The 57,671-nt window shown below is 45.6% G+C and carries 54 protein-coding genes, 1 pseudogene and 2 riboswitches (1 of these 57 cut by a window edge); of the genes and pseudogenes, 47 read left to right on the plus strand and 8 right to left on the minus strand.

The features are described from left to right. Both BM210_RS09460 and BM210_RS09465 read left to right on the plus strand, forming a co-directional pair. Positions 1-1,128 (plus strand): annotated as a pseudogene (locus tag BM210_RS09460) (hypothetical protein); the annotation flags it as partial. A 13-nt stretch (positions 1,129-1,141) separates the two neighbouring features. Then, positions 1,142-1,693 carry a CvpA family protein gene (locus BM210_RS09465; protein ID WP_091167336.1) on the plus strand — a complete coding sequence of 184 codons (552 nt, stop codon included), beginning with the start codon at positions 1,142-1,144 and terminating at the stop codon, positions 1,691-1,693. A 76-nt stretch (positions 1,694-1,769) separates the two neighbouring features. Here BM210_RS09465 and BM210_RS09470 read toward each other — a convergent pair whose 3' ends face one another. Continuing rightward, positions 1,770-2,171, minus strand: coding sequence for a cupredoxin domain-containing protein (locus BM210_RS09470; RefSeq protein WP_091167338.1), 402 nt, complete (start codon positions 2,169-2,171; stop codon positions 1,770-1,772). 210 nt (positions 2,172-2,381) lie between these two features. Continuing rightward, complete coding sequence (locus BM210_RS09475; RefSeq protein ID WP_076236387.1) at positions 2,382-2,750, minus strand: phage holin family protein; 369 nt, start codon at positions 2,748-2,750, stop codon at positions 2,382-2,384. Between the two features lie 296 nt (positions 2,751-3,046). Here BM210_RS09475 and BM210_RS09480 point away from each other — a divergent pair, with 296 nt between their 5' ends. The 23 genes from BM210_RS09480 to BM210_RS09590 all read left to right on the plus strand — a co-directional run bounded on the left by BM210_RS09480 (position 3,047) and on the right by BM210_RS09590 (position 26,559). Beyond that, the gene (locus BM210_RS09480; protein WP_091167340.1) at positions 3,047-5,425 is read left to right on the plus strand and encodes an endonuclease MutS2; all 2,379 of its coding nucleotides are present in this window, start codon (positions 3,047-3,049) and stop codon (positions 5,423-5,425) included. Positions 5,426-5,551: 126 nt separating this feature from the next. Then, the gene (locus BM210_RS09485) at positions 5,552-6,226 is read left to right on the plus strand and encodes a PspA/IM30 family protein (protein WP_091167342.1); all 675 of its coding nucleotides are present in this window, start codon (positions 5,552-5,554) and stop codon (positions 6,224-6,226) included. A 124-nt stretch (positions 6,227-6,350) separates the two neighbouring features. Next, entirely contained in the window at positions 6,351-6,770 is a 420-nt protein-coding gene (locus BM210_RS09490; protein WP_091167687.1) for a DUF350 domain-containing protein, read from the plus strand. A gap of 141 nt (positions 6,771-6,911) precedes the next feature. Beyond that, positions 6,912-7,454: a hypothetical protein gene (locus BM210_RS09495; protein WP_091167344.1), complete on the plus strand. Its 543-nt coding sequence runs from the start codon at positions 6,912-6,914 to the stop codon at positions 7,452-7,454. 135 nt (positions 7,455-7,589) lie between these two features. Next, on the plus strand, positions 7,590-8,888 hold the full coding sequence (locus BM210_RS09500) for an MFS transporter (RefSeq protein WP_091167345.1): 1,299 nt from the start codon (positions 7,590-7,592) through the stop codon (positions 8,886-8,888). A 142-nt stretch (positions 8,889-9,030) separates the two neighbouring features. After that, entirely contained in the window at positions 9,031-9,954 is a 924-nt protein-coding gene (cysK, locus tag BM210_RS09505) for a cysteine synthase A (protein ID WP_091167347.1), read from the plus strand. A 130-nt stretch (positions 9,955-10,084) separates the two neighbouring features. Then, a complete protein-coding gene (locus BM210_RS09510) occupies positions 10,085-10,381 on the plus strand; it encodes a hypothetical protein (protein WP_091167349.1) in 297 nt (98 codons plus the stop codon). Between the two features lie 249 nt (positions 10,382-10,630). Continuing rightward, positions 10,631-11,122: an Lrp/AsnC family transcriptional regulator gene (locus tag BM210_RS09515; RefSeq protein WP_091167350.1), complete on the plus strand. Its 492-nt coding sequence runs from the start codon at positions 10,631-10,633 to the stop codon at positions 11,120-11,122. Positions 11,123-11,135: 13 nt separating this feature from the next. Next, positions 11,136-12,338: an aminotransferase class I/II-fold pyridoxal phosphate-dependent enzyme gene (locus BM210_RS09520; protein WP_091167352.1), complete on the plus strand. Its 1,203-nt coding sequence runs from the start codon at positions 11,136-11,138 to the stop codon at positions 12,336-12,338. A gap of 104 nt (positions 12,339-12,442) precedes the next feature. Continuing rightward, positions 12,443-12,709, plus strand: coding sequence for an aspartyl-phosphate phosphatase Spo0E family protein (locus tag BM210_RS09525; RefSeq protein WP_091167353.1), 267 nt, complete (start codon positions 12,443-12,445; stop codon positions 12,707-12,709). 43 nt (positions 12,710-12,752) lie between these two features. Continuing rightward, on the plus strand, positions 12,753-13,673 hold the full coding sequence (locus tag BM210_RS09530; protein WP_091167355.1) for a prenyltransferase: 921 nt from the start codon (positions 12,753-12,755) through the stop codon (positions 13,671-13,673). Between the two features lie 28 nt (positions 13,674-13,701). Further along, positions 13,702-14,430, plus strand: a complete 729-nt coding sequence (locus tag BM210_RS09535; protein WP_091167356.1) for a DUF6081 family protein — start codon at positions 13,702-13,704, stop codon at positions 14,428-14,430. A gap of 204 nt (positions 14,431-14,634) precedes the next feature. Further along, positions 14,635-15,165, plus strand: a complete 531-nt coding sequence (locus tag BM210_RS09540) for a hypothetical protein (RefSeq protein WP_091167358.1) — start codon at positions 14,635-14,637, stop codon at positions 15,163-15,165. 3 nt (positions 15,166-15,168) lie between these two features. Beyond that, positions 15,169-15,326: riboswitch (cobalamin riboswitch) on the plus strand. 154 nt (positions 15,327-15,480) lie between these two features. Further along, positions 15,481-16,533: an ABC transporter substrate-binding protein gene (locus BM210_RS09545; protein ID WP_256223427.1), complete on the plus strand. Its 1,053-nt coding sequence runs from the start codon at positions 15,481-15,483 to the stop codon at positions 16,531-16,533. Then, on the plus strand, positions 16,534-17,568 hold the full coding sequence (locus tag BM210_RS09550) for a FecCD family ABC transporter permease (protein ID WP_091167359.1): 1,035 nt from the start codon (positions 16,534-16,536) through the stop codon (positions 17,566-17,568). Positions 17,569-17,677: 109 nt separating this feature from the next. Then, positions 17,678-18,508 carry an ABC transporter ATP-binding protein gene (locus BM210_RS09555; protein WP_256223428.1) on the plus strand — a complete coding sequence of 277 codons (831 nt, stop codon included), beginning with the start codon at positions 17,678-17,680 and terminating at the stop codon, positions 18,506-18,508. Further along, positions 18,508-19,581 carry a nicotinate-nucleotide--dimethylbenzimidazole phosphoribosyltransferase gene (gene cobT / locus BM210_RS09560; protein ID WP_091167361.1) on the plus strand — a complete coding sequence of 358 codons (1,074 nt, stop codon included), beginning with the start codon at positions 18,508-18,510 and terminating at the stop codon, positions 19,579-19,581. Before BM210_RS09555 ends, cobT begins: the two co-directional genes overlap by 1 nt. A gap of 17 nt (positions 19,582-19,598) precedes the next feature. Continuing rightward, entirely contained in the window at positions 19,599-20,183 is a 585-nt protein-coding gene (gene cobU / locus BM210_RS09565; protein WP_091167363.1) for a bifunctional adenosylcobinamide kinase/adenosylcobinamide-phosphate guanylyltransferase, read from the plus strand. 30 nt (positions 20,184-20,213) lie between these two features. Beyond that, the gene (gene cbiB / locus BM210_RS09570; protein ID WP_091167364.1) at positions 20,214-21,200 is read left to right on the plus strand and encodes an adenosylcobinamide-phosphate synthase CbiB; all 987 of its coding nucleotides are present in this window, start codon (positions 20,214-20,216) and stop codon (positions 21,198-21,200) included. Further along, on the plus strand, positions 21,173-22,030 hold the full coding sequence (cobS, locus tag BM210_RS09575; protein WP_091167366.1) for an adenosylcobinamide-GDP ribazoletransferase: 858 nt from the start codon (positions 21,173-21,175) through the stop codon (positions 22,028-22,030). The genes cbiB and cobS overlap by 28 nt, the downstream gene beginning before the upstream one ends. 65 nt (positions 22,031-22,095) lie before the next feature. Beyond that, positions 22,096-24,897 carry a cobyric acid synthase gene (locus tag BM210_RS36205; RefSeq protein WP_091167368.1) on the plus strand — a complete coding sequence of 934 codons (2,802 nt, stop codon included), beginning with the start codon at positions 22,096-22,098 and terminating at the stop codon, positions 24,895-24,897. Positions 24,898-24,970: 73 nt separating this feature from the next. Further along, positions 24,971-25,537, plus strand: coding sequence for a cob(I)yrinic acid a,c-diamide adenosyltransferase (locus BM210_RS09585; RefSeq protein ID WP_091167369.1), 567 nt, complete (start codon positions 24,971-24,973; stop codon positions 25,535-25,537). After that, the gene (locus BM210_RS09590; protein ID WP_091167371.1) at positions 25,534-26,559 is read left to right on the plus strand and encodes an RluA family pseudouridine synthase; all 1,026 of its coding nucleotides are present in this window, start codon (positions 25,534-25,536) and stop codon (positions 26,557-26,559) included. The genes BM210_RS09585 and BM210_RS09590 overlap by 4 nt, the downstream gene beginning before the upstream one ends. Here the strand turns inward: BM210_RS09590 and BM210_RS09595 are convergent. Beyond that, a complete protein-coding gene (locus BM210_RS09595) occupies positions 26,556-26,939 on the minus strand; it encodes a PilZ domain-containing protein (protein ID WP_091167374.1) in 384 nt (127 codons plus the stop codon). The genes BM210_RS09590 and BM210_RS09595 overlap by 4 nt on opposite strands. A gap of 431 nt (positions 26,940-27,370) precedes the next feature. Here BM210_RS09595 and BM210_RS09600 point away from each other — a divergent pair, with 431 nt between their 5' ends. The 8 genes from BM210_RS09600 to BM210_RS09635 all read left to right on the plus strand — a co-directional run bounded on the left by BM210_RS09600 (position 27,371) and on the right by BM210_RS09635 (position 35,060). Then, positions 27,371-27,751 (plus strand): arsenate reductase family protein, encoded by a 381-nt coding sequence (locus BM210_RS09600; protein WP_091167375.1) that lies wholly within the window; start codon positions 27,371-27,373, stop codon positions 27,749-27,751. A 40-nt stretch (positions 27,752-27,791) separates the two neighbouring features. Beyond that, complete coding sequence (locus BM210_RS09605; RefSeq protein WP_091167377.1) at positions 27,792-28,871, plus strand: site-2 protease family protein; 1,080 nt, start codon at positions 27,792-27,794, stop codon at positions 28,869-28,871. 28 nt (positions 28,872-28,899) lie between these two features. After that, a complete protein-coding gene (locus tag BM210_RS09610; RefSeq protein WP_091167379.1) occupies positions 28,900-30,093 on the plus strand; it encodes an aminotransferase class I/II-fold pyridoxal phosphate-dependent enzyme in 1,194 nt (397 codons plus the stop codon). A gap of 115 nt (positions 30,094-30,208) precedes the next feature. Beyond that, positions 30,209-31,291, plus strand: a complete 1,083-nt coding sequence (locus tag BM210_RS09615) for a Gfo/Idh/MocA family protein (protein WP_091167381.1) — start codon at positions 30,209-30,211, stop codon at positions 31,289-31,291. Between the two features lie 28 nt (positions 31,292-31,319). Then, positions 31,320-32,339 carry a Gfo/Idh/MocA family protein gene (locus BM210_RS09620; RefSeq protein WP_091167383.1) on the plus strand — a complete coding sequence of 340 codons (1,020 nt, stop codon included), beginning with the start codon at positions 31,320-31,322 and terminating at the stop codon, positions 32,337-32,339. 143 nt (positions 32,340-32,482) lie between these two features. After that, positions 32,483-33,469, plus strand: coding sequence for an AraC family transcriptional regulator (locus tag BM210_RS09625; protein WP_371263443.1), 987 nt, complete (start codon positions 32,483-32,485; stop codon positions 33,467-33,469). 52 nt (positions 33,470-33,521) lie between these two features. Further along, positions 33,522-34,328 (plus strand): ferric iron reductase, encoded by an 807-nt coding sequence (locus BM210_RS09630; protein ID WP_091167384.1) that lies wholly within the window; start codon positions 33,522-33,524, stop codon positions 34,326-34,328. A 414-nt stretch (positions 34,329-34,742) separates the two neighbouring features. Then, positions 34,743-35,060 carry a cupin domain-containing protein gene (locus BM210_RS09635; protein ID WP_076236355.1) on the plus strand — a complete coding sequence of 106 codons (318 nt, stop codon included), beginning with the start codon at positions 34,743-34,745 and terminating at the stop codon, positions 35,058-35,060. Positions 35,061-35,276: 216 nt separating this feature from the next. On the opposite strand, the gene BM210_RS09640 is transcribed toward BM210_RS09635, so the two are convergent. Continuing rightward, positions 35,277-35,573, minus strand: coding sequence for a DUF3055 domain-containing protein (locus BM210_RS09640; protein ID WP_091167386.1), 297 nt, complete (start codon positions 35,571-35,573; stop codon positions 35,277-35,279). A 185-nt stretch (positions 35,574-35,758) separates the two neighbouring features. Between BM210_RS09640 and ilvD the strand changes: the two genes are divergently transcribed. Then, positions 35,759-37,444: a dihydroxy-acid dehydratase gene (ilvD, locus tag BM210_RS09645; protein WP_091167388.1), complete on the plus strand. Its 1,686-nt coding sequence runs from the start codon at positions 35,759-35,761 to the stop codon at positions 37,442-37,444. Between the two features lie 86 nt (positions 37,445-37,530). Here the strand turns inward: ilvD and BM210_RS09650 are convergent, their stop codons facing one another. Beyond that, entirely contained in the window at positions 37,531-37,836 is a 306-nt protein-coding gene (locus tag BM210_RS09650) for a hypothetical protein (protein ID WP_256223431.1), read from the minus strand. Between the two features lie 87 nt (positions 37,837-37,923). Here BM210_RS09650 and BM210_RS09655 point away from each other — a divergent pair, with 87 nt between their 5' ends. The 6 genes from BM210_RS09655 to BM210_RS09680 all read left to right on the plus strand — a co-directional run bounded on the left by BM210_RS09655 (position 37,924) and on the right by BM210_RS09680 (position 46,671). After that, positions 37,924-40,260, plus strand: coding sequence for a helix-turn-helix domain-containing protein (locus BM210_RS09655; protein WP_091167390.1), 2,337 nt, complete (start codon positions 37,924-37,926; stop codon positions 40,258-40,260). Between the two features lie 252 nt (positions 40,261-40,512). Further along, the gene (locus tag BM210_RS09660; protein WP_091167391.1) at positions 40,513-41,484 is read left to right on the plus strand and encodes an ABC transporter permease; all 972 of its coding nucleotides are present in this window, start codon (positions 40,513-40,515) and stop codon (positions 41,482-41,484) included. Positions 41,485-41,699: 215 nt separating this feature from the next. Continuing rightward, a complete protein-coding gene (locus BM210_RS09665; protein WP_091167393.1) occupies positions 41,700-42,575 on the plus strand; it encodes a carbohydrate ABC transporter permease in 876 nt (291 codons plus the stop codon). A gap of 78 nt (positions 42,576-42,653) precedes the next feature. After that, the gene (locus BM210_RS09670; protein ID WP_091167396.1) at positions 42,654-44,222 is read left to right on the plus strand and encodes an extracellular solute-binding protein; all 1,569 of its coding nucleotides are present in this window, start codon (positions 42,654-42,656) and stop codon (positions 44,220-44,222) included. 14 nt (positions 44,223-44,236) lie between these two features. Then, entirely contained in the window at positions 44,237-45,430 is a 1,194-nt protein-coding gene (locus tag BM210_RS09675) for an oligogalacturonate lyase family protein (RefSeq protein ID WP_218184910.1), read from the plus strand. Positions 45,431-45,657: 227 nt separating this feature from the next. Next, positions 45,658-46,671 (plus strand): HRDC domain-containing protein, encoded by a 1,014-nt coding sequence (locus BM210_RS09680; protein ID WP_091167398.1) that lies wholly within the window; start codon positions 45,658-45,660, stop codon positions 46,669-46,671. A 118-nt stretch (positions 46,672-46,789) separates the two neighbouring features. Here BM210_RS09680 and BM210_RS09685 read toward each other — a convergent pair whose 3' ends face one another. Then, positions 46,790-47,221, minus strand: a complete 432-nt coding sequence (locus BM210_RS09685) for a universal stress protein (protein WP_091167400.1) — start codon at positions 47,219-47,221, stop codon at positions 46,790-46,792. 150 nt (positions 47,222-47,371) lie between these two features. Further along, entirely contained in the window at positions 47,372-48,307 is a 936-nt protein-coding gene (corA, locus tag BM210_RS09690) for a magnesium/cobalt transporter CorA (protein ID WP_091167402.1), read from the minus strand. A gap of 506 nt (positions 48,308-48,813) precedes the next feature. Further along, positions 48,814-48,954, plus strand: a riboswitch (SAM riboswitch). A 108-nt stretch (positions 48,955-49,062) separates the two neighbouring features. On the opposite strand from corA, the gene metA reads away from it, so the two are divergent. The 5 genes from metA (at position 49,063) to BM210_RS36210 (ending at position 54,504) form a co-directional block, all read left to right on the plus strand. Beyond that, positions 49,063-49,989, plus strand: coding sequence for a homoserine O-acetyltransferase MetA (metA, locus tag BM210_RS09695; RefSeq protein WP_091167404.1), 927 nt, complete (start codon positions 49,063-49,065; stop codon positions 49,987-49,989). After that, positions 49,986-51,167, plus strand: a complete 1,182-nt coding sequence (locus BM210_RS09700; RefSeq protein ID WP_091167406.1) for an aminotransferase class I/II-fold pyridoxal phosphate-dependent enzyme — start codon at positions 49,986-49,988, stop codon at positions 51,165-51,167. Before metA ends, BM210_RS09700 begins: the two co-directional genes overlap by 4 nt. A gap of 235 nt (positions 51,168-51,402) precedes the next feature. Beyond that, positions 51,403-52,776, plus strand: a complete 1,374-nt coding sequence (locus tag BM210_RS09705) for an EAL domain-containing protein (RefSeq protein ID WP_177237730.1) — start codon at positions 51,403-51,405, stop codon at positions 52,774-52,776. A 118-nt stretch (positions 52,777-52,894) separates the two neighbouring features. Beyond that, a complete protein-coding gene (gene mqnC, locus BM210_RS09710; RefSeq protein WP_091167409.1) occupies positions 52,895-54,031 on the plus strand; it encodes a cyclic dehypoxanthinyl futalosine synthase in 1,137 nt (378 codons plus the stop codon). Between the two features lie 236 nt (positions 54,032-54,267). Further along, entirely contained in the window at positions 54,268-54,504 is a 237-nt protein-coding gene (locus BM210_RS36210) for a DUF6199 family natural product biosynthesis protein (RefSeq protein ID WP_091167411.1), read from the plus strand. Between the two features lie 74 nt (positions 54,505-54,578). On the opposite strand, the gene BM210_RS09720 is transcribed toward BM210_RS36210, so the two are convergent. Then, the gene (locus tag BM210_RS09720) at positions 54,579-55,667 is read right to left on the minus strand and encodes a GGDEF domain-containing protein (RefSeq protein WP_091167412.1); all 1,089 of its coding nucleotides are present in this window, start codon (positions 55,665-55,667) and stop codon (positions 54,579-54,581) included. A 131-nt stretch (positions 55,668-55,798) separates the two neighbouring features. Between BM210_RS09720 and ytxC the strand changes: the two genes are divergently transcribed. Further along, positions 55,799-56,710: a putative sporulation protein YtxC gene (gene ytxC / locus BM210_RS09725; protein WP_091167414.1), complete on the plus strand. Its 912-nt coding sequence runs from the start codon at positions 55,799-55,801 to the stop codon at positions 56,708-56,710. A 419-nt stretch (positions 56,711-57,129) separates the two neighbouring features. Further along, positions 57,130-57,671, plus strand: the 5' end (the start) of a protein-coding gene (gene thrS / locus BM210_RS09730) for a threonine--tRNA ligase (protein WP_091167416.1). 1,399 nt of this gene lie beyond the right edge of the window; the window shows 542 of its 1,941 coding nt (coding positions 1-542); the start codon lies at positions 57,130-57,132; the stop codon falls past the right edge of the window.

A 57,671-nucleotide genomic window follows, 5' to 3' on the forward strand; every position in this document is an offset into this window, starting at 1 on the left:
GTGCTGCAAGAGCGCGAAGAGCAAAGCGCTAAAGCAGTTCGCGAGCGTGAAGCAGAGCTGGAAGCGCAGAAAGTGCATGCGCTGCGTGAGCAGCAGGAGTGGAACGAAGCGGTGCTGCAAGAGCGCGAAGAGCAAAACGCTAAAGCAGTTCGCGAGCGTGAAGCAGAGCTAGAGGTGCAGAAAGCGCATGCGCTGCGAGAGCAACAGGAGTGGCACGAAGCAATGCTGCACGAGCGTGAGGCCGAGCTGGAAGCGCAGAAATCGCAGGCACTTAGAGAGCAGCAGGAGCTGCAATCGAAGGTTGAAGCAGAGCAGCGCCAGTTTGAACAGCAACTTTCCCAGCAAATTGCGGAGTATCAGCAACGTACAGAGCTGCTTCTAACTGAACAGCAAAGTTTGAAAGCACAAATCAAAGAGCAGCAGGCTAATCAGCAGCAGCTGGAGCAGCGTGAAGGCGAATGGCAGCAGCGGTGCGAGGATTTAACCGAACAGTTGAGTGAACAACGAAAAGCTGCTGCCGAACAGAAGGAAGAATTAGAGCTGCATGAAGAGCTATACAAAGAGCTTGAAGAGCAGGTAGCAGAACTGAAAGAACGGCTCAAGGATGAGAATGTACGCAGTCGTGAAGCCCTGGTGCAATTGGAGGAACGCGGTATCGCGCTCCAGGAGCAGCTTCGCGGACGGGCTGAAGCTGCAGCTGCATTGGAGACAGATCTTTATAAGGGCAGACAGCAAATAGCCGAGCTTGAACAGCATTACCAACAGCAGCTCGAACAACAGCAGAGGCTGGAGGAATCGTATCTGGAGCAGCAATCGCGTATAGCTGAATTGGAGCAACAAAGTCAGAAATGGAAGCAACTTTCAGAAGAATTTTCAACTCAGACCGAGCAGGCAAATCGACATTTTGCTAGTCAGCAGGAGGAACTCCGGCTGCAAGTCGAGTTATACGATGAATTGCAGGATCAATACGACGAGCAATCCAAGGAGCAGCTTGCATTACAAAATCAATATGACGAACACAGAGAACGTGCAGAGCATGTGTTCAGAGAGCTGGAAGAACTGAAATCGGAATATGAAAAGCTGCAGATCGAGTATAATGAATGGATTGAGTTGGTAGAGAAAGAATAAGCGGGGATTAGCTATGAACGGATTGGATTGGGCAGCCGTTGTGCTGATTCTGTCAGGATTGATATTGGGTTTTTATCGTGGGTTTGTTAGCCAATTGGTGTCTATCGTAGGATTATTTATTGCTTATGTAGTTGCATTTACCTTTTATAAGGATGTAGCTTCTTGGCTTGTAGGATTGTTTAGCTCACTGAATGCGGAGGCCACCACCCGATATGATTTTTTCATAAAAGGGCTGCATTTGGATACATATGTGTCGAATGCCATTGCTTTTGGACTGCTGCTATTTGGCGTGAAAATAGTTTTGAGCATTGTAGGCAAAATTCTACATTGGATTACATTGACACCGGGGATTAAAACCTTCAATCAATTGGCAGGCGCAATACTCGGGCTGGCTGAAGCTGGAATCATTGTAGTGGTCGCGATCCAGGTGATGACAGTAATCCCCAATGATACAACGCAGCGTCTGCTCAAGGATTCGATGACTGTACCTTATATTTTAAGTGCGATGCCCTCTATTAGTGATAAGCTTGTGGAGCTGTGGAACAGTAAACCCAAAGAAAAATAATCATATCAAAAGAAGCTGTCCCAGAAGTAGTTTTCGCTACTAATGTGACAGCCTCTTTTCTTGTTACTGCAGGGCATTATTCAACAATCAGTTTGGATTTCATTGTCATATGACCTGATCCGCAAGGAATACTGCATACAATGTCATAAGTACCGGCTTTGTCTGGTTTAAAGGTTGCTGTTTTTGTAGTTCCGTCTAATTTTACTTTAAATGCATCAATAGATACGCCGTGCATACCTTCTTTGTTTTCCAAAGTAACAGCGACATCTTGTCCTGCTTTTACTTTATATTCAGCTTGATCGAATTTAAAATTGCTTGCTGTTAATTTTACTTGCTGTGCGCCTGAAGCTGCGGGAGTGGACGCGGTTGGTGCAGAGCCTGTTGATGCAGCCGGGGCTTTAGCAGCTTCTTTTTGACCGCATGCAGCCAGAGCGAAAATTAAACAAATGGACAATGCCAGTACTGTAATCTTTTTCATAAGAATCCCTCCAAAAAATAGTATAATATTACCTTCTGAGCTATCATACATCATATAGAAAATTATTGCAGTGACGAAACCTTGACAAAGCCTTGTCAAAATAGTGATGAATTTTTATGTATGTTTATTATGTGATTCAAATCATAGAAAAGATCAGTCCGGGGCTCACGCCATTTAGACTGATCTTTCCATGCGGCTGGTTTATAGGTACTATCTACCTTTTTCACGTCCACTGAGACCTTGCTCAAATGGAGTTTTAACAGGAATAAACAAATCGATAATACCGATAACCAAGGCTGCCAAAATGGCTCCGATGATACTTGTCGTAACACCGCTGACAACGAATTGTGCCACCCAGATAATCAAAGCGCTTGTGATAAAACCTACAATCCCGCGTCCAAAGGGCGTAATGGTTTTACCAAATGCACCTTCAATCACCCAGGCGGCAACTGCAATAACCAGTGCTAAGAAAAATGCACTCCAGAAGCCGCCCACTTCAAACGCGGGTACGATAAAACTTACCACCATCAACACCAAAGCAGATACAACGAATCGGACAAGATGTCCTAGCAAATGCATCGGTTGTCACCTCCTTAGAGTTTTCGTAGAAATCGGACTACGCAAGCAATACTGAGTTTTCGCTAAAGCAATACTTAGGTATTCATTGAAAACTTGATGCTGCAGGCTGCTTAAGCTTCTCGGTGCAAAACTTATTATTTTCCATGCTGACTCTGTTTATGAGCGGCATTATATGGACGATAACAGGACGGGATCAGGCAAGAATGGATATAGCTAAAAATTCGCTAATCATAGCGCTTTTGGATATACTATAATTAGGAAGTGTATGTAAGGGGAAGGAAAGGCAGGAATACAGATTGAATACCAAAATTTTAAAAACATTGGATTTTTCAGCCATTATACATAAGTGCGCTCATCATGCAGCCACAAGCCTGGGAAAGGCGCGATTGGAGGAACTGCTGCCAAGTGGTGACTTCGAAGAGGTTAAGCAGCGGCTGAAGGCAACGGATGAAGCAGTCAATGTGAATCGGCTCAAGGGCAGTGCGCCTTTTGGTGGAATTCGCGATATTCATCAATCCGTTCACCGCGCTAGAATCGGTGGTACACTGAACCCGGCAGAGCTGTTCGATGTAGCTAATACCATTTTCGGAGGAAGACGACTGAAGCGTTTTTTAGAGCAAGTGCAGGAGGAGTATTTGACTCCGCTTCTTGTTGCATTAGCAGAAGGAATTGGCGAATTGAAAGCAACAGAGGACAGGATTAAGCTTTGCATTGATGATAATGCCCAAGTCATGGATTCGGCGAGTCCAGAGCTTGCCCGTATCCGACAGGAGCTTAGAAGCAGTGAAACCCGTGCTCGTGATCGGCTGGAGCAAATGGTTCGCACACCATCCATTCAAAAAATGCTGCAGGAAAATTTGGTCACGATTCGTAATGATCGTTACGTCATCCCTGTTAAGCAGGAATATAGAAGTCATTTTGGTGGCATGATTCACGATCAATCCGCATCTGGAGCCACCTTGTTTATGGAGCCGGAGGCTGTAGTCCAGCTAAATAATCGGGTTCGTGAGCTTAAGCTGAAGGAAACAGCTGAAATTGAAAAGATTTTGCAAATATTAACGGCTCTTGTCGCTGAAGTGGCGGATGAATTGCTGGGTAGTCTGGATGTGCTGGCAGAGCTTGATTTTATTTTTGCAAAAGCAGGCTTGGCCCATGATATGAAAGCAACATTGCCGATTCTCAATGACCGCGGCTTTATCAAGATCAAACGAGGGCGCCATCCACTAATTACGGCGGATAAAGTGGTTCCTCTGGATATAGAGCTGGGTAATAGATATACGACGATCATTGTGACAGGACCGAATACAGGGGGCAAAACCGTATCCCTGAAAACCATCGGGCTGCTCTCTTTAATGGCCATGTCGGGTTTGTTCGTGCCTGCGGAAGAAGGCAGCCAGCTGTGCGTGTTTGATGCGATTTATGCCGACATCGGCGATGAACAAAGCATCGAACAAAATTTGAGTACATTTTCCAGCCATATGACCAACATCATTCGCATTTTACGTGACATGACACCTAAAAGCCTGGTTCTGCTCGATGAGCTGGGAGCCGGAACCGATCCTGCGGAAGGCTCGGCCCTTGCGATCTCACTGCTTGAATATATACATCGGATGGGCTGCCGAATCGTAGCTACAACGCATTATAGTGAATTGAAAGCCTATGCTTTTGATCGCCAAGGAATTATAAATGCGAGTATGGAGTTCGATATTCAGACCCTTAGTCCAACCTATCGTTTGCTGGTCGGTGTGCCGGGACGCAGCAATGCATTTGCTATTGCTGAGCGTTTGGGTTTAGCCAAATCCATTATCGATCATGCCCGGGGACAGGTAGGAGAAGAGGATCAGCGTGTCGAATCGATGATAGCTACGCTTGAGGAAAATCGGTTGATCACGGAAGCGGAAAAACAAACCGCTGAGCAGCAGCGCCGTGAGGTTGCCGAGATTCGCGACAAACTCGCGGCTCAGCAGCAAAAATTTGAAGAGCAGCGTGATAAGCTGTTTGAGAAGGCTGAGCGTGAGGCTCAGGAAGCAGTTGCGAAAGCCAGACGCGAAGCGGATGAAATCATTACTGAGCTTAGACGCTTGCAGCGTGAAGCAGCATCAGGAGTCAAGGATCATCATTTAAGCGACGCCAAGCGTAAGCTGGATCAAGCCGTTCCAGAGCTCAGGTCCAAGAAGGCAGTGGCACGAAGCTCCGCCAAGAAACCGGATAAGCTAGGAGCCGGTGACGAGGTTATGGTAGTCCATTTGCGACAAAAGGGACAAATCGTCGAGATCGTGAATGAGCAGGAAGCAACGGTTCAATTAGGCATTATGAAGATGAAGGTGCAGCTTGCCGATCTGGAGCTGGTGAAGTCTGCTTCCAGCGGGGGCTCCGCTTCTCCCAAGCAGCATCAGGTAGCGGCCAGTCTAAAACGTACACGCGACGAAAATGTACGGATGGAGCTTGATCTGCGCGGCTCTAATCTGGAGGATGCGATTATTGAGGTTGACCGCTTTCTGGACGAATCATATCTTGCGAATTTCGGTAACGTTTATATTATTCATGGCAAAGGTACTGGTGTTTTGAGAACAGGGATTTCTGAATTTTTGCGCAAGCATAAGCATGTCAAAAGCTACCGGATTGGCAATTACAATGAGGGCGGCACAGGAGTAACAGTCGCTGAATTGAAATAGTAGAATTATTTTGACAGCAAATGAAACGCCTTTCCATTTATTCCGTATGTATAAGAGTGAGCAACATTCAGTTCGAGTATTCGCAAAACCAATTATAAAGAATGATATTATGGGAGGAATTTACTAATGGGAATTTTCAAAAGATTTCGTGACATGACAATGGCTTCGATCAATGATTTGTTGGACAAAGCGGAAGACCCTGTCAAAATGCTTACCCAATTCTTACGTGATATGGAACAGGATATTAACGAGGCAGAGGTTGCTGTAGCTAAACAGATCGCTGTAGAAAAGAAATTTAAGCAGCAGGTTGAAGAAGCTGAGGAAATGGTAGCCAAACGTGATGCTCAGGCGATGAAAGCGTTAGAGCAAGGTAATGAAGACTTAGCTCGCCGCGCGCTGCAGGACAAGAAAGAACAGCAGATTCGTTATGATGAAATGAAAAAACAATTTGACGTGTCCAAAGGAAATGCGGATCGTCTGCGCAGTCAGTTGAGCGAAATGAAAGATGAATTTAACAAAATGAAAAATAAGAAAGATCTGCTCATTGCCCGTGCAGAAGCTGCAAAAGCACAAAAGCAAATTAATCAGGCGATGTCAGGTTTTGGTACCGATAATGCTTCTAAAGGCTTTGACCGTATGTCAGAGAAAGTACTGCAAATGGAAGCCGAAGCCGAAGCCAGCAACGAGCTTCGCTCTGGTAATCGCAGTCTGGATGATGAACTGAACAAATTGGACAAAAGCGGTGTAGATGATGAACTAGCAGAATTAAGAGCCAGAATGCAAGCTAAGAAGCAATCCTGATTCGATATAGAATAAACAGGAGACTGGGGTATGTGGCCCCAGTCTCTTCAATGATGATCGATACGAAACTCCCTACCTTGCTTAATCCAAAAAGCTGTTCAAGAGGGTGAGGTATTATGTTATGATGAATGAAGAGGTGGATGTTATGTTATCGAATTCGTATATAGAAACATTAGCTTTTTTTTCTGTGGCTGTTGTGGCCCTAATCGTTTTTGTCGCTATATTTGAGTTGGTTACAAGGTACAACGATTGGGAAGAAATTAAAAAAGGCAATGTTTCCGTGGCGATGGCAACAGGTGGTAAAATATTCGGAATTTGCAATCTATTTCGATTTTCCATACTCAATAATGATTCAGTGCTTCAATCGTTGATTTGGGCGGGATACGGCTTTGTGCTGCTCATGGCTGCTTATTTTATTTTTCAATTTTTAACTCCCTATTTTAAAATTGATGAGGAGATCAAGAAGGATAACAAAGCGGTCGGTCTGCTGTCTATGATCATTTCGATTGGGATTTCATATGTGATCGGTGCCAGTGTTTCATAAGGCGGGGTAAGGATTCAGGAGGCTTGACATGAAATATTTATGGGGTACATTGCTTGTATTGGCGCTTGTTTTTGTAGGAGCAGGCGTCTATTATTTTATTAATTTTGCTTAACATCGCTAAGGAAATAGGAGGAATACACGTTGCAGCAATCGCATGATCAAATATGTCCGTGGTGCCAAACGGAAATTGTATGGGACCCAGAGATTGGGCCGGAGGAAGCTTGTCCGCACTGCTATAATGATTTGGGTGATTACCGCAGCCTGAAGCTGTCGGCTAATGAGCCTGGACAAGAATCGGACCTCGAAGAAGACGATGAAGAACAAGACGACGAAGAGCATGATGAAGAAGATACGGATGAGGTAGAAGAAATCGATCTGTTGGATGATTACGATGATGAAGAGCCTGAAGGTCCGGATGAATACGAAGAAGGCGTACAGCGAGTACTGGCTACGCAAATCGAGGTTCCTGAATGCTCCAACTGCCACAGCTTTATGCTATTCGCAGGGACTTACACAACGGCTTTGGGCTTCGTACCATCCGTTCCTGCGGGGCACCAGCAGCCTTTGTTAAAAGCCACGCACGCATCCAAAATGTATGTGTGTCCATCTTGTTTCAAAATCGATCATGTATTGGACGACGAAGATCGTTTAGCGATGATTGATCTGTTAAAAAACAGCAAGTAAAGAAATCCGTTTAGCCTATGAGATACGTCAAGCGCAATGGCTCGCCGCGCTAGACTGTCTCTTTTTTTGAGTAAAGATAGCCGGATAGGGAAGAGTAGAAAGGACTTTCTATCCTTATGCTGAAGGTGATGAAGCATGCGATCTGGTATCAAACCACCGTGGGGATATACTCAAGATGAGCATACGAACCCGTTGATCCCAACTGACAAACATTCGGGTACATTAGGCAAACAAGTCCGATTGCTGCTAGCTGTTCATGGCTTGTTTGCAGCGGGCACCGCCCTGTCGGGAACATTCGTTAACGTTTATTTATGGAAAGCACGCCATGATTACACGATTATTGGCTGGTACGCTTTGATTAATTATGTGGCCATGGCAGTCGTATTTTGGCTTGCTGGTGTATGGGTGAAGGAACATAATAAAATGAACTGTCTTCGCTTGGGTGTCGCGGTCTCGGCAAGCTTTTATATGCTGGTGCTGTGGCTGGGAGATCGGGCAGTCGATCATTATTTGGTGCTGGGAATTATTTTGGGAACCGCCTCTGGGCTTTTCTGGCTGGCATTCAATATCGTCTATTTTGAAGTGACAGATCCTTATAATCGTGATCGTTTTAATGGCTGGACAGGACTCCTCGGCTCTGTTGCCGGGATGATTGCTCCCTGGATTGCCGGTTTTTTGATTGTGCATATGAGCCCAAGCGGTGGCTACCGGTTGATTTTTACCATTTCACTCGTTATTTTTTTGTTGGGTGTATTGGTCAGTTTTTTCTTGACTAAAAGAAAATCCGAAGGTCATTACGAGTGGCTGCTGCCGGCTCGCTGTCTGTTCAAAAAAGGAACGGTATGGCGCCCCGTATCACTAGCATTAATTGCCCAGGGTATAAGAGAAGGCGTATTTGGCTTTCTAATTGCTTTGCTCGTCTATTCAAGCACTGGCAGCGAAATGATGCTCGGCAACTTTTCTTTGATCACTTCGGGAGTTGCTCTGATCAGCTTTATGATAGCGGGAAGGCTGCTTAAACATAAACATCGGTCCGCTGCTATGGGATGGGGCGCTTTGATGATGGTTGTGGTCATTGTTCCTATGTTTTGGGGTGTCAACTTTATTTCGCTGCTCATATTTGGTGTAGGGGTTAGCTTGTTTTTTCCATTGTATTCGATTCCCATGACCTCTTCGGTGTTTGATTTAATCGGCATGGATCCAGATTGTGTCAAAAAACGTGAGGAATATATCATTTTTCGTGAGCTGTCGCTTAATGTGGGCCGGATCTCGGGTTTGGCCGTATTTATTGGTGTTGTTAGTGTTACGGTTTCTCCACTCGCCATGAATGTTCTGCTGCTCACCATCGGAAGCTCACCGGTAGCCGCCTGGTTATGGATGAGACGGGTTTATAAAACCCGTGGACAGAGATTGGCTCCGAAGTCACCCCATTGACCATAGAATTCGGGGATATATGAGTTCAGAGACTGACTTTGATCTTGACAAAATTAGTGACAGCTATAAAATAAGGTCGGTGGAGTTTCACAGACAATGGGTTGCAGGGCAGCGTATGCTAAGCTGCAGGAAGGGGTAAGACATGACATCTAGCCGAATGGTAAATAACGTTACAGAGCTGATTGGGGATACACCAGCTGTTCGGATTCGCAGACTCGTAGGTGAACACGATGCAGAGGTTTACGTAAAGCTCGAATACATGAATCCGAGCGGTAGTGTAAAGGATCGTGCGGCTTATAATCTGATTCTGCAGGCAGAATTGGACGGCTCGTTGAAGCCGGGGGCTACGATTATCGAGCCGACAAGCGGCAACACAGGTATTGGTCTGGCGATGAATGCGGCGGCCAAAGGCTACAAGGCGATTTTAATTATGCCTGACAATATGACCAAGGAACGGATTAATATATTAAAAGCTTACGGTGCCCAGGTGGTTCTGACGCCTGCAGCAGAAAGAATGCCGGGGGCTATCCGCAAGGCAATGGAGCTGAAGAGTCAAATTCCTGACAGCTTCATTCCGCAGCAGTTCGAGAATAAAGCAAATCCTGATATTCATCGGACTACGACAGCTTTGGAAATTTTGGAGCAAATGGAAGGTCGGTTGGATGCCTTTGTTGCTACTTCAGGTACTGGTGGCACGATAACTGGAACTGGTGAAGTGCTGCGCGATAAGCTGCCGGAAATTCAAATTTACGTTGTCGAGCCAAAGGGCTCCCCTGTATTGTCAGGCGGGGAACCTGGACCGCATAAGCTGGTAGGGACAAGTCCCGGCTTCGTTCCGGTAATTCTGAATACGGACGTTTACGATGAGATCGTTCAGGTATCGGATGAGGATGCTCTGAATACAACACGTCAATTGGCGATTCAGGAAGGAATTCTTGTCGGCCCTTCTGCTGGTGCCTCGGTTTGGACCGCACTCCAGGTTGCCAAAAAGCTGGGTAAAGGCAAACGCATTCTGTGTATTGCACCGGATACCGGAGAACGTTACTTAAGCATGGATATCTTTTAAGCTTAGAAATTGAATAAAGTAAGCGATGAAGCACCTCGGATGAGGTGTTTTTTAATTTTTTATGTTTGCATAAAAATTCATTTAAATGTATAATTATAATATCAGTTAACCGAAAGGCGGCGTTTGTAAATTGGCCAATCAAGGGATACAAATCGAGTTGGATAATAAGTGCCCGCTGCAAAGCGATTACCAGGAACTGCTTGCTTCGATATTGGAAGAAAATCACAATGCCAATGTCTTACAATATGAAACCTTTTGCCAAAGCTTTAATATTATTGCAGCGTATGACCAAGGGAAGCTAGTGGGCCTTGGCAGAGCCGTTGAACAAATGGATCACCCTAAACCAGCCTGTGATATTACTATCCTGCAGCAGTACCGTAACCGGGAAATCGACAGCTATATGCGCAAGCTGCTGTCCATACGTTAAACGCATACACTTGTACAATCGTTTACCAGCGTTGGTTAACGATATCTATGGAGCCTCATATGCAGCAGCCTGTGAGGCTTTTTTGTTATGTGGCAAGCCCTGTTAATTTTATTTTGCAAAAAACTTGCTATTGGGTGTAAAATGAAGGAATAAGTTTTTTTAAGCTTACAGAAGGTAGTTTACTTCGAAAACGAAGTGGAAGCTTACGATGTAAGTTTTCTTTGAAAATGATTAGGAGGGTCACCGACAATGGAGCAATTTAAAATTCGCATTATCGAACTGTTGAAGGAAGACGCGAGAAGGTCATCTGCCTTAATAGCGACTATGCTTGGAGCCTCGGAGGCGGAAGTGTCCGGAGCCATTCGTGAGCTGGAGGAAGCGAATGTCATCGTGAAATACGCGACAGTCGTGAACTGGTCCAAGGTAGATGACGATAAAGTTACAGCTTTAATTGAAGTGCAAATTACTCCGGAACGTGGCCGCGGCTTTGATGCGATTGCGGAACGTATTTATTTATATCCAGAAGTGAAGTCCGTTTATTTGATGTCCGGCGCTTATGATCTGCTTGTTGAAATTGAAGGCAAGACGCTGAAGGAAGTGGCTTCGTTTGTTTCCAATAAGCTCTCGCCGATTGATCGTGTATTATCTACCAAAACCCATTTTATATTAAAAAAATATAAACAGGACGGTATCATCTTCGAAGATAAGGAAGAGGACCCCCGCCTGCTAATCTCTCCGTGAAGGACGATGAGCTATGATTAAGAATAATGAAATACTTTCAACTTCCGTAAAATCCATGTCTGGGTATTTGGCTCCGTTGGTGCGGGATATTCCACCCTCTGGTATTCGGAAGTTTTTTGATCTGGTTAGCGCTAGCAAAGAAGATATTATTTCACTTGGTGTTGGCGAGCCGGATTTTTGTACGCCGTGGCATATAAGGGAAGCTGCTGTGTATTCTCTGGAACGGGGAAATACGAAGTATACACCGAATGCGGGTCTATACGAATTAAGGGAAGCCATTTCTGAATATTTGTATGATTCCTTTCAGGTTCCCTATGAGCCAAGCGATGAGGTGCTAGTGACGGTTGGCGGCAGTGAGGCTATTGATTTGGCGCTTCGGGCTTTGGTTGTTCCGGGGGATGAAATCCTGATTGCAGAGCCAAGCTATATTTCCTACTCACCGATTACACGGATCAGCGGAGGGGTACCGATAGGTGTTGAAACCTTTGCCAAAGATAATTTCAAATTAAAACCGGAAGCATTAAAAGCACGCATTACGCCGAAAACCAAAATTTTGATTGTTAGCTACCCAAGCAACCCTACAGGCGGCATCATGAACTATGAGGATTGGGTTCCGATTGCCAAAATCGTTGAAGAGCATGATCTGATCGTGATATCCGATGAAATTTATGCGGAGATGACCTTCGAACAAAAGCACGTGAGCTTTGCCTCCCTGCCGGGGATGCGAGACCGTACGATTCTGGTTAGCGGATTTTCAAAAGCTTTTGCGATGACGGGCTGGCGAATGGGCTATGCTTGCGGACATTCCGATATCATCAAGGCAATGTTAAAGATTCATCAGTATACAGTCATGTGTGCTCCAGCGATGGGTCAGGTAGCTGCACTTGAAGCACTGCGCAATGGCAAGGAAGAAATGGAACGGATGATAGAATCGTATAATCAAAGACGGCGCCTGGTCGTTCAAAGCTTTAGGGAAATTGGAGTGCAGTGTCATGAGCCACAAGGCGCATTTTACGCATTTCCTTCCATTCTTTCCACAGGCCTAAGCTCGGACGAATTTGCACAAAGATTACTGCATGAAGCTAAGGTCGCTGTTGTTCCAGGTGACGTATTCGGACTGGGTGGAGAAGGCTTCATACGTTGTTCTTATGCCTATTCAGTGAACCAATTGATCGAAGCTATCGACCGTATAGGTAATTTTGTGAAAAAAATATAATATCACCAAAATACGACAAAATAACCCGTTTCCTTCCTTAACAAAAGCTGTTATCTTTATAGTATAGTAGTTTTTGAGATACGTATAAGGAGGAATGGATTGACATGGCTTTTCCAGAGTATCAGCTTGGGCAATATTTCCACATCGGTTGGATACGGGAAAAGGATCAACAACCAAGGTGGTTACTAAAAACCAAGAAGTATGACTCTGATTTATTGACGTTAGAAGAGGAAATTAGCAGCTTACGTCAACAGTTAGAAAATCTGGTCACTCTAAGGAAAAGTATGTCGTCTCCTGAGGTTGTTGCTTTCAGCACGATTCTTGATGAAAAAATTAATGAGTATATGAACTACGACAAAAAGGACCGATAACTTTCGGTTCTTTTTAATCTTGCTGCAGAAAGGAATTGATGAAATGGACAAACTAAAATTATTTATGAAGGCATCCAGATTCCAAGTCATTCCTGTCATGTTGATTCCCATTATTCTCGGCGCTTTAGGCGCCTATGCGTGGAAGGGTATATTTCATCCACTGCTTTTTGTGATAACCTTGATTGGTGCTGGAGCTGCTCATCTGTTTTCCAATATGATTAATGATTTATGGGATTATCGGAACGGTGTCGATGTTGCCGCCGCAGAAAACTCGGGTGCAATTTCCACGAATTCCGGTTTTTTGGCTAATGGTACATTATCGGAGAAAAGCTTTGCCTTTTTGACTTGGGCATTATTCTTTGTTGCCCTGCTATGTGGCTTAATACTGAGCTATTATGCAGGCTGGTGGGCATTGATATTTGGTGGGCTTGGAGGCTTGATTGCCTATTTTTACGTGGCTCCTCCGCTGAAATTTGGCTACAGAGGTAAAGGCTACAGTGAGATCGCAATTTTGCTGTCATTCGGGATTTTACCGATTATGGGCAGCTATTTTGTCCAGACGATGCAGCTTGATTATCGTGCACTGCTTTTATCGCTGCCGATCGGTCTGCTGACGACATTGATTTTGTTTAATCATCATTTTTTACATTGGCAATCGGATAAACAAGCAGGGAAACATACATTAGTCGTAGTTTGGGGAGAACAAAGAGCTATTCAGTTTTCGCGTTTCCTATTATTTTTGGCGTTTCTTTCATTGTTGGTGTGCGTACTCTTCGATGTACTTCCTTATTATGCATTGATTGCTTTAGTGACGGTTATTCCTATATATAAGGTTTATGGTAGGCTGAAATCGGAGAACCCGTCGGTCGCTTATCTGCCCTTGATGGGAGCTTCACTTAAGGTTACCGTTCGCTGTGGATCCATTATGATTTTAACATTGTTAGTGCAAGGAATTTTTCAATAAAATTCAACCAGGGAAAGAGGCAGCTTGGATGAGCAGAGAGCAAATATTAGGAGATTTTCACAACATCTTGTCCGAAGACGACGTCTGGAAAATTGGCGGATTTCCGCTGCAGGACGGTTCCTTCTGGAATTATCGGGAGCCGAGCGCAGTCGTTATCGTCCGCAATGGAATTTTATATGTGAGAGCACCTCTTAGCCGCAAGCATGATCATGTGCAGTTTCTGGATAATGCGAAGCATATGTATTATTCAGTCGAGGCCATTCAGGTTCCTGAAGCAGGCGAGGTAAGCTTTGAGCTGCAAATCCGTTCAAGAACAACAGGGACAACAGCTCAAGATTTGTATGATGGTTTTGTTTCACTAAATTTGCTGGACTTTACTACTGGAGCAGCGCTTGATTTTTTTGTAGGTAATGATACTTATGCTAGCGTGTATGGCATTCTTCCTTTCCCAGGCGTCCAGGTCCCTGAATCCGACAAAACCAGATTCTTTTGTATTTTCAAGGAAGAGACGGATTTTCAGCCGCGTGAGTTCAATACGTATCGTATTACGTACCATCGCGGAAATGACGAGGTTGTATTTGCAGTGAATGGTGTCGAGGTTCGTCGTGAGCGGCAGGTGCCCATTAAGCTGAATCAATTCACGGTTGCGCTCGGGATTATGACGGAGAAGGATTTGACCCCTGAGGGCAGCGTATCGGTTCATGGCCAAACGGTCATAGCGGAGTGGACGCCGATTAAAGTGACGTATCGAGATTAAAGGCTTCTTATCTCTGTAACGTTCATAGTGACAGTCATGATTTGTCTGTGAATGAGCTTGTATTGAAAAAGTCCCTTCGGGCCAAGCGGCTCGGAGGGTGTTTGTCATGCGTATTACTTTTTGTGGAATGATGGCTTTTGTGATAAGATGTGAGGTGAGATTTCATGACGGACGGCTTTCTGGTTAGTCTGGGAGGAGAGACAGATGAAGGCGAAATTTGCATGTTTAGGATTGATTTTGCTGCTGGTTTTGACAGGCTGTGGGGGGCCAAAAGCAGATGTGCCGATCTTTATGATGTCGAGCAGCGGCATTCCGAGTGATGTTGGCGATAAGCTGGAAGCGAGTCTGGTGGAAAAGTTGGGACAAGCGCCAACGATTAAAATACAGACAACGCCTATTTTTTCCATGGAAAAGCTAGTTGTTGAAATTGCAGCTGGTGATAATGGGATCATTGTGGTGCCCAAGGAGCAGTTCAAAGCGCTCGGTCAGCAGGGTGGTTATGTCAGTCTGGATGCGGTAGCCAAAGCGGAGGATTTCCCTGACGGTGTCATGGAGATTCCGGTGGACGGAAAATCCGGAGGTGTCGAGAAGCATCTCTACGGAATACCTTTGGAACAAACGAAGTGGTTTACGGAGTTAAAGCTTAATGGAAAAGATTTGATCGCTTTCGTACCAGCTAATGCGAAAAAGCAGGATCTGGTCATGCAGGCTTTAAAAGTAATTGCCCAAAAATAACAATTGAATAAAGCTTGAACAGGTGCCTGTAAGCTAACACTTATCGGGTTAAAAGGGAAGCTGGTGCAAATCTGGCACGGTCCCGCCACTGTGAAGAAGAAATTCGCCAAGCCGGCGAAGACTTCCAAGTCAGGAAACCTGCCTGTTCTTTGTAAAGACTGTCCCTTTCGAGGAAAAAGGAGCGTCGCGTTTGAATGATCGCAGTTTCTTCGAGTTTATTGCCATCGTTTATTTTGCGCATGCCCTCTTGTTTCTTTGCGAAAAGAAGCAGGAGGTTTTTCTTTTGTTGGGGAAGCATGGGAGGAGCTTTTAAAAATGAAGTTAGCAAATATAAATAAAATGCAGCGCCATGGTTCGAAGCTGGTTATGCTCATTGGGATCATTGCTTTGCTGATCCTTGCAGGCTGCGGGAACTCAGCGACAGTGCCAAGCAAGGGAGAGCTTGTTGAACCGCCGAAGGCAGGGGCAGGAGTTGGCCAAGAATCGAAGCCGCACAATGGGTCAACAGCAGCCCCGACAGCTAAAGCGACTGTCTATCCACTTAAAGTGAAGGACGCGACAGGCAAGGAATTTATTTTTGACAAAGCGCCTGCTAGGCTGGTATCGATTTCTCCAAGTGAGACGGAAACATTGTTTGCGCTAGGTTTAGGTGAGCAGGTATACGGAGTATCGGATTTTTGTGATTATCCGGCAGAGGCTTTGAAGAAGCCGAAGATGGGCAGCATTGTAAAGCCTAATGAGGAAGCGCTGCTGGCATCAAATGCAGATCTGATTGTTACAGGCGTGTCGATGAAAGCACCAGCAGTGGAGCAGCTTCGTTCGCTTAAATTAAATGTATTTAAGGTTGAGCCGAAAACCGTCGAGGATGTATTGAATAATACACTGATGTTCGGTCAAATTTTCAATAAACAGGAACAGGCGGAGAAGCTGGTCGCTGAGATGAATGCAGATCGCCAAAAGGTTACAGATGCCGTCAAGGCTCTGCTGCCGGAGCAGAAAAAACGTGTACTGCTTGAATTCTCGCCAGGCTGGACTGTAGGCAAGGGCGAATTCATGGACGAGCTGATTACGATATCCGGGGGTATCAACATTTATGGAGAAATAACGGGCTATTCGCAGCTAAATGAAGAAAAGGTAATTGCCGACAATCCGCAGGTTATTTTGTATCCAACCAATCTGATTGATAACAAATCCAAAAAAACTTTGGATCAAATTATTAAAGAGCGCAGCGGCTGGGGAAAAATCGATGCCGTCAAAAATAATCAGGTCGTGGGTGTGGACAAAGACTGGATTAGTCGTCCGGGGCCGAGAATCACTAAAGGTCTCGTTGATATTGCCAAGGGCATATACCCGGAACTGGTGAAATAAATGAAGCAAAAGCTGTTGATTTGGGGAGGGGCAGGCATGCTGCTCCTTCTTCTTGCCATCACGATATCCTTATCAATAGGGACGGTCCAGCTGCCGCTGCTGCAGGTTTGGGCGATTCTATTCCACCATATTCCATGGATAGGCGACCATGTCTTAGTGAATTGGGAGTCTTCTTCGGAGCAGATTGTTTGGCGGGTACGGTTTCCGAGGGTGGCGCTTGGCGTATTGGTGGGCGCCTCGCTTGGAGTCGCCGGGGCGGCGTTTCAAGGAGTGCTGCGCAATCCGCTAGCTGATCCGTATACGCTCGGTGTTTCCTCAGGTGCCGCTGTGGGCGCTTCCTTCTTGATTTTGTTCGGACTGCAGTTTTCTTTATTAGGCATTTGGACGATACCCGCTGTAGCATTCGGTACAGGCATGGCTTCGCTTTTTACGGTACTGCTGCTGGCCCGGATGGATGGGAAACTGCAGATAGAGACCGTTATTTTATCCGGTGTTGTGATGCAAGCATTTCTGGGCGCATTTGTAGCCTTGATGGTGTCGATGTCGAAGCAGGTTGTAAATGAGATTGTGTTCTGGTTGATGGGCAGTCTGACGCTGCGGGGCTGGTCCTACTCATTGATACTACTGCCGTATTTGGTTATTGGAGCTTTGCTGCTGCTGCTGTTTGGACGTGCGATGAATCTGCTCTCCCTTGGAGAAGCTCAGGCCGCGCATATGGGGGTCAACGTCGAACGAACGAAGCTGACGGTACTCATCGCGGCTACCTTGGTAACCGCTGCCGCCGTATCCGTATCAGGGGTCGTAGCTTTTGTTGGACTGATTGTTCCCCATTTACTGCGTTTGCTGGTTGGCCCAGATTATCGTTTACTGCTGCCGCTGTCGCTGATTGGTGGTGCTTTGTATGTGCTGTGTGCCGATACACTGGGTAGACTGCTGTTAAGCCCCACAGAAATTCCGCTTGGGGTAGTAACTGCATTTCTCGGTGCACCGTTTTTTGTTTATTTGCTGCGTAAGAGCAGGCGGAGAACAGGGTAGACAATATTGAAACGTGTAGATGGTTATAAATCGAAGATTTCATTAAGCGATTTATATAAATTTGGAATATTATGCAGTGTTATGTTAGCGGTTGAGATGAGGTGAATCCATGCTTGGTCATGATGAAATGCCGATCATTCAAGTGGACAATGTCAGTAAAGCGTTTAGAGCACAGACTGTTTTGGAGCAGGTGAGCTTCACAGTGGAGCCTGGTGAATGCTTCGGTATTATCGGCCCGAACGGCAGCGGCAAGTCAACGCTGTTAAAGCTGTTATCCGGTATAGACAAGCCAGAGTCTGGGCGTGTACTGCTGGATGGTAGAGCAGCCTATTCGTACCCACGCAAGCAGTTGGCCCAATGGATGGCGGTGCTGGAGCAGGATTCGCTGCCCCCGCTTGGCTTCACAGTGCGAGAAATGATTGCGATGGGGCGGTATCCCTTTCAAAATTGGCTTGGCGATGAAATAGCCACGGACGCAGAGCAGCTAATTGAAGACATTCTAAAGCAGCTGCAGCTTGTGGAATTGGCAGACCGAACTATGGACCGTTTAAGCGGAGGGGAACGGCAGCGTGTTGCTCTGGGCAAGCTGATGGCACAGCAGCCGCGTTTGCTGCTGTTGGATGAGCCGACGACCTATTTGGATATTGGCTATCAACTCCAGATGATGGAATGGATTCGTGAATGGCAGCAAAAAGAGAAGCTGACTGTTGTTGCTGTGCTTCATGATTTGAATTTGGCTGCACAGTACTGCGACAGGCTGCTGCTTATGCAGGCGGGCAAGACCGTAACCATCGGTCGTCCTGGAGAAGTCATACATAGCGAGCTGTTGGAGCCTGTGTATCATACCCGTCCTATCGTGTTGGAGCATCCTATATACGAAGTTCCGCAAATTTTACTGCAAGCTGATAGAAAAACTAGAAGTATAAAAGGAGAAGATTGATGGTGCAAGCATCACTGAATACGATAATTGAAGCCATTCAACCGGTAGATGTGGAGGCTGTTCAAGCCGCAGCTGATCACTTGGATCAGCTAACCAAACCGCCAGGCAGCCTTGGCAAGCTGGAGGAGCTAGCCAAGCAGTTGGCTGGTATTACGGGAATAACGGTCCCGAAGATCGGCAAAAAGGCTGTAATAGTTATGGCAGCCGACCATGGCGTATGTGAAGAGGGAATTAGCGCATTTCCATCTGAGGTCACTCAGCAAATGGTGATGAATTTTTGCAGTGGCGGTGCAGCTGTGAACGTATTGGCTCGTCAAGCCGGTGCTGATGTGATCTGTGTGGATATCGGAGTGAATGCCCAACTGGAGCATCCGCTGCTGTATTCACGCAAAGTGCGTTTTGGAACCGCCAATATGGCAAAAGGGCCTGCGATGTCAGAACAGGAAGCGTTTCAAGCAATACATACCGGCATTAAACTAGTCGAAGAGCTGGTTGCACAAGGGTATACATTGTTTGCAACCGGTGAGATGGGAATCGGTAATACGACAGCAAGCTCCGCTTTATTAGCGGTATTAACGGAAGAAGCGGTTGAGCATACCGTAGGACGTGGAACGGGTATTGACGATGAGCGGCTGCGGCATAAGCAAGCCGTCATTGCGCGAGCCATAGAACTCAACCAACCGAATAAGGATAATCCTCTGGATGTTCTTGCCAAGGTGGGCGGCTTGGAAATCGCAGGGCTAACAGGGGTCATTCTTGGTGCTGCGCTGCATCGCTGTCCGATTGTGATTGACGGCTTTATTTCCTCAGCTGCGGCACTTGTAGCAAGCCGAATTGCACCGCTTAGTGTTTATTATATGATTGCATCTCATCAGTCGCAGGAAAAGGGGCATGAATGTTTGCTGAAAGCAATCGGATTGTCTCCGATGCTTCATATGGATATGAGGCTTGGTGAAGGGACAGGAGCGTTGTTGGCATTCCCGATTATTGAGTCCGCGATCAAGATCATGATGGAAATGGCTACATTCGCAAGTGCTGGTATTTCGCAAACAGATAATCATACGAATTCTTAGCAATTGGAGGTGCTTCTATGCTCGTATTGGTAACGGGCGGCGCCCGCAGCGGCAAAAGCTCATTTGCCGAGACCTATACCGCTAAGCTTGGCAATCGAGGTATATACATAGCTACAGCGCAAGCATATGATGATGAAATGAGAGCGAGAATCGGTCTGCACCGACTTCAGCGAGAAGAAACGGGCTTTGAGTGGGCTACCCATGAAGAGCCTCTGCTTCTGACGGAAGCTTTGTTGTCATTCACGAACAAAAACAATGAAGATAAAGAAATCGATGAAGCTGTTATTTTAGTTGATTGTCTTACTCTATGGCTAAGTAATTGTCTGCTGAAGGCTGAGCAGCAGCCTGATATGGAGCAAATTTTGCTAGCTAAGCTTGATGAATTGACGGCTGTTTGTCAGTCGGTTGCCAGCCAAGGACGGCATTTGATTCTCGTAACGAATGAGGTTGGCTATGGCTTGGTTCCGGAATACAAGCTGGGCAGACAATTCCGAGATCTGTCTGGCACGATGAACCGCATATTGGCCAACGTGGCCGACCAGGTGTTTCTGGTTACGTCCGGTATTCCGGTGGAACTGACAAGCTTGCGCTACAAGTTGTAGCATCAAAGAAGAAATGGCAGGTGGACACAGGTGCTGTTGTATTCTTGGCAGGAAACAGCGATCATGCTATTGGCTGCCATAATGATCGACTGGTTGATTGGGGACCCGCGTTGGCCGACACACCCGGTGATTCGCATTGGGCAGTGGATCAACTGGTTGGAATCCAAGCTGCATCGGGAGGAAGGCAAAGGTATATCCAGGCAAGCACAAAAACGGAGGGGGATTGTGCTGCTTGTATCGACTCTGCTGCTGACATTTATCCTAATGTATACGCTGCTGCTTACTGCACGATGGATTCATCCATGGCTCGGTTACGTCGTGAATGTCTGGTTCATATCCACGACGATTGCCATCAAAGGTTTAAAAGATGCAGCTATGCAGGTGTATAGGCCTCTCCAGCAGAATCAGATGGATGAAGCAAGAAAATACGTGGGATATATCGTCGGTAGAAACACCTCTGAGCTGGACGAACCTGAGATTACAAGGGCTACGGTGGAAACAGTAGCGGAAAATATCGTGGACGCTGTGGTGTCCCCGTTGTTTTTTGCCTTGCTGGGCGGTGCGCCTTTGGCCATGCTCTACCGTGCAACAAATACGCTGGATTCAATGGTTGGCTATCGAAATGATAAGTATTTGTATTTCGGATGGGCATCGGCTAGGTGGGATGATGTAATGAACTGGCTGCCGGCTCGTATCACCGGCTGCTTACTTGTAGCGGCTGCTGTTGTCCAAAGAGGCTGTTCCGCTGTCAGAGCAGCCCGCTCGATTGTGTATTTTGCAAGGCTGCATCCAAGCCCGAACAGTGGAATACCCGAATCGGCAGTGGCAGGTGCACTGGGTATCGAGCTTGGAGGCGTGAACGTCTACCACGGAAGGACAAGTGAGCGGGCGCGGATGGGCTGGCCGCTGCGGGAACGGGGGCGAGCCGATATTATTCATACGATACAATTGTTATATGCGGTTAGTTTTTTGATTGCGGGAGGTTTGGTATGCGCACTATGCTGGGCTTGGTGGTAAAGGTGCTGGCAGCTTGCGCGGCGGCCTTTCAATTTTTGACTCGGCTTCCGGTTCCGGTCCAGCTGCATTATGATGATGTGCTATTTCGCAGAAGTGTGGTCTTTTATCCGTTTGTTGGTGCGGTGCTCGGGCTGCTGCTAAGCGGTGTGGGATTGCTGCTGCAAGGGTACGGACTGCCTGCCGGTTGGCTTCCGGGCGGTATCGGATCCAGTGGTGTTGTTGCCGCACTGCTGCTCGTAGTATGGGTGGCTATGACAGGAGCCCTGCATTTGGATGGGCTGATGGATACGGCAGATGGTATTTTCAGCCATCGTACGCGTGAGCAGATGCTGGAAATTATGAAGGACAGCCGTGTTGGCGCAATGGGCGTTGTCGGCTGTGTGCTGCTCTTACTATGCAAATGGACTCTGCTTCAGCAGTGGCTAACGCTTCCGATGGAGACTTTTGCTTATATGCTGCCATTGACTGCGCTTTGGAGCCGTTGGTATATGGTGGTGGCGATTGCTTGTTGGCCTTATGCCAGGGCTGAGCAGTCGAAACGTGGACTGGGTTCTTTTTTTCGGGGGATTGGTTTGAAGCATTTATCCATACATACGGCTTTCGCTGTTGGCTTGTCTCTCTTGTTGGCTGGATGGCATGAAGGTGTATGGATCTCGGGGCAGGCATTGCTGACAACGGGTACGGCGCTGCTAAGCACATTGCTGATCGGTGCAGGAATCAGTATGTACTTAAGCCGTAAGCTTGGCGGACTGACAGGAGACACCTATGGTGCGATGAATGAAATTGTGGAAACAGCACTGCTGCTTATTGTATATCTGGTCGTTCGTTAAAGAGACAAGTGTTTCTCAAAAGGATACAAACAGGTTGTGTGTACCAGGATTGGGAGGATGGCATCATGTTAGAAAAGTATGGTCATGGCGGCGATTTATGGACGGCAGCGGAAACATTCGGCAAAAGCAAGGAGCAGTTTCTTGATTACAGCTCCAATATGAACCCCTTAGGTCCGCCTGCTATCGTGGAGCAGATTTTGCGGGATCATTGGCGTGATTTGGCCGCATACCCCGATCCTGCTGTGAGAGAACTGCGCAGCAAGCTGGCGGATAGGTACAAGATTTCCGTCGAATCGATCCTTGTTGGCAATGGAGCGGCGGAGCTGATTGATCTGGCTGTAAGAGTGCTTCAACCTGCTGTGATGGCCGTATCGAGACCTTCATTTTCGGAGTATGAGGAAGCTGCGGAAAAGGCTGGCGGTCGCATATTGGATATACCTCTGCATGCATATAACCATTTTGAGCTGCAGTTGTCTGATGTAGAGCATGCGCGTGCGGCTTCGGATTTGTTATTTCTGGGGTCTCCTAATAACCCGACAGGAAGGCTATTATCGGATCCAATTAAAGCCTACTTAGCGAAGTCGGGTAAGCCTGTCATCATCGATGAGGCATTTATCGATTTCAGCCCTGAGGAAGAGCAGCTGACGATGATACGAATTGCGGCACAATCCAATCATCTGATGGTCATTCGCTCGATGACGAAGTTTTATTCGATCCCGGGACTACGGCTAGGATTTATTGTAGCGCATCCGGACCAAATTCGTCGTCTGCAGCAGCTGCAGGTGCAATGGAGTGTCAATATGCTGGCGCAGCTTGTAGGTATTGGTGTGATGGCTGATCACGATTATGAGCAAAGAACACATAAATGGCTAGCCAAGGAACGCCCGTGGTTGATCGATCAACTGCAGCAGCTTGGCCTCCATGTAACGCCGAGTGATACGAATTATCTTTTATTTTCGCTAAGCGGGCTCGGGCTGACAGCTAAAGAGATGCAGCAGGAGATGGGACAGCGCGGCGTATTGATTCGGGACGCTTCCCGATTCCATGGGTTGGACGCTACGTATATACGTGTCGCAATTCGTTTGCGGGAGCAAAATGAGCGATTGATCGCAGCACTGCAGGACTCGCTAGAGGCGTTGGCCGTGCAGCATTCGATAACAGATCGTAATCTGACAATAACGGCATCAGGTGCTCAAGTAGATCCCATGCAGGCGGATCTTACGCAAATTGATGAAACAAAAACAGACGCACCCGAACGGCTTAGAACCGTCCCCAGAATTCCGCAAAAGCAGCAGCAAGCGCCAACGCTGATGGTTCAGGGAACCTCCTCGGATGCAGGGAAGAGTCTTATAACAACCGCCTTCTGTCGTATTTTTCTGCAGGACGGTTATCTTGTTGCACCGTTTAAATCACAAAATATGTCTCTCAATTCTTATGTCACAATAGATGGCAAGGAAATTGGACGCGCACAGGGAATGCAGGCTGATGCCTGCCGCATTGCAGCGACGACCGATATGAACCCGATCCTGCTTAAGCCGAAGAAAGATATGGTTGCCCAGGTCGTTGTTCATGGTAAGCCTTATCGTGACTTCGATGCTCGGACTTACCGGGAAAAGTATTTGTTAGAAGCGGAGATGATCGTCAAGGACTCCTTGCAGCGTCTGCGTGAGGCTTATGACCTTGTGGTGATTGAAGGAGCCGGTAGCCCTGCTGAGGTTAATCTCAAGGACCGTGATATTGTCAACATGCGGTTGGCAGGCTGGGCAGACGCTCCAGTTGTGCTGGTGGCGGACATTGATCGTGGCGGAGTTTTCGCTTCACTGCTCGGTACGATCGAAATATTTACACCGGAGGAGCGGGATCGGGTAAAAGGCTTTATTATCAACAAATTCCGTGGTGATGTGACATTGCTGAAGCCTGGACTGGATTGGCTGGAAGCAAGAACAGGCAAGCCGGTACTCGGCGTTATTCCTTATTTGCCCGACCTTGAGCTGGAGGATGAGGATTCAGCATCTCTGGATCGCAAGCTGTCTGTAGGGAGTTTGCAAAGCCGCTCCAACGAAACTAATGGTCATACAGATGGTACAGATCAACTGAAGCTAGATATTGCTGTCATCCGACTTCCCCGTCTATCCAACTTTACAGATGTAGACCCGCTTCTCTATGAGCAGGACGTACATGTGCGTTATGTCAGTTCACCGCATGAACTTGGCTCTGCCGACGCCATCGTGATTCCTGGCAGTAAGAATACGGTCGATGACCTGCTTTTTTTACGGGAAACCGGTTTGGAGAAAGCATTGCTTGAGCACGCTCGACAAGGCGGGCATATCGTCGGGATATGCGCAGGTTATCAAATGCTGGGTGAACGGCTGCTGGATCCGCTGCACACAGAGTCTGACCGTCCTGAGACAGAGGGCTTGGGTCTACTGCCTATCGAAACGATCTTTGCAGCAGACAAACGTACAGTTCGTACATCAGGAACGACCCGCTTGTTTGCTGCAGATGACGAGGTGATGACGGTTAGCGGTTATGAAATTCATATGGGACAGACCCGTTTCTTGCAACCAGTTTCACATCCTTTTCAGCTTCATGAGGAGCAGGGGGAGCAGCAATCTCATCCGGATGGAGCCATCACGGACAATGGGAAAGTGTGGGGCACGTATGTACACGGGATTTTACATAATGATGTTTTCCGCAGATCCTGGTTGAATGAGCTTCGACGCAGCAGGGGCTGGGGGCCAAAAGGGATCGAGCTTGCATTTCAAGACCGTAGGGAAAAGGCATTCGATCGGCTGGCCGATCATGTCAGAAGTCATTTGGATATGACCCGTTTATATGAGATGATAGGCATAGACCGACAAGTCTAATTACAAGCCATTATCATTATACTTATTGAACATGCTTATAAATATTTTTGAATAGATAAAGGAGGCGGCGAAGATGAAGATTTATACACGAACTGGTGATGCCGGGCAGACCGGAGTTATCGGAGGCAGAGTGGATAAGGATGATGTACGTGTGGAAGCGTATGGAACGGTAGATGAGTTAAAATGCTTTGTCGGGCAGGCGATGGGTTTTCTGGACAAGGATAAGTTCGAGGATCTGCTCATCGATCTGCTGGAAATTCAGCATGAGCTGTTCGATTGCGGTTCAGATTTGGCGCTGCTCAAGCAGGAGCTTCGTCCTTACAAGGTAACAGCTGAAATGGTGGACCGATTGGAAACGTGGATTGATAAGTACGATGCGGAAACGCCGGATATTACAAAGTTTATTTTACCTGGGGGAAGTCTGGCTTCTTCAACACTTCATGTATGCCGAACCGTTTGCCGCCGGGCTGAACGCCGTGTCGTGACACTTGCTCGTACACAGCCAATCAATGAGCAGGTGCGCCGTTATTTGAACCGTTTATCTGATTTGTTTTTTACCATTGCCCGTTTGGCTAACAGCCGCAATGATGTGAAAGATATTGAATATGCGCGAAGCGCCAACGTGTTTCGCCGCAAATGAGCAGCTACTACGAACCTTTAACATACACCGTTTCAGTGGAAGAAGACGGCTTTTATCTGAAAACGATTTTGCAAAACCGAATGTATTTGTCCCGCAAGCTGCTGTCCCGGCTGAAGCTTACCGAGCAGGGGATTTTACTCAATGGGCAGCGTGAATATATTAGTGTGCGCGTTCATACCGGAGATGTCATTGAGGTTCGGATGAAGCAGGAGGAATCAGAGGATATTTTGCCGCAGGAGCTGCCGATTGATATATTATTTGAAGATGAGCACCTGCTCATTGTGAACAAAGCGTCTGGGATGATCGTACATCCCACCCATGGACATTATGTCAATACGCTGGCCAACGGGGTTGTCCATTACTGGCAGCAGCAGGGGAAAAGCTATCGCTTTCGACCGATTCATCGCCTGGACCAGGAAACGTCAGGGACTCTGGCTATTGCCAAAAATCCGTTTGTACAGCAGCAGGTATCTGAGCAAATGAAAGCCAATCTGGTGAAAAAAGAATACGTCGCGCTGCTGTACGGCGTGATGGAGCAGGACGAGGGTACCGTGAACGCGCCGATTGATCGGGATCCAGAACAGCCGCATATCCGTATCGTGACGGAATCCGGTTATCCAGCAGTCACGCACTATAAAGTGGAACGGCGTTTCAAGGAAGTGACGCTGGTGCGTCTATGGCTGGAAACCGGACGTACCCATCAAATCCGCGTGCACATGCAGCATCTTGGACATCCGCTAATTGGCGATAAGCTGTATAAGAGGCAGCAGGATGCGTTAACCGACGCACAGACAGACGCAGCCATAGACATGGGGGAAACCAGCACACAGGACTACTCTGTGACAGGGTCAGCATTTGCCGAACCTCTGCCTTCAGAAAATGATGTAGGGCTTGTCCTGGAGCGGCATGCTTTGCACGCCATTAAGCTTGGATTTAATCATCCTAGTACCAAGCAGTGGATCGAATTTCATGCCCCATTGCCTTTAGATTTGGAGAACTATATGACGGAGCTGCAAGATTAGCTGACCTTAGGGGAGTTACTAGAAGCTTTCGTGTATACTTTCAACTCCTCGATAATGGTCGCGCTGAGGCCGTTATTTTTTTCGAATAGCACGCCGTAGCTATGGTAACTTAGAGAGGATTGCTGCCATCTCAAATAACCGACAACGGAGATATCCTTGTTGGTAAAGTTGAAAACGATCCGGATTTTAATCCGATTGGCTTTACAATTCAGATTTAGCTTACTTTCGAGCCTACAACCATTTCTGCTTAAATCTATCAGCTTGGCGTACACAATTTTGCTTGTTAGGGTAGAACCGTTGATCTCTGTAATTTCAAATGAACAGTCTACCGGTTTAGTGAAAATATAACGGAACGGTTCTTTTCTCCGACTTGTAAACATGAATAGACCTCCAATATGTATTGATTTCTATATAATGTTATATACAAATTGTAACATCGGGCCTGTCCAATATCCATGAGAGGTTATGTAGGGTAATGTCGAAATGGATGAGAGCTATTGAGGAGTTTTGTCGCATACAAGGAGAGATGACAGCTGAACTCTTATCGCAGCCTATTACATGCAGGTTTGGCAGTCATAGATATCGTAATGATCACGCACAACAAAGGCTGCTTATTAGGGCTGTGGCTCTGTGAATAGAAAATTAGACCTACAACGTTTTAAGTTGTAAGTCCAATTCGCTATATGTAAAGATAAGGGATGTTTCTATCATAGCGGATCTATATTAATTTTATATGAGAAAGTGATTAAACTCAGCTTAGTTTTTATATGACTGATGAATCCTGTATAATGTACAAGAGTATCTAGAGAGGATGATAAGCTTGACGAGCCCCAAAGAAGTCCTAATATATTATTATCCCCAATGCGGTACTTGCCGGAATGCACTGAAATCTTTGCAGCAAAAAGGTGTGGAGGTTGAGAAGATCCATTTGTTTGAAGCCCCACCTGAACGTGAGCAATTGAAAAAGATGATTGAGCAAAGCGGCCTTGACATCAAAAAGTGGTTTAACACCTCCGGTGAGGTTTATAAAGAGCAAGGGCTTAAAGACAAGCTGCCACAAATGACAAATGAGCAAAAGATTGAATTGCTTGCTTCCAATGGAAGATTGATTAAACGGCCCATCGTTACAGATGGCATACGAGTAACCGTTGGTTATAAAGAAGAGCAGTATGAACAAGAGTGGGGTCATTAACAGCGTCACCATAGCAAGTAACAGAGGAGCGTGACCATTTGTGCAGCAAAAGAAAAAAAACAAGAAGAATCCCTTCTGGCTGCTCGGATCAGCATTGGTTTTCATATTGGCGCAAGGCAAGTGGCTGATTGGATTATTGAAGGTTGGTAAGTTTGGCGGCGTATTTTTATCCATGCTGATCTCCATCGGTGCTTACGCATGGCTGTTTCCATGGAGCTTTGCCATCGGATTTGTGCTGCTGATTTTTGTTCATGAGATGGGGCACGTGATTGCAGCGAAGCAAAAAGGCTTGCCCGTTTCAGCACCCATGTTCATCCCGTTTTTAGGGGCCATGATCATGATGAAGCGTCAACCCAGGGATGCCGTAACGGAAGCCTATGTGGCGATGGGAGGACCTGTTCTCGGAACAGTTGGAGCACTTGTCGTATTTGGTCTCGGTTATTATTTGAACAGTCCGTTCCTATATAGCTTGGCGCAGGCCGGCTTCCTTATCAATCTGTTTAATTTGATTCCGATTCACCCGCTGGATGGGGGAAGGATTGTAACTGCGGTCTCGAGATGGCTGTGGCTGGTTGGTCTGATCGGGGGTCTTGTACTGATCATCTATCACTTTAACATTATTTTGTTAATTATTTGGGCGATGTTCGCTTACGATTTATATAACAAATATATCAAGCAGCGGAAAACGGGCAGTGAACCTAGAGCCATCGCAGCGAGCTTTCTGATTCCGGCCGAGCCATTAATCGAACAGGGCTACTTGATTCCTGGTGAGGAGCATAAGCGCGAGCTGCCTTTTCTGACCTACTCGGATCTTGAAGGACAGCAGTTCGTAGAAGTCAACTGGGAAGGTCTGAATTTTCATGGCACCATTGCACTGGGGCGACAAGCTTTAATTCGCCGTACACATGTAACCAGATTGGAACGGATGAAAAAGGAGGATGGTCTCTATCTGATGCTGCATATCCAGGTCGATTATGAGCCATTCGAAAATGATAAATATTATGAGGTGCCAACAGCGTCCCGTTGGAAGTTTGGTGTCGCTTACCTCGCGCTTGCCGCATTTTTGTATGGCATGTTGACATTCGTGCAGAAGCTTAGTCAGGCTTTACCAGGACTATAAGAGCTACTTAAATTAATAGGAGGCATATATGAAAAGATTTCAATCTCAGCGGTTATCCTTATTGGGTTCCGCTATTTTTTCTGAAATGGCACAGTGGAAGGAAGAGGTTGTTGCAAGTGGTCTTGATGTGATTGATCTTGGCATCGGCAGTCCGGATCAGCCCCCTTCAGAGAGGGTTATGCAAGCCATGGAGCAGGCAGTTCGCAAGCCAGAGAACTACGGATATCCTTCCTCGGAGGGCAGTTTGGCATTTCGCGAGACGGTAGCGCGGTGGTATCAATACCGGTTTGGCGTTCAACTGAATCCATGGACAGATATTATTGCACTGATGGGTTCTCAGGATGGTCTGGCTCATTTGGCAATGGCGGTTACCGATCCAGGCGATGTGGTCATGCTCCCTGATCCCGGTTATCCCATTTATGCGGGAAGTCTTGTGCTGGCTGGAGTTACTCCCTTTTTCCTGCCGCTTCGAGAAGACAATGATTACTTGCCTAAGCTTGAGGATATTCCTGAGGAAACGGCTCGTCAAGCCAAGTTTATTTTGCTTAATTATCCAAGCAATCCGTTATCAGCTGTTGCGTCGCGAGAATTTTTTGAACGGTTGGTTGCCTATGCGAAACAATATGATCTGTTGATAGTACATGATCTTGCTTACTCGGAGCTGGCATTTGACGATTTTCAGCCTATCAGCATTTTGGAGATCGAAGGCGCTAAGGACCTTGCTGTCGAGTTTCATTCTTTGTCCAAAAGCTTTAATATGGCCGGATGCCGGATTGCCTTTATGGTAGGTCAGCCTGATGCTGTACATGCACTTCGCTTACTGAAGTCAAATATCGATTATGGAGTATTTAAGGCTGTGCAGGAAGCAGGTATTGCTGCTTTGGAGGAGGATATGGAGCAAGACCATTCGGTAGCTGCACTGTATGAGCGACGTCGCGATATTGTGATTAAAGGGCTTGCTGCTGTTGGCTGGTCAATACCTACACCTCGAGCAACGATGTTCATCTGGGCGCGTATTCCTGAAGGTTGGACCTCTCGACAAATTTCCCGGGAAATGCTGTATGCGGTTGGTGTGGTAGTCATTCCAGGTGATGCATTCGGCTCTGAAGGTGAGGGCTATGTTCGTATTGCGTTAGTGCAGGATGAACACAAGCTGCGTGAGGCGGTACGGCGTATAGGAGAATTTTTGCGGGAACGGCCTGTCTATCATGAGATCCAATAAAGCTTTAATGATGTCATAAAATCATACTCTGGGTTGTCATCAAATTGCAATTCAAACTTCGATCTAAACATGCTACTATGTAACCAAGTCATTATTTTATAGGAGGCATACATACGTGTCGAATGTAGTTAAAGTAGGAATAATCGGTTGTGGAGGCATTGCCAACGGTAAGCATCTACCCAGCTTGTCCAAGCTTGGGACTGTCGAGCTTGTCGCTTTTTGTGACATTGTTGTGGAGAAAGCTCATGAAGCGGCACATCAATATGGTGTCGCAGGAGCTAAGGTTTACGAGGATTATACCGAGCTGCTAAAAGACGGTTCTATTGATGTGATTCATGTATGCACACCCAATGATTCACATGCTGAAATTTCCATCGCAGCGTTGGAGTCAGGCAAGCATGTTATGTGCGAGAAGCCAATGGCGAAGACGGCTGCTGATGCTCGTCGTATGGTTGAGGTTGCCAAACGTTCGGGCAAGAAGCTGACGATTGGTTACAATAACCGTTTCCGTCCAGACAGTCTATATTTGAAGCAGGTTGCTTCGAATGGTGATTTGGGTGATATTTACTTTGCAAAAGCCCATGCGATTCGACGTCGTGCTGTACCTACATGGGGTGTGTTTTTGGATGAGGAAAAACAAGGCGGAGGTCCGCTGATTGATATTGGTACGCATGCACTGGATTTAACACTTTGGGTGATGGACAATTACGAGCCGAAGGCTGTATTGGGAACTACTTTTCACAAACTGTCGCAAAAAGAAAACGCTGCCAACGCTTGGGGCTCATGGGACCCGAAAAAATTCACGGTTGAAGATTCGGCCTTCGGTATGATTACGATGAAAAATGGCGCTACCATCATTCTCGAATCCAGCTGGGCATTGAATACGCTGGATGTGAAGGAAGCTAAATGTACCTTAAGCGGAACTGAAGGCGGAGCGGATATGGAAGACGGCCTGCGCCTTAATGGTGAAAAGCACAGCCGGTTGTATAAGAATCAGATTGAACTGGGCTCAAAAGGTGTGGATTTCTATGACGGCAAGAAAGAAAGCATGCAGGATACCGAGCTTCGTCTGTGGATTGATGCGGTCATCAATGACACGCAGCCGATTGTAACGCCCGAGCAAGCTTGCGTCGTATCGGAAATTCTGGAGGCTATATACGAATCTGCTAAAACCGGCAAGGCCGTTTATTTTGAATAATATAGCAAGATAAAAGGAGGAACCTGTCTTGATCAACGTAGCTATATTAAGCTTTTGGCATGTTCATGCCAAAGACTATACACGTGATGCTAACGAGCATCCAGATACGCAGATTGTAGCGTTGTGGGATGAAGTGCCTGAACGCGGACGTAAGGAAGCGGAAGAACGGGGCTTCAAATTTTATGAGGATTTGAATGAACTGTTAGCGCAGCAGGACATCCAAGGTGTTGTTGTCGTCACGCCTACGAATGAGCATCGCGAGGTTTTGATTGCTGCGGCCAAGGCAGGCAAGCATATTTTTACGGAGAAAGTTGTTGCTACCACACTTCATGAGTGTAATGAAATTTTGGCGGCAATCGAGGAAGCGGATGTCAAGCTGACAGTATCGCTGCCGCGACTGAACGCGAGCTACACGCTGGCGGTACAGGATATATTAAGTCAAGGACTGCTCGGTGATGTAACACTGGTCCGCACACGACTCTCCCATAACGGTGCGATACCTTCAGAACGTGGACCAAATGGCTGGCTGCCTGAACGATTCTTCAATCGGGAGCAGTGCGGTGGTGGAGCTATGATCGATTTGGGCTGTCATCCGATGTATTTGGCTCGTTTATTTCTTGGATTACCCGAGAGCGTCAGCGCCAATTATGGTTATGTGACGGGTAAGGAAGTTGAGGATAATGCAGTTTCCGTGCTGCGTTATGCAAATGGTGCCTTAGGCGTAATCGAAGCGGGCTTTGTTAATGCGCACTCGCCCTTTGTGATCGAGGTACATGGTACCGAGGGTAGTATCCTTTACTCAACGCATGATAACAAGCTGCTTGTTCGGAGTACGAAGCAGGGAGCTGACGTGAAGGAATGGCAAGTTCAAAGCGAACTTCCGGAGAACCGTCCTTCTGCATTTGCCCAATGGGTTAGCCATATTCAAAATGATACAACAGCGCATGAAAATATTCAGCTTGCTCTCGATCTGACTCGTTTGATGGAAGCCTCCAATCAATCCGCAAGGTCAGGTGCGGCATTCAAGCTAAGTGATCTAGCTGAATAATCATCCTCATCCTGCATAGCTATTTGAACAAGTTTTTATACAGATAAAGAAAGGCTTGCACGTAACTGGTGAACCCGCCTGGAACGAGCGGCCTTTTCCCTTTTATGGTTGCTCAGACGTTTTAAGACGAGGAGGCGAATGCTTTGGAAAGCCATGGTAGGTCAATCCCCAAGCCATACCCTTATGAGCTCATGCTGGAACAAGGACATGCGTTGGATCGCTTGGATGTAGAATTTCGCTGGGGCCATTATGGGATACGAATGCTGAGATTTCATCATACGACCTTTAGTCCAGGGAAAATAGTATCCTTCCATAAGCATTCCGAATTTGAATTTCATTACATTCCCCGGGGAAAAGGCAAGGTCATCCTCAGGGAGATTCCTTATGCGCTGCAGGAGGGGATGCTCTATTTAACCGGCCCCAATCTGATGCATTATCAGGAGGCTGATGCTCATGAAGCGATGGATGAGCTGTGTCTCCATATTGATATTGTCAAGCTGGAGGACGATGGAACACCGGGAGATGAGAGCTCTCAAAGCGACACGGCCTGCGATTGGGGACGTCGTTCAGAAATTGCCGAAGCGGAGGCTTGTATCCAGCAGCTTAAGCATTTGCCTGCAAAACCAGTGATGGATCAATATCGGGCAATGGAATGTTTTCTGAACGCCTACCGGGCATGGTACGAAAATCAGCCTGGGCTGTTTACCGTAATCAAGCAGTCGATTATTCAGATTCTTCTGCGTACAACGCGTGCTTATGCTTCAGGCCCTCAATCTGATATTCCATCACGCAATATGAAGCAATACCGCTATAAGCTGGCTGTGCAGTTCATCAAAGATAATTATATGGAGCCGCTCACCCTGGAGGTTGTAGCCGAACGTGTGCAAATTAGCCCGCGCCAGCTTCAGCGGATTTTTCGTGATCATACGGGAGGCACGTTCAGCGAATATATTGAACATGTACGTCTTACGCATATTTGCAATGAGCTGAGCCTAAGTGACCAAACCATCGATCAAATTGCTTTTCAGAACGGTTTTTCCAGCGCGAACTACTTGCATTATGTGTTCAAAAGAAAGCTTGGATCGACTCCGATGAAATATAGGGATCAACATCGAAGATTGACAACATAAATGAGAACTATTATCATTTATTGAAGGCTTTATTTGAATGAGGTGCTGGATAGTGACGAAAATCCATTTTGATTATTTGGAAAAGCATATGTATTTTGTGAAAACCGAGGTGCCTGAACCACTTTTTCGGATTGAACTGGCTGATTTATTGGAAAAGGGCCATGCCGATCGGTTTGTTGAACAATATGGACCTGTGTTAAAGGCAATGAAACCAGAGGTTGCAGCTACTTATTTTTCATTGTGGTTCGCATGGGTCTGTGCGGCGCTTCAGTATACGATCTCACATCATGATGCTGCTTATAACTTGTCACTCCATAATCTGAGTGGGCAGGTGTATTTGGTCGATAACAGGCCACGTTGGGCTTTTCATCTCCATAACAGCGATAGCTTGTCTGTTCCGGCTGGGGATAGAAACGAATGGAGAAAGCACGTGCTCAGCTCCTTTTATACCGAAGAGGTGTCTCCGCTGTTAGGATCTGTGGCGGCAGTAGTTGGAATTAGTGCAGGTCAGCTCTGGGGTCAGCTTGCGACACGTCTTCATTATGCTTACGATACATGGCAGAAGGAGGCTGAAACAGCACAGCTGCGGCACACAATCGAAGAGGATTTTGCATTTCTCAGGTATGGGCTTGCTGCAGAAGTATTCGGCAGGAAAAAGAACCCTTTTGACATCCAATTTCGCCATATTGATAACCCGCGTATCCCAGGTGAAACCTTGCGAATCAAGGCTTCATGCTGCCTTGCTTATTTGACGGATACAGGCCATGGGTATTGTTATTCCTGTCCGCGGATGGGAGAAGAGGAGCGCATGGAGCAGCGTATGAAGATTGAAGCCAGCCTTCTGTTATCTGGTAAATAAGCCATACTTATATCATGTTTATACTAATAGCAGATACCCGCAAGCGAATAAATCGCTTATCCAATCAACAAAGCTGCTGACAAAGCAGCAATTGGGCCGAGTTGAAGTCGATAACCACTTAGATGGAATTTTTACAAGTGCATATAAAAAAATCCAATACATTCCCCATTGAGGTATGTTACGATAAGGACAAGCAAGACGGACATTGGATAAGCTGACGAAGTCAGTTTTCTTCGAAAACTCAAAAGTCGCTTACGAAGACAGTTTTCTTCGAAAACTCAAAAGTTAATGCTTACGAAGACAGTTTTCTTCGAAAACTCAAAAGTTAATGCTTACGAAGTTAGTTTTCTTCGAAAACTCAAAAGTTAATGCTTACGAAGTTAGTTTTCTTCGAAAACTCTTAGGAGGTACAAAATGAGCAATATTGGTGTATGGGAAAATGCCGAGCCAGGGGTCAAAAGGAAAATTTTTGAGCCAGGCCAAACCATCATGATGATGGAAGTTCATTTCGAGGAAAATGCCGAAGGTTATGAGCATAGCCATCCGCATGAACAGTTTTCTTACTGTATCAAGGGCAAGCTGGAATTTACCATTGACGGACAGAAGCATGTCATTGGTCAAGGTGAAACGATCTACATCCCGAGCAATGCCAAGCATGGCGCCAAAGCAATTGAGCCGAGCATTCTGCTCGATACTTTTACTCCAGTTCGTGAAGATCTGGTAAAACGCTAAGCCTCATAGCAAGATAAAGAGAAGAGCCCGCTGAGGGCTCTTTTTGTAACACTAGAAGTGCGGTGAATAATGAGTGAAGCGGCCAAATGATCCTGGAGAAGCGTAAGCGTTCGCCTTTGAAATTGTGAATAAACCCCTTCATCTCATCCAATTTCACGATTTCAACAGCGATCGGAAGGATATTTGGCCGCGCAGCGGTACTATTTCACCGCACTTCTAGAGATCCGTGAAGTTAATCGTGCCTACGACCATTGACAGGAAGTTTGCCAGCTCTGCTGCTTCTTCCTCCGTCAGTTTATATACATGCTCCAGATAGCCTTCTTCATCCAGATCATCGGGTCCGATTACCGCTGTACGTCCTGACTGCAGATCGGTGATGAGCTTTTTTCCATAAAAACGGTTCGTTGAAGTAATAGCCAGATCAAAGCGGTGCATGGAAATATCGCCGACAAAACAAACAAAACGTGTACGCGTATCTTCTTGGGAATCATATAATAAATCAAATTCTGCCATTAGTGCTGGTCACTCCGTTCTAATAACTGCCATTGTACACTCGATTATACATGAAGAAGCACATACGGGCAAAAGATGATTGAGGGATTTTGGCCCATATCGTTTTCATTTGCCTCCAAACATGATAGAATTTATAGAATGCTAAAAATTACGCACTTATTATATACTAGGAGGTTTTACACCCAATGTCCAAACCAAAAATGAGAAGTGACATGATTAAAAAAGGCTTCGACCGCGCACCTCACCGCAGCTTATTGCGTGCAGCTGGTGTAAAAGAAGAAGATTTCGATAAGCCGTTTATTGCGGTATGTAATTCCTATATCGATATCGTTCCGGGTCACGTTCACCTTCAGGAGTTCGGTAAAATTGTAAAGGAAGCTATTCGTGAAGCAGGCGGTGTTCCTTTTGAATTTAATACTATTGGTGTAGATGACGGGATTGCAATGGGTCATATCGGTATGCGTTATTCCTTGCCGAGCCGTGAAATTATTGCGGATTCCCTTGAAACTGTAGTAGCAGCTCACTGGTTTGACGGTATGGTCTGTATTCCAAACTGTGATAAAATCACTCCGGGCATGATGATGGGCGCCTTGCGTGTGAACATCCCAACGATCTTCGTTAGTGGTGGCCCGATGAAAGCCGGTAAAGACAAAAACGGTAAATCGATTTCTCTTTCCAACGTATTTGAAGGCGTAGGAGCGCATCAAGCCGGCAAAATTGACGATCAAAGCTTGCTTGAGCTTGAGCAATACGGCTGTCCTACCTGCGGATCATGCTCAGGTATGTTTACCGCTAACTCGATGAACTGTCTGGCTGAAGGCTTGGGTCTTGCTCTTCCCGGTAACGGCACGATTCTGGCAGTTGCTGAGGAACGCAAAGATTTCGTTAGACAATCCGCTGCACAGCTGATGGAAATTATTAAATTGGACATCAAGCCTCGTGATATCGTAACAATCGAAGCTATCGATAACGCATTTGCTCTGGATATGGCAATGGGTGGATCCACCAATACCGTGCTTCACACATTGGCGTTGGCACATGAAGCTGGTTTTGAATATCCGATCGAGCGCATCAACGAAGTAGCTAACCGTGTACCGCATTTGGCCAAAATCGCTCCAGCTTCCGATTATCACATCGAAGATGTGCATAACGCAGGTGGTGTGAGTGCCATTATCAATGAGCTGCTCAAAAAGCCAGGCGCCCTGAACGGCGACTGCATTACCGTTTCGGGTAAAACGCTGCGTGAAAACGTGGCAGGCTGCGAAATCTTAAATAAGGACGTTATTCATCCTTTGGACAATCCTCATTCCGAGCGCGGCGGTTTGGCTGTGCTGTTCGGTAATCTGGCTCCTCACGGCTCCATCATTAAGGTAGGCGCTGTTGATAAAGAAGTAGGCGGCAAGCATGTGGGTCCAGCAATTTGCTTCGACTCCCAGGAAGAAGCTTTATCTGGTATCGCTAATGGAAAAGTTAAAGAGGGTCATGTCGTAGTTATCCGTTATGAAGGTCCTAAGGGTGGACCGGGTATGCCGGAAATGCTCGCACCTACCTCACAAATCGTTGGTATGGGTTTGGGAGCCAAGGTTGGCTTGATCACGGATGGTCGTTTCTCAGGGGCTTCCCGCGGTATCAGTATCGGTCATATTTCACCAGAAGCGGCTGAAGGCGGTCCAATTGCTTTCGTTGAGGACGGAGACATTATTGAACTGGATTTGATCGAACGCCGTATTGAGTTGAAAATATCCGATGAGGAAATGGAACGTCGCAAGTCCAACTGGAAAGGCTTTGAGCTGAAAGTGAAAACAGGCTATTTGGCCCGTTATTCCAAGCTGGTTACTTCTGCCAGCACTGGCGGCGTCATGAAGATTTAATTTCTGTACTTCAATATATATACATGCAAAAACGGCAGCAGAGAGTGTAGATTACACTCCTTCTGTCGTTTTTGGTTTTCGTGGAATTAAGACTCGATCTGCTCATCGACATCCGCATCATGGGTAGGATGATCGCCGGGATAATCACGGGACAAGCCTGCGTGCAGCTCACGATTTTCATAGGTGAAACGGTTCGGCGGACGCTGATCTTGTCGCCATGGAGTGCTTTTGCCGATCGATTCTGTTAGTCGTGAAGAACCATAGGGCCCTTCTGGAAATTCTTCAGCAGTGAGATCGTTTCGTTGAGATTCTACCGTTTTGAAGTCCGTGTATGAATTCCGATCTTCCTCAATAAAACCCTCTTGATTTGACTGTGTACCCTTTATACCCATTATGGTTCCCCCTGGTTTCCAAAGTATCATTTTAGGATGACCATCCGTGTATAAAATAATTCTTGAGTTTAAAATGAGAACTATGTCATGATAGTACAACGAACTATTCAAAGAGGTGAGGGTGATTTGTTAAAAGGGAGATTTTTTCGCAACAGCCTCATATTGATTTTATTAATTTCTAGTATTCCTGGTGTTATTGTTGGTTTTATTATTTATTGGATGGGAGGGGAACGTCTCGAGAATGAAATGCTGCAGCTGCATAAAAATCAAATATTACAAAGAGCGGCAAATGTCGATGACCAGTTCTCCTATCTGGAAAATTCGCTTGCCCATTGGGCTTTTGATCCCAAGTTTAATAGCAGTCTTAAGGATGTTAATTTTTATAAGGATTTTGAAATTGCCCGTGATGTGACGAAGACGCTGGGTGTGATGCAGGGCTCAAGTCCGCTGGCGAAGCAGGTGGAGCTGTTCCTGAATGGCGAGCAGCCGATTCGTTTTTATCCGGAGTATGATGTAATTCAAAGCAGGACAGTTATGGATGGCTACATCGAAATGCTGTCGCAAGGGAAATTGGTTTTTTGGTCCGACCTGCAGGCAGACCCAAGTAAAGTAGATGTAACTGATTTGACGTTAGTACACAAATTGCCAGGAGTGAATTTTGAGCCGTTTGGTGCTCTGCTGGTTCGTGTGGACAAAGAAAAGGCATCCAACCTATTGAAAACGCTAACACCTTATAATGTAGGTGAAACATTCATCATGCAAAATGATGGTATGGTTCTCCTATCCAGTGCGGGAACCTCCAATTCACTCGGCTTTGACGAGGTTTTGAGGAACGAAGTGATGAAGGGAGGGGCCAAATCCGGTTCCTTCTTATATGACTGGAAAAACACAACCTATACAGTATCGTATGGCACGTTTTCCCGGGTAGGCACGGATTGGATTTATGTCTCGGCCTCACCGATTAATGCAATTACGAAACCGGTAGTGTTCATTTCCAAGCTCATACTTTCTGTTAGCTGTACGGCACTGCTGCTGGCATTTATCCTATCTTGGCTGGCTTCCCGTAAAATATATTCGCCGATTGACCGTTTGATCCGTTTGCTTGCGGCTAACAAGCTGTTTGTGGACAGCACGAACGAACACACGGATGAGTTTAAAATGATCGAAAAAGAATGGCTGCATTTAAGCAGAGAAAGTATTACATTGCAAAATAAGCTGGAACAGCAGCTGCCTCATGTGAAGGAAGGTTTCCTGCTTCAGCTGGTACAAGGCTTTCTGTACGCCTATTCGGAAGAAGATTTGAAAAAGCGGATGAGAAACTTTGACTGGATTGTGGATGAACAGCAATTTCTTGTGATGCATATTCAACTGACCGGCTTTGAAAATTTAGAGGGCAGGTTTTCATTGGGTGACGAAGGACTGGTTACGTTTGCTGCTGCAAATATTATTGAGGAGCTGGCCTCGAATCGGTTGGAACAGGCTAGTGCCGTCAACTTTCACGATTTATCGATTGGTTTACTCATTATTTTGCCTCCGGATCAGTCGTCTACAGAAAAGCTGCAGGCGTTTAGCGAGGAATTGATGCATACGATCAACCATATTTTAAAGCTGCAGGTATCGATAGCCATTGGAAAAATGACTGCCCTAATTGCCCAGATTCCTTTTCGCTATGAAGAAGCCAAACAGGCCTTGAGTTATCGCAATTTTGAAAATGAGAATCAGCTGCTCGATCTGGAGACACTCGAAGTCAGTGAAGACATGTATGAGCTGCGTTACCCATTCGTGTTGGAGCGCGAAATTATTCAAATGATCCGTACAGGCCAGCAGCAGGAGGCGGAGCAAACGATTGTGCTGTTTTTGGAAGAGCTGCTCGAACGGAGGGCCAAGGAAATCGATATTCAGCAAGGAATGCTTCAGCTTTTAGGGAGTATTCTTCATGCAATCCGTCACTCCGGGATGGACCCGAGCAGGGTATACAAGTCGGCCAATTTGTATGAACAGCTGACCCAAATCCGTGAGCCGCAGAAAATGTTGAATTGGTTTAACGCCAAGGTCATCCACCCTTTTGTGAGGGAGCTGGAGGCTCGTTCAGATGTACAGGTGAAGAAGGTTGTCGAGTCTGCGATGATCTATTTGCAAAATGAGTATATGAATGAAATTTCACTAGACAGCTGTGCAGAGCATACAGGCATGAATGCAGTATCGCTTAGCAAGTCTTTCAAACAAGTAAGCGGGAAAAATTTCATCGATTACTTAACCGAGCTGCGGATCGGGAAGGCCAAAGAACTGCTGCGTGATACAGAGCTTAAAATCAATGATGTCGCCGTGCAGGTAGGGTATCAACACAGTTATTTTAACCGAATTTTTAAAAAGCAGGAAGGAGTGACACCGAGCCATTATCGGGAGATGAGTCGGAGTACATAAATACAGTCTAAATAACGAAAACCGTCGCAGCGCAGTCTGTTGGACGGTTTTTTGGCTATGTATTAGCAAGAAAGTCTTAATAAACAAGAAAAGTACAAAGGCACATAAGCTATCCAGTCTCCAATAAACTAAAAAATCTAAAATTGGAAAAAATGTACTGATGTCCATTGCGGCAATTCCAAAAAAGTCTGATTGTTGAAAAATTTACCTGCCGATAAGCTTAGTGGTATAGCGATTGAAAGGAGTAAACATATGGCCAAAGCACCTCAGTCCGATTCGCTTGCAGCCCAAGGACAAGCTGCGGTGAAGGTTCCAACAAGAAGTCCGCTGTTGGCAAAGCTCAGCAGAGATAAATACTTACTGCTGCTTTGTGTGCCAGGACTACTGTACTTTTTTATTTTCAAATATGTTCCGATGTGGGGCGTACTGCTTGCCTTCAAAAACTATCAGCCTTTCACTGGATTTTTTGATAGTGAGTGGGTCGGCTTCGCTAATTTTCAACAGTTTTTCCAGGACCCGATTTTTTTCAAATTAATGAGAAATACGCTGCTGCTGGGGCTGTACGATCTGGTATTCTTTTTTCCGGCTCCGATCGTATTGTCATTATTGTTAAATGAGGTTCGAATATCGTTTTATAAACGGTTCATCCAAACGATTATTTATGTTCCGCACTTTATTTCGATGGTTATTTTGGCTAGTATTTCTTATTTGTTGCTTACGACTGAAGGCGGAGTTGTCAATGAAATGGTATTCAGTGTTACGGGATATCGGTTTGATTTCCTAACCAGTGAGAACTGGTTCAGACCGCTCATTGTTTCGCAGAATCTGTGGAAGGAAGTAGGATGGGGAACGATTATTTTTCTTGCGGCATTGGCGGGAGTTGATCAGGAGCAATATGAAGCCGCTATTGTGGATGGAGCGAACCGCTTTCGTCAATTGTGGCACATTACACTGCCAGCCATTCGCGGGACGATCATTGTGCTGCTGATTCTGCGAATGGGCAATTTCCTTGATCGCGGCTTTGAGCAGGTGTTGCTGATGAGCAATGCACTGAATCGACCTGTAGCCGAGGTATTTGATACTTATGTCTATACGCTGGGGATTACTCAGGGCGCGTTCAGCTACAGTACCGCTGTTGGATTATTTAAAGCCATTATCGGTATTATATTGGTTTTCACTTCCAACTATTTGGCCAAACGGTCCGGTCATTCGGGGATATTTTAAAAGAATGGTGAATAAGTCTTCGCTTCGCGGCCAAATATCCTTACGATCGCTGTTGTTTCCCTATTTTTTTGAATTTATAAGACATTTAGCGGTAAACATCTGGAAACAAAGGCGAACGCTAACGCTTCTCCAGGAGTATTTGGCCACTTCGCTCTTTATTCACCAGACTTTTAAAAGGAGTAGTTTTCTACGAAAACTTGAAGGAGGTTATAACCATGCGGCGTAGCAGCTTGGGCGGCAAATTGTTCGATATCGCCAACTATTCGTTTCTGGCGTTGGTGGCGCTCGGCATGATGCTTCCGATTATGTATATTGTTGCAGGTTCATTTGCATCGGAAATCGAAATCGGCAGTCGATCGTTTTTTCTGATTCCGAGAAACATTACGTTTAATGCTTATGATTATGTGTTCAAGGATCATACCTTGCCGCGCAGCCTGTTGGTATCCGTATTTATTACGGTAGCAGGTACAATCGTTAATTTATTCTTCACCTTTACCTTTGCCTATGGCTTATCGCGCCGCAATATGCTGGGTAGAAATGTGATGATGAATATGATAATTTTCACGATGGTATTCAGCGGCGGCATCATTCCGACTTATCTGGTCGTAAAAAATATAGGGCTGCTTAACTCCTACTGGGCTGTGATGCTTCCTGTAGCGATCAGCGCCTTTAATCTGATCGTCATCAAGTCTTTTTTTCAGGAAATCCCGAATGAGCTGATCGAATCCGCACGAATGGACGGATGCAACGATTTGGGTGTGTTATGGCGGGTTGTGCTGCCGTTATCCAAGCCGGTTATCGCTACGTTTGGACTGTTTTATGCGGTCAGTCACTGGAATGATTTCTTTAATGCTCTGTTGTACTTAAGTGACTCCAAGATGTGGCCGATGCAGGTTCTTCTCCGGCAAATGATTTTGCTGGCTTCAGGCTCGCTCGATATATCGACAATGGATCTGACTTATGTGAAACCGCCTGATCAATCGATCAAGATGGCAGTCGTCGTTGTAGGCACACTCCCTATTTTAGTGGTTTATCCGTTTATTCAGAAGCATTTTGCCAAGGGTGTCCTGCTGGGCGCTGTCAAAGGGTAAGGGCTTCTGGTAGATGATCATTATAGCTTATATGCTTAAATGCAATCCAGTTCGATCAAAAAAGGGAGGAAATATCGTATGAAATGGGTCCAACAACCAAAACGTTCGTTTTTTGCTTTGACCAGTATGGCTTTGACGGTAAGTGTTATCGCGGGCTGCAGCAATCCCGCAGCGACTCCGACCAGTACGCCAGCAACTCCAAGCGCATCAACTCCCAAACCAGCTGACGCTCCAAAAACACCAGAGCCGCCTTTCAAGATCAGCATGATGCTGAAAAGCTTTTCCAATGATAACGCTTCCGCAGAAAGTAAAGTATGGAAGAAAGTAGAGGAATATACAAACACCAAGCTGGATCTGCAGTTTGTTCCTGATGCCTCGTATCTGGATAAGATGAACATTACACTGGCATCCGGTTCCATGCCTAGCGCTATCTTTGTTGTGAATGTGAAGCTCCCCTCGGTTGCCAATGCGATTAAAGGCGGCGCATTTTGGGAGGTGGGTCCGTATCTGAAGGACTATCCGAATCTGAGCAAGGCTAATCCGACGATTTTGAACAATACCTCAGTCAATGGCAAGTATTATGGATTATATACGACTCGTCCGATTGGACGTATGGGTATCTCCTATCGCAAGGATTGGCTGGATAACCTCGGGATGACCGAGCCCAAAACCATTGATGATTTTTACAATATGCTTAAGGCGTTTACGACCAAGGACCCGGATAAGAACGGTAAGGATGATACCTACGGCATGGTAGTGACCAAGTATTCCGGTCCATGGGATATTATGCAGACATGGTTCGGGGCACCCAATAAGTGGGGCGTGAAGGACGGTAAGCTGGTTCCTGCCCATCTGACCACGGAGTATATGGATGCACTTAAATTTTACAAAAAATTGTATGATGAAAAGCTGATCAATCAGGATTTTGCCGTATATGATTCAGCTAAATGGAACGATCCGATTGTGAACGGTAAGGCAGGAGTTGCTGTTGACGTGGCGGACCGTTCCTATCAAATCGATGAGAAGCTGAAAACTGTTGATCCGAAAGGGACGATTGATGTCATTGGCGCGGTTAGTGGTCCATCAGGGCTTCACAATCAACCGACGACCGGTTATGCAGGTGTATTCCTCATATCCAAATCTGCTGTCAAGACAGAGGCTGAGCTCAAGAAGGTGCTGCAGTTCTTTGACAAGACGAACGATAAGGAAATGCAGGCGCTGTTGAGCTACGGCATCGAGGGCGTCCATTATAAAATGGATAACGGCAAGCTATCACCGTTACTGACGATCAATGACAACATGGCTCCGGATATCAATAACAAAAACATGAATCAAATGCACCTTCAAATTCCTTATATTATTCCCGAATTGTTTCCACCAGCTACACCGCTTCGAATCAAGGCTAACAACGTGATGAAAGAAAATGAGAAAATCATTGTATCCAATCCTGGTGAGCCTTTGACTTCAGCTACGTTCACCCAGAAGGGCGCTCAGTTGGACCAAATTGTAGAGGATGCTCGTATTAAGTATATCGTTGGCAAGGTTGATGAAGCAGGCTTTAAAGCGGATATGGAGCTGTGGAAGAAGAGCGGCGGCGACGATTATACGAAGGAAATGAATGAAGCGTATGCAGCCATCAAAAAATAAAGGAGGAGATCGGATTGATCCTCACCGGAGGAGTTAAAGGAACGGTATGGCCTTCAGAGCGGCGCAGCTTTCAGGACCCATTAACAGGAGTACCCGTGACCCAATTGACGGATTATCGTTCACACAGCTTTCATATTTATTTTACGAATAACGGATTTTATGGGGATGGCAAGCTGCTCTTTGGTTCGGACCGCGGCAATGTTACGAATCTGTTCAGTATGGATCTGCACACAGGCGAGATGACCCAGCTGACCGATTTGCAGCGTGGTTTGGCTTCACGGATTCAAGGGACTTTTCTCAATCCGCTTGGTTCTGAAGCCTACTATTATTACAACCGCACGGTTGTAGCCATTGATCTGCAAACACTGGAGGAGCGAACGCTGTATACGGTACCGGATGGGTATACGTTTGGCAGTATGAGCTGCACTTCCGATGGTCAGAAGCTGTGTTTTGGTCTTAACGAGGATTTATCAGGCCGTATCCATATGGATTTGTCAAATGGTTATGCAGGATTCGAAACGTACTTCAGCGCGAAGCCGCATTGTATGATTATGGAGGTTTCGACATCAAGCGGAGTTGTTCAGAAGCTGCATGAGGATCAGCTGTGGCTGGGTCATATCAATACATCTCCTACTCAGCCGCATCTGCTCACCTTTTGCCATGAAGGTCCTTGGGATATGATCGATCACCGTATCTGGGTGTTGGATATGAATACCGGACTTCATTGGAAGATTAGGGATGCGAAGGCTAAAGAATATGTAGGTCATGAATACTGGATGAAGGATGGTATTCATATCGGATATCATGGGTTTACCGGTTCGCTAACCGATCATCATGGCAAAATTATTGGTGCGATCCCCTATGATAATAGTTCTGTTGAGGAATACAGCTTTCCTTTTCAAAATATGCACGTTCATTCGAATGATTTGAACCTTGTGGTCGGGGATGGACAGCAAACGAATGCTTATCATGGCACGCAGCTTCAGGATACACTGCAGCTATGGAAAAATGATGGCTCCGGATTCCAGGGACCCCGTATTCTTTGCAAGCATCGTGGCAGCTTTCATACGCAAAGTCTGCATGTGCATCCGAGATTAAGCCCAGACGGCAAGCATGTGCTCTTTACAAGCGATATGTCGGGCTATGGCAATCTATACATGGTTGATGTGCCTGACTTTGAGACTCTGCCTGAGCATAAGTTCGACTAGATGCCAGAAGTATATCTGATAAAAGAAACGGGTGTTATTCTACACCCACCTTTAATCTCATAGGATAGATTTCCAGCCTCGCAGCTTCGATATTAGAGTTGTACAGCAGGACAAATTATGGTAGTATGGAAATAATTTCAATTCGCTAGAGGAAGCACCTCTCTTACATCTCATGTAGGAGGGTGCTTTTTTTGCGTTTGAAATAACTTGTGTGGGAGGGCTGTCGAATGAACCTATTATTTTTAAACAGCTTGGAGAAGAGGGTTTCTGAGGAACGGACGATCAATGCGCAGGTATCTATTGGTGAGAGTCAGGGAAGCTGGTACGTAGGCTGGCAGGAAACGAAATCGGATGGTCGCCAAGTACAGGAGTCCTGGTTTGAAGGACAAGGCTGGGAAGACATGCTGACAGCATTTCGTCAGAATCTATTTACCAAGCAGTGTGAAGGCTTTAAACCGGTGTTGGAAGCCGCTATGCTGCCGGAGATTACAGCGCTTGACCGCAAGACGGTAAGAATTCAATTGTTGGCCTATTACAGTGAAATTCATGCCAATGAGGAGCTGTATGAGAAGCTGAGACAGTGGCGGCTTAAGCAAGCCAGCAGAGAGAGCAAGGCACCGTTTCTGGTGGCAACCAACAGGCTGCTGCGAATGGTCTGCGTCTATTTGCCACACACGCTGGATGAGCTCAAGCAGCTTCCGGGTATGGGGATGAACAAGTCAAACGCTTACGGAATGGAGCTGCTCAGCATGACCCAGCAACATGAACGGTCAACCCCATTCCCGCTGGATTGGGTAGAAGATCAAGTGAATCCTGCCGAGTTCAACGTATGGCTTGAGCAGGAGAAGGGACGCAAACGGAAGCTGCAGGAGAATAAGCAGGAGATCCGCAGTAAGCTGTTGGAAGCCATTACACGTGGTGATGGCTTGGACGCATTAAGGGAGCAGACTCAGCTGGAGCGACGGGATTTACTGCTGTGGATTGAGGAGCTGGACAAGGAAGGCTACGATATGGAGTCATATATCGAGGCTGTTCTTCATGAAGTTCCTGAGGAAGAGCAGGCGCTGGCATGGACTGCTTTTGAACAAAAAGGTGATCGCTATTTGAAGCCTATATTGCAGGCTGTATATGATCCAGAAGCATTAAAAGGGAAAGAAATGGATCGAATCTATGAGTGGCTTAGGGCTCTGCGCATGAAATATCGCCGCGTGCATGCGGAGCAAGCGATTGAGGCTGTTTAAGGGCCTGCATAAAGGCTTATGGAAAGACAGTACCTTTTCCTAACCAAATGCTGCTTAAAATGCAAATAAGAGGTTCTCTCCGTGTTATGGAGAAGACCTCTTTTGTTCCTGAGCCTGCTTATTTAACGACCAGCACTGGGATTTGTGCATGATGGACAATTTCCGAGCTAACACTACCCAGCAGGATTTCTTTAAAGGTGCCAAAACCGCGGCTGCCAACAATAATAAGATCAAAATGATGGGCTTCCGCATAATCCAAAATGACTCTGGCAGGTGCCCCTCCATCTAATAATGTAGCGGACGTCTTGCTTAGATTCGAAATCAGCTGCTTTACTTCGTCTATCAATTCTTCGGCTGCCTGATACAATTCGGTTTGAATAACAGCAGGGCCAGTAATGACGGCGTCATTCAACACCAAATTGGATACTTGGAACACGTGGGCCACTACTAATTCTGACTCCACAAATATTTGTTTCAATTCGATTGCTTTATTCAAAGCTATTTTTGCCGTTTCCGAACCATCATAAGCTACCAAAATTTTATTAAACATAGGAATCTCACCTCAGTTTGTAGTATACCCACCTATTACCCTTAGAAACAGAATACGAAGCGGCAATCATTTTTTATGTACATATAAAACTCCTGCGAATGGAAGGATGCTTCCAAGCACAGGAGTCTGTTTGAGAATCAGCAAGTCGGCTCACAGCCATTCCTTTTTGCGAAATAAAATGAACATGGACATGCCTACGATAAACATAAAAATAACAGCTGCGATACCGCCATATTCCCAGTGCAGACCAGGAACATTCTCAAAATTCATTCCGTAAATACCGGTAATAAACGTCAGTGGCATAAATATGGTAGTCAGTGCTGTGAATATACGCATAATCTCATTCGCGCGGTTGGACAGACTTGACTGATAAGCCTCTCGTAAGTTGCCCATAAGATCGCGGAAGGTGTCGAACGTTTCAGAAATTTTGACCGCATTTTCGTAAATATCGCCAAAATATTTTTTGAGCGGATCGCTGATCAGCTTTAGTTCTTTTTTGTTGAGTGTCGATATCACATCACGCTGCGGACCAAGCACCTTTTTCAGCCAAAGTATTTCGCTTCGCAGCCCAATAATCTCATTCAAATGGGATTTTTTTGTATGCATCAAAATATCTTCTTCCAGCTTTTCGATCTTCACTTCGATTCGATCGCCTACATTGGTATAATTATCGACAACAAGATCGATCAAGTGATATAAAAAACTGTCCGCAGAGGCAACCTCTTCTTCCCACAATACGGGCTTCAGAGCACGCAGCTCATTAATTTTTTGACGGGTCACAGTTATAATATAATGTTTGCCAAGAAAAATATTCAAAGCTCTCAGGAAAATTTCTTCATCATCAAAACGAATGCTGTTAACTACGATAAAATAATTGGAATCGTAGAGCTCAATTTTGGGACGCTGTTCTTCTTCCGTCAAGCAGTCCTCGACGGCCAGCTCATGAAGGTGATAAAGCGGTTGTAAAATTTCCAAATCCTCGACGTCTGCGTCGATCCAGTAGAACCCGTGCTCCGGCGGTTCCATGGCTGTCGTAATATCCTCCACCAAAGTGAAAATGCCGTCCTGCACCAAGCGTGTTTTCATTCTGCTTCACCTCTTCACATGATTAACTTAAGAGGAAGTACAGGCGGAAGAAACGACGCTAACGTCATACGGACAGCACTTTATACCGGACAGACAAGACTATGATATCGATTGGACTGGTGTCCACATCAAATACGCTTGTGGTTGTGTTGGCAAAGAGTTGCTGGGCGCATGAGAATCAGCGGCGTAAGCCAACTGCATTCCTAACGATATATTCGGTTGATTGTGAACGTAGATACTACTCGTCGGGTCTCCGTCCATTCGTTGGTTGCACCCCTTTGCTATTGATGTCGAATACTTGTCTAGTATAAACCTACATGCCTTGCACAGCAAGGTGAAAACCATGAAATTAATATGTTTTTTTGGGCCCTTGATAAAGTATGCAGTATGCAGGCAGAGGTGCTCTTTAAATGCGGCTGGCAGGGACCCGAATGTGAAATTTATTCTGCACTCTTGACTTTAATCAGGTTGTAGTAAATAATATAAAGAAAAATAGGTAATTACTTTTCTTATCAAGAGCAGGTGGAGGGACTAGCCCGATGACACCCGGCAACCGACAAACCTTTGGCATATCGCGTAAGCGTGTGACAGTGGAATGCACGGTGCTAATTCTTGCGGAAGCGAACGAAGCTTCTGAGAGATGAGAAGGGACATTGTTATTGATAACAAGGCCTTTCTCGTTCGCGCGAAAAAGGCCTTTTTAGCGTCCTTTTGCGTAAAAAAATCAAAACTTACACAAGAAGGAGTGAATTTCTATGCCGATCAAAATCCCTGATCATTTACCAGCCAAAGAAATTTTATTGAACGAAAATATATTCGTGATGAGCGAGACGGAAGCCTTTCATCAGGACATTCGTCCTCTGCGTATCGCAATTTTGAACCTGATGCCGACGAAGGAAACAACGGAGACTCAAATTTTGCGTTTGATCGGCAACACACCGGTACAATTGGAATTTGTACTGCTGCACCCAGGAACGCATACCTCGAAGAATACGTCAGCCGAGCATTTGGAGCAATTTTACAAAACGTTTAATGATGTACGTCAAGAAAAATTTGATGGCTTGATCATTACCGGTGCACCTGTTGAGCAGCTGGATTTTGAAGATGTGAACTATTGGGAAGAGCTGAAGGAAATTATGGATTGGAGCACGGAAAATGTGACTTCGACCCTGCACATTTGCTGGGCGGCTCAGGCTGGCTTGTATCATCATTTTGGAGTGCCGAAATATCCACTGGACAGCAAAATGTTCGGGGTATTCCCGCATGTAACGAGCAAGCAGAATGTGAAGCTGCTGCGCGGCTTTGATGAGCTGTTCTGGGTGCCGCAATCCCGTCATACCGAGGTCCGCAGAGGCGATATTGAAAAGATTGCGGCATTGGACATATTATCCGAATCTCCAGAGGCAGGCGTGTACATCGCGGCTACGCAGGATGGCAAACATATATTCGTTACCGGACATTCGGAATATGATGCGTGTACGCTGAAGTATGAATATGACCGTGATATCAATAAAGGTATGGAAGTGGCTGTTCCAAAAAACTATTATCCCAACGATGATCCGTCCAAGGAGCCGCTCGTATCGTGGAGGGCACATGCCAATTTATTGTTTTCCAACTGGTTGAATTACTATGTATATCAAGAGACACCTTATGATTTGTATAAAGGAGAGTATAGTATATGAGCAATGAACAGGATAAACTGAAAATCGAAAGCAGATTGGCTCAAATTGGTTCACAGGAGGAGCCGGTAACGGGAGCAGTTAGCTTCCCGGTATACCAGGCTACGGCGTTTCGTCATCCCAAGCTTGGACAAAGCACGGGTTTCGATTACTCCCGGACCAAAAACCCTACACGTAAGGTGCTTGAGGATGCGATTGCCGAGCTGGAATCCGGAGACGCAGGATTTGCCTGCAGCTCCGGTATGGCGGCGCTGCAAACGATATTTGCCCTATTCAGTCAAGGTGATCATCTGATCGTATCGCTGGATTTGTACGGAGGCACGTATCGCTTGCTGGAAAAAATCATGTCCCGGTTTGGTGTAACGGCCTCTTATGTAGATACCAATGATTTGGATGCATTGGAGTCGCACTACACCGCAAATACAAAGGCAATCGTAATTGAGACACCAACGAACCCGCTAATGATGATCACGGATCTGGAGCTCGTGTGCAATTGGGCCAAAAAGAAAAACGTGCTGACGATTGTTGATAATACGTTGCTGACCCCATTCTTCCAGCGTCCGATTGAGCTTGGTGCGGATATTATTATTCACAGTGCGACCAAGTATTTGGGCGGACACAACGATGTGCTGGCGGGTCTGATCGTAACCAAAGGCAAACAATTATCCGAGCAAATGGCATTTTTACATAATTCCATTGGGGCTGTGCTTGGACCGCAGGATAGCTGGCTCTTGATGAGAGGTATGAAAACTCTAGCCCTTCGTATGGAGCGCCATCAATACAATGCAACACGGATTGCAGAATTTTTACTGGAGCACCCTTGTATAGACTCTGTATATTATCCAGCGCTCACCAGTCATCCAGGTTATGAAATACAGAAGAAGCAGTCTTCAGGAAACGCTGGTATTTTCTCCTTTAAACTAAAAGATGCCAGATACGTTGAACCGATCTTGCGTCATATTAAGCTGATTGCTTTTGCTGAAAGCCTTGGTGGTGTGGAGTCGTTGATGACTTACCCTGCTGTACAAACCCATGCTGATATTCCGGTGGAAATCCGTGAGCGAATCGGGTTGGACGACCGTTTGCTGCGCTACTCTGTAGGAATTGAGCATGTAGAGGATTTAATTGCTGACCTGTCCAGGGCGATTGACTTGGCCAAAGCGGAAATTGAAGGAGCCTAAAATATAAGCGGATGAGCAGCTTGCCGATTTGAAGAAGTACTTATCCTTTGTCGAATATTGCCAGTTTATGTTGCCGATGGAATGATAGTTGACATTCGTCGGCTATTTTTTTAATATTTGTAGAAGAGCGCTTTCATTTCCATTGCTTTTTATGTATTCACCATATGTTAATTCATGATATGATCAAAATTAGAATAATGATATGAACTTCAGCCTTAGTCAGAGGGGGAGAACGATGCAGTCTGTCTTACAGAAGTGGAAAGAAAGATTGAAATTGCTGTACCTTCTTCCTTTATCCAACAAATCTTTGAAATACTTCCCCCCAGATTTTATTATTCGTGATCCGATTGTATCGATGATTAAGAAGTATCGTCGAAATGGACAGCGCATTGGTATGCTTTTATTTTATTTTGAGGAGTTTCACCACTTATTTGCTACTCATCCATACCCCTATATTCAAAATTTGCAGAAGCTCGTACGTGAGAAACTGCTTGAAATGCTGCCTCGTTACTTCAAAAGCTCAAACCTTTTAGGCATTAAACAGTTCGCGAGCGATGACTTTTGCATTTTCATTAAAGAATACCCAGATTTTAGCTTTGATGAATTACAACGTAAAACACTATTGATGCGGCGGGAGCTCGAGCAGAGCCTGCGTATTCCTACGCGCCCCAACGAGGATGCGATCTATTCCTTTCAAACAGGATGCCATGTCATAGGGATGGATATTGAAAATACGGAAGCCGCAATCCGCAGCTCCTATCATTATGCATTGGCGATAGCAACCCGAAAGCTGCCTTCCCACTTTTCCAAGTCCAGACAAGAGCTTCTCGATATTATTGATATGGAAAAAATCACCGTATTGGCTCAGCCGATCATGAGCTTGAACAGCGGTGAGATTTTTGGATGGGAAATATTGACGCGTGGACCGCTGAATTCGGTTTTTCATACACCTACAGAGCTTTTTGATTTTGCCTATCAGGCTGACTTGTTATCTAAAATGGAACTTATTGTAATGAAAAAAGCGTTAGAGGAAATAAGCAAGCGCTGCATACGCGAACAGGTATTTATTAATGTAACTCCGGTGACCTTATGTCATCCTTTATTTTTGAATCAACTGCTAACGGTTTTATCAGCATACGATAACATATCTGCATCCCAGATCATATTGGAAATTACGGAGCGCCATTCCATTCGCGATTTTGCTTACATGGGTGCTCTAATGGCCAATTACCGCTCGCATGGCTTCCGATTTGCTGTTGATGATGCGGGGGCAGGCTACTCGAGTCTGCAATCGATATCCGAGCTCATACCCGACATTATCAAGATCGATAAATCAGTTATTCAAAATATCGACCAATTGGTAGTGAAGCAGTCGCTGCTTCGCGCATTACTGTTGTTTGCGGAAAATATTAACTGTCAGGTCATTGCTGAAGGCGTAGAGAGTCAAGGAGAAGCAGATATTTTGTATAAAATGCATGTACACATGGGTCAAGGATTTTATTTTGCAAGACCTGAACCGATCGTTGCTTATCCGGAACGCATGCTGCAATGCCGTTCAATTACGGAAAAAATTCAGCAAAACCGACAGATTTGCAGCGTAATAGCATAACCATGACTATGAATAGTTTGTGAATGGTAAGCACTGCTTGCTCATTCACAGGCTCTTTTTTAATGACGGGGCTTTTTTATTGTGATACGATAGTTATAAAAAAAGGAGTGAGCAGAGAATGAGCTCCATAGACCACATCCTTGATCGTGCAGTCGCAGGAAACAGAATCAGTCTGGAAGACTGTGTAAACTTATATGAATCTGATCAGATTGAAAAGATGGGCCATGCCGCCAATCAGATTATGTTAAAGCACCACCCGGATCCGATCACGACCTTTGTCATCGGCAGAAATATTAACTACACCAACATTTGTGATGTATACTGTCGTTTTTGTGCCTTTTACCGTGCCCCTGGCTCCACGGAAGGCTACGTGCTGCCTGATGAAACCATTTTCCAAAAGATACAGGAAACACTGGATGTTAGAGGTACAGAAATATTGATGCAGGGCGGAACGAATCCAAATCTGCCTTTCACTTACTATACAAACCTGCTTCGAGAGATCAAGAAACGTTTCGATATTACGATGCATTCCTTCTCTCCTGCCGAAATTATGAAAATGAAGGATGTCTCGGGCGGTCTTACGCTTGAAGAGGTCATTCGTGAGCTGTATGCGGCCGGTTTGGACTCATTGCCTGGTGGCGGAGCTGAGATCCTAGATGACCGGACTCGCAGAAAAATCAGTAGGCTGAAGGGCTCCTGGCGTGATTGGATGGACGTTATGGAAACAGCGCATCGGATCGGGATGCATTCCACGGCTACTATGGTTATTGGCTTCGGTGAAACGTCTGAGGAGCGCGCTACGCACTTACTGCGTGTTCGTGACGGACAAGATCTCTGTATCGCCAAGGGTTGGAACACACCGGGATTCCTTGCCTTTATTTCCTGGACATTCCAGCCTGACAACACCAACATGAAGGCGGAGAAGCTGGGTCCCGAGGCTTACTTGAAAAATCTCGCGATCAGCCGGATCATGCTGGATAATATCCCGAATTTCCAATCGTCATGGGTGACCATGGGGCCAGAGGTTGGCAAGCAATCGCTCCACTATGGATGTAATGACTTCGGAAGCACCATGATTGAAGAAAATGTCGTGTCTGCGGCGGGGACCACACACAAAGGTAAAATCGGATCGACGCTTGATCTGATCCGTCAGGCAGGTAAAATCCCAGCGCAGCGCAATACGAAATATGAGATTCTGCGTATGTTCGATGATGTCAACGAAAAGATCGATTTTGATTTTGTGATGCAGAACTAAAGGGTAATTAGAAAATCAACATTACAACGCTTATCTATATGAATCCACTTGTGGGATGACATATGGATAAGCGTTGTTTGTCGTCTCGCAGAGATATACGAGATGTCTTTTGTCTACACTAAATGATCACCTGTAGCGATATGCCAAATGGTATAATAAGGATAATAAGGAACAAGAGACGCATTTAATTAAAATAGTACAAGTTTCATTTACGTTAGAGAGGTGCTGAGAAGAATATGTTTGTTCCTCCGGAACTAAAGATTTTCGGCATTTTTGTCGCTATCTTCTTTGTATTTTGGATTGGAGCCGCGTTATTCATGGCAATTGCTCCATATACTTTTTGGAAGATCACACAAAGCTGGAAGGCTTTAAGGGAGCCACCGAAAGCTTATTTCGTATTGCAAAGAATTATGGGGATATTGTTTGCCACTATTGGCATTTCGTTTTGGATATTTGTTTGGACTAGAGGATAATGTGGATAAATGAATATCCCATTGTAACGAAAAAAAGCAACGATCTCCAGATCTAACACTGGAACGTTGCTTTTTTAACCTGTATATATAATCGTTTGATTGCGGCCGCTTCTTTTGGCTTCATAGAGAGCTTCATCTGTACCCTTAAACAGCATTTCTTTTGTGATCCCTTTTTGAAAATCATAGACACCGATACTGATGGTTACTGCTTGTCCATTCAATTCCTCGTGAGGTTGTGTGGCAATATGTTTTCGGATGTTCTCGAGATTTAACGTAGCTTCCTGCAGATCCATGTCCGTGAAAATAATTGCGAATTCCTCTCCACCATAGCGGGCAGGGAAATCGTTGAGGGAAACCATCGATTTTATGGTTTGAGCGACCTTTTTCAACACGGCATCACCAGCTCGATGGCCAAAGCTATCATTTACTTTTTTAAAATGATCAATATCCAGCAGGGCGAGCTGAAAAGCAAAGTTATAGCGTTCTCCCTGATCGATTAGTTTATCTAAATATTCATGAAATGACATATGATTGTAAAGATCGGTTAAGGCATCGGTTTTGGCCAGCTTGTCCATAATGACATTACGAACGAGCAGATCTTGACCGGACTCCAAAGATGATTGAAGATGCTTCAATAGCTCCTTGCCGCGGCTCATTATCCCAAGTGCAACCGCCAGCCCTACTAATAATACTCCCGTTACTGCGATTACATCGGATATGATCCACGTGGTGGTTTGTTGATCCAATACGACATACAGCACATAAAAGCATACCAGACTGAGCAAATATGAGAATACCACTTTACTGGTTTGGAAATAAAAGATGGATATTAGAATGGGAAGAAATAAGACCGTCAATAACGAGTTTAAATCAGGAAAAGAGTAGATCAGCCCACTAGCTACAAAAGCTGCTCCGCAAATGACGATGTAGTCTTTACCTCTGGGTGTCCACTTGTGAACGGCTTCAATAACGAGTAAACCAATGCACAGCCATATCGTATTCAAGGTTATGATGGGTTCTATAGGAAGGGAATTGGAAAACCAAGCAATAACATCATATATGCACGTAGAGAAGATAGCTAAAGCAATAATTAGCCAGAAGCCAGTTAATATTTTCCGATTCCATCGTGGTAGATCAATTAATTGGAATAAATCAAAACCCATGTTTTACAGTCACTCCATTAATTATGCTTTTCTGATTTCTTAACTATACCATGGGAAATTGTTGTTTGTATATATGCCTGCAAGGGACCATATACTTTAACATGAGAAGTGTAAAGAAAGGAGTGGATGAGATGAAGCTATTCGCCTTTACCCTTATGCAAACCCCCGATTCATCCATAAATCAGATTGAAAATCGGTTAGCGGCGGCTTTGAAAAAAACATACAAGGAGGATGCATCGGTTAAGCTGTCAAGGTACTGTGATTATTCAGTCATTGAAGCAATAGGAAATCAGGTGCGTTTTTCCACAAAGCAGCAATTAGAAGCATTATATCAGTTAGCTGCTGAGACGGCAGCGGATTGGGTCATTCAAGATGAGGAAGAAAAACGGCTTCGTCAGCTTATTGTCCATGAATTTCAATATGACAAAGCAGAGGATATCAGAGAAATATTAAGTTATCTTAAGCCGGAGTTGAGCGAGGATCGTCCAGAACAGCTGGAAATGCGGACGCGTCGGAATCTAAAGGTCAGTCAGCAGCTATTCGCTTTACTTAAGGATAGCAAAGATTTGAATTTGAGCGGTTTCATGCGGTTTCGATTCCATGATTATATGCAGGAGCTGCGCGAAATTGTGGAATACGCCGTAGATGAGTTTTTAATGGATCGACAATACAAAGAATTTATCTCACTGCTGCAATATTTTGTATATATACAGGAGGCAAAAATACCATTTGCACACCTTATACATAAAGGCGGCAATGAGTTTGAACTGCTTAATGATCGAATGGAAAATATTGATACGAGTGAAACGAATGCAACCTTAACGATGGAGCTTCTGGAGAAAGATGTTAATTTTGAAGATTTGATCGTAAGTACGCTCATTTCCGTTTCTCCGCAGCTGATATATATCCATACCCGAGATCCAGACCAACAAATTATACAAACGATCTCACAGATTTTTGAGAATCGTGTTGAACTGTGCGAATATTGCGGATTATGTCATAATCTTGACCGTTTCGCGGTATCGGATTATAATAAGAGCTAAGACTAAAATCAAAGACAACGATGTTTGAAGTGCTGTACAGAGATAGGAGACATAGGCTGTAAGCTCCTTCGGTTAACGACATTCATTTACCCCTTTGTAGTTGCGATATGGAACACGGACTGATTGCCTATCCGTAAGTAAATGTTGCCGGCTCATTCTCCGTTATTGGATGCTTATGAGGATTCGTTCGGTTAGTTTACACCTATCGACGAATTGAACTAGGGTGGAACCACGAGATCAAGCGCTCTCGTCCCTTACGGGATATGATGCGCTTTTTTTGTTGTTTAAATTTCGGTAAAAGCTTACGATGTAAATTTTTCATGAAAACTGGGTAGATGCTTACGAAGTAAGTTTTCTACGAAAACAAAGTAGATGCTTACGAAGTAAATTTTCTGCGAAAATTTTAGGAGGTCAAAACAATGGCGGTAAAGGTTACATTTCCTGATGGAGCGGTTAGGGAGTATGAGCAAGGGACTACAATTGAAGAAGTAGCTGGCTCCATTAGCTCGGGTTTGAAGAAAAATGCAGTGATTGGTAAAATCGATGGCAAATCGGTTGACTTGAATACGCCAATTACGCAGGACGCAGCATTGGAAATTATCGTATTAGATAGCGAGAATGGGCTTGAGGTGTACCGTCATAGTACGGCGCATTTGATGGCACAGGCGATCAAACGTATTTATGGCGAAAAGGCTGTTAAGCTGGGTATCGGTCCTGTAATTGAGGATGGCTTTTACTATGATATTGATTTGGAAACGCCGCTTACTCCGGAGGATTTGACTAAAATCGAGAAGGAAATGGAAAAGGTAGCTCAGGAAAACTTTCCAATTCGCCGTCGCGAGGTTAGTCGTGAGGAAGCGATTCGTATATTCACGGAAATGGAAGATCCTTTAAAGCTGGAACTGATCCGTGATTTGCCAGAGGACTCTGTGCTGACGATTTATGATCAGGGTGAGTTTTT

Origin of the sequence: Paenibacillus sp. 1_12, from assembly GCF_900114475.1 — a bacterium.
Lineage (GTDB): Bacteria > Bacillota > Bacilli > Paenibacillales > NBRC-103111 > Paenibacillus_S.

Coding starts and splice junctions, on each gene's coding strand:
- BM210_RS09515 (WP_091167350.1), top strand. CDS start 10,631: ATGGAGCAATTTAAAATTCGCATTATCGAACTGTTGAAGGAAGACGCG.
- BM210_RS09685 (WP_091167400.1), bottom strand. CDS start 47,221: ATGTTTAATAAAATTTTGGTAGCTTATGATGGTTCGGAAACGGCAAAA.
- cobS (WP_091167366.1), top strand. CDS start 21,173: ATGCGCACTATGCTGGGCTTGGTGGTAAAGGTGCTGGCAGCTTGCGCG.
- BM210_RS36205 (WP_091167368.1), top strand. CDS start 22,096: ATGTTAGAAAAGTATGGTCATGGCGGCGATTTATGGACGGCAGCGGAA.
- BM210_RS09655 (WP_091167390.1), top strand. CDS start 37,924: ATGATAGTACAACGAACTATTCAAAGAGGTGAGGGTGATTTGTTAAAA.
- BM210_RS09665 (WP_091167393.1), top strand. CDS start 41,700: ATGCGGCGTAGCAGCTTGGGCGGCAAATTGTTCGATATCGCCAACTAT.
- BM210_RS09670 (WP_091167396.1), top strand. CDS start 42,654: ATGAAATGGGTCCAACAACCAAAACGTTCGTTTTTTGCTTTGACCAGT.
- BM210_RS36210 (WP_091167411.1), top strand. CDS start 54,268: ATGTTTGTTCCTCCGGAACTAAAGATTTTCGGCATTTTTGTCGCTATC.
- BM210_RS09465 (WP_091167336.1), top strand. CDS start 1,142: ATGAACGGATTGGATTGGGCAGCCGTTGTGCTGATTCTGTCAGGATTG.
- BM210_RS09635 (WP_076236355.1), top strand. CDS start 34,743: ATGAGCAATATTGGTGTATGGGAAAATGCCGAGCCAGGGGTCAAAAGG.
- cobT (WP_091167361.1), top strand. CDS start 18,508: ATGGTGCAAGCATCACTGAATACGATAATTGAAGCCATTCAACCGGTA.
- BM210_RS09640 (WP_091167386.1), bottom strand. CDS start 35,573: ATGGCAGAATTTGATTTATTATATGATTCCCAAGAAGATACGCGTACA.
- BM210_RS09485 (WP_091167342.1), top strand. CDS start 5,552: ATGGGAATTTTCAAAAGATTTCGTGACATGACAATGGCTTCGATCAAT.
- cobU (WP_091167363.1), top strand. CDS start 19,599: ATGCTCGTATTGGTAACGGGCGGCGCCCGCAGCGGCAAAAGCTCATTT.
- BM210_RS09680 (WP_091167398.1), top strand. CDS start 45,658: ATGAACCTATTATTTTTAAACAGCTTGGAGAAGAGGGTTTCTGAGGAA.
- BM210_RS09500 (WP_091167345.1), top strand. CDS start 7,590: ATGCGATCTGGTATCAAACCACCGTGGGGATATACTCAAGATGAGCAT.
- BM210_RS09595 (WP_091167374.1), bottom strand. CDS start 26,939: ATGTTTACAAGTCGGAGAAAAGAACCGTTCCGTTATATTTTCACTAAA.
- BM210_RS09600 (WP_091167375.1), top strand. CDS start 27,371: ATGATAAGCTTGACGAGCCCCAAAGAAGTCCTAATATATTATTATCCC.
- BM210_RS09535 (WP_091167356.1), top strand. CDS start 13,702: ATGAGCAGAGAGCAAATATTAGGAGATTTTCACAACATCTTGTCCGAA.
- metA (WP_091167404.1), top strand. CDS start 49,063: ATGCCGATCAAAATCCCTGATCATTTACCAGCCAAAGAAATTTTATTG.
- BM210_RS09660 (WP_091167391.1), top strand. CDS start 40,513: ATGGCCAAAGCACCTCAGTCCGATTCGCTTGCAGCCCAAGGACAAGCT.
- BM210_RS09705 (WP_177237730.1), top strand. CDS start 51,403: ATGCAGTCTGTCTTACAGAAGTGGAAAGAAAGATTGAAATTGCTGTAC.
- BM210_RS09530 (WP_091167355.1), top strand. CDS start 12,753: ATGGACAAACTAAAATTATTTATGAAGGCATCCAGATTCCAAGTCATT.
- ilvD (WP_091167388.1), top strand. CDS start 35,759: ATGTCCAAACCAAAAATGAGAAGTGACATGATTAAAAAAGGCTTCGAC.
- mqnC (WP_091167409.1), top strand. CDS start 52,895: ATGAGCTCCATAGACCACATCCTTGATCGTGCAGTCGCAGGAAACAGA.
- BM210_RS09700 (WP_091167406.1), top strand. CDS start 49,986: ATGAGCAATGAACAGGATAAACTGAAAATCGAAAGCAGATTGGCTCAA.
- corA (WP_091167402.1), bottom strand. CDS start 48,307: ATGAAAACACGCTTGGTGCAGGACGGCATTTTCACTTTGGTGGAGGAT.
- BM210_RS09650 (WP_256223431.1), bottom strand. CDS start 37,836: ATGGGTATAAAGGGTACACAGTCAAATCAAGAGGGTTTTATTGAGGAA.
- ytxC (WP_091167414.1), top strand. CDS start 55,799: ATGAAGCTATTCGCCTTTACCCTTATGCAAACCCCCGATTCATCCATA.
- BM210_RS09720 (WP_091167412.1), bottom strand. CDS start 55,667: ATGGGTTTTGATTTATTCCAATTAATTGATCTACCACGATGGAATCGG.
- BM210_RS09555 (WP_256223428.1), top strand. CDS start 17,678: ATGCTTGGTCATGATGAAATGCCGATCATTCAAGTGGACAATGTCAGT.
- BM210_RS09475 (WP_076236387.1), bottom strand. CDS start 2,750: ATGCATTTGCTAGGACATCTTGTCCGATTCGTTGTATCTGCTTTGGTG.
- BM210_RS09610 (WP_091167379.1), top strand. CDS start 28,900: ATGAAAAGATTTCAATCTCAGCGGTTATCCTTATTGGGTTCCGCTATT.
- BM210_RS09470 (WP_091167338.1), bottom strand. CDS start 2,171: ATGAAAAAGATTACAGTACTGGCATTGTCCATTTGTTTAATTTTCGCT.
- BM210_RS09590 (WP_091167371.1), top strand. CDS start 25,534: ATGAGCAGCTACTACGAACCTTTAACATACACCGTTTCAGTGGAAGAA.
- BM210_RS09545 (WP_256223427.1), top strand. CDS start 15,481: ATGAAGTTAGCAAATATAAATAAAATGCAGCGCCATGGTTCGAAGCTG.
- BM210_RS09550 (WP_091167359.1), top strand. CDS start 16,534: ATGAAGCAAAAGCTGTTGATTTGGGGAGGGGCAGGCATGCTGCTCCTT.
- BM210_RS09540 (WP_091167358.1), top strand. CDS start 14,635: ATGAAGGCGAAATTTGCATGTTTAGGATTGATTTTGCTGCTGGTTTTG.
- cysK (WP_091167347.1), top strand. CDS start 9,031: ATGACATCTAGCCGAATGGTAAATAACGTTACAGAGCTGATTGGGGAT.
- BM210_RS09490 (WP_091167687.1), top strand. CDS start 6,351: ATGAATGAAGAGGTGGATGTTATGTTATCGAATTCGTATATAGAAACA.
- BM210_RS09520 (WP_091167352.1), top strand. CDS start 11,136: ATGATTAAGAATAATGAAATACTTTCAACTTCCGTAAAATCCATGTCT.
- BM210_RS09585 (WP_091167369.1), top strand. CDS start 24,971: ATGAAGATTTATACACGAACTGGTGATGCCGGGCAGACCGGAGTTATC.
- BM210_RS09525 (WP_091167353.1), top strand. CDS start 12,443: ATGGCTTTTCCAGAGTATCAGCTTGGGCAATATTTCCACATCGGTTGG.